47 protein-coding genes (2 of these 47 running past the window's edge) are annotated in these 57,671 nt (G+C 59.1%); 39 read left to right on the top strand and 8 right to left on the bottom strand.

Translation table 11 applies throughout. From position 1 onward, the window contains the following. From HMPREF3175_RS09560 to clpX, 3 genes are all read left to right on the top strand, one after another. Positions 1-472 carry the 3' portion of an ATP-dependent Clp protease proteolytic subunit gene (locus tag HMPREF3175_RS09560; protein ID WP_035755075.1) on the top strand. It extends 122 nt beyond the left edge of the window, so only the last 472 of its 594 coding nucleotides appear in the window; its start codon lies beyond the left edge, outside the window; its stop codon occupies positions 470-472. 25 nt (positions 473-497) lie between these two features. Further along, a complete protein-coding gene (locus HMPREF3175_RS09555) occupies positions 498-1,154 on the top strand; it encodes an ATP-dependent Clp protease proteolytic subunit (protein WP_070492295.1) in 657 nt (218 codons plus the stop codon). A gap of 233 nt (positions 1,155-1,387) precedes the next feature. After that, entirely contained in the window at positions 1,388-2,653 is a 1,266-nt protein-coding gene (clpX, locus tag HMPREF3175_RS09550; RefSeq protein ID WP_035755080.1) for an ATP-dependent Clp protease ATP-binding subunit ClpX, read from the top strand. Positions 2,654-2,770: 117 nt separating this feature from the next. Here the strand turns inward: clpX and valS are convergent, their stop codons facing one another. Beyond that, complete coding sequence (gene valS, locus HMPREF3175_RS09545) at positions 2,771-5,389, bottom strand: valine--tRNA ligase (RefSeq protein ID WP_070492293.1); 2,619 nt, start codon at positions 5,387-5,389, stop codon at positions 2,771-2,773. 78 nt (positions 5,390-5,467) lie between these two features. Between valS and HMPREF3175_RS09540 the strand changes: the two genes are divergently transcribed. The 5 genes from HMPREF3175_RS09540 to ndk all read left to right on the top strand — a co-directional run bounded on the left by HMPREF3175_RS09540 (position 5,468) and on the right by ndk (position 12,280). Further along, the gene (locus tag HMPREF3175_RS09540) at positions 5,468-6,298 is read left to right on the top strand and encodes an SDR family oxidoreductase (protein ID WP_070492291.1); all 831 of its coding nucleotides are present in this window, start codon (positions 5,468-5,470) and stop codon (positions 6,296-6,298) included. A 295-nt stretch (positions 6,299-6,593) separates the two neighbouring features. Further along, positions 6,594-9,908 (top strand): isoleucine--tRNA ligase, encoded by a 3,315-nt coding sequence (ileS, locus tag HMPREF3175_RS09535; protein WP_070492289.1) that lies wholly within the window; start codon positions 6,594-6,596, stop codon positions 9,906-9,908. Positions 9,909-9,939: 31 nt separating this feature from the next. Beyond that, a complete protein-coding gene (locus HMPREF3175_RS09530) occupies positions 9,940-11,304 on the top strand; it encodes a bifunctional folylpolyglutamate synthase/dihydrofolate synthase (RefSeq protein WP_070492325.1) in 1,365 nt (454 codons plus the stop codon). Further along, positions 11,305-11,748 carry a DUF4233 domain-containing protein gene (locus HMPREF3175_RS09525; RefSeq protein ID WP_070492287.1) on the top strand — a complete coding sequence of 148 codons (444 nt, stop codon included), beginning with the start codon at positions 11,305-11,307 and terminating at the stop codon, positions 11,746-11,748. A 115-nt stretch (positions 11,749-11,863) separates the two neighbouring features. Then, positions 11,864-12,280 (top strand): nucleoside-diphosphate kinase, encoded by a 417-nt coding sequence (ndk, locus tag HMPREF3175_RS09520; protein ID WP_070492285.1) that lies wholly within the window; start codon positions 11,864-11,866, stop codon positions 12,278-12,280. Positions 12,281-12,443: 163 nt separating this feature from the next. Here the strand turns inward: ndk and HMPREF3175_RS09515 are convergent, their stop codons facing one another. Then, the gene (locus HMPREF3175_RS09515; protein ID WP_083289551.1) at positions 12,444-13,103 is read right to left on the bottom strand and encodes a vitamin K epoxide reductase family protein; all 660 of its coding nucleotides are present in this window, start codon (positions 13,101-13,103) and stop codon (positions 12,444-12,446) included. A gap of 560 nt (positions 13,104-13,663) precedes the next feature. Between HMPREF3175_RS09515 and HMPREF3175_RS09510 the strand changes: the two genes are divergently transcribed. The 8 genes from HMPREF3175_RS09510 (at position 13,664) to nadD (ending at position 22,436) form a co-directional block, all read left to right on the top strand. Next, positions 13,664-16,264: an Rne/Rng family ribonuclease gene (locus tag HMPREF3175_RS09510; protein WP_070492283.1), complete on the top strand. Its 2,601-nt coding sequence runs from the start codon at positions 13,664-13,666 to the stop codon at positions 16,262-16,264. A 304-nt stretch (positions 16,265-16,568) separates the two neighbouring features. After that, the gene (gene rplU, locus HMPREF3175_RS09505) at positions 16,569-16,877 is read left to right on the top strand and encodes a 50S ribosomal protein L21 (RefSeq protein WP_035755090.1); all 309 of its coding nucleotides are present in this window, start codon (positions 16,569-16,571) and stop codon (positions 16,875-16,877) included. A gap of 42 nt (positions 16,878-16,919) precedes the next feature. After that, positions 16,920-17,171 carry a 50S ribosomal protein L27 gene (rpmA, locus tag HMPREF3175_RS09500; protein ID WP_035755092.1) on the top strand — a complete coding sequence of 84 codons (252 nt, stop codon included), beginning with the start codon at positions 16,920-16,922 and terminating at the stop codon, positions 17,169-17,171. A gap of 184 nt (positions 17,172-17,355) precedes the next feature. Beyond that, complete coding sequence (obgE, locus tag HMPREF3175_RS09495) at positions 17,356-18,912, top strand: GTPase ObgE (protein ID WP_070492282.1); 1,557 nt, start codon at positions 17,356-17,358, stop codon at positions 18,910-18,912. Next, a complete protein-coding gene (proB, locus tag HMPREF3175_RS09490) occupies positions 18,913-20,091 on the top strand; it encodes a glutamate 5-kinase (RefSeq protein ID WP_052048302.1) in 1,179 nt (392 codons plus the stop codon). 27 nt (positions 20,092-20,118) lie between these two features. Further along, a complete protein-coding gene (locus HMPREF3175_RS09485) occupies positions 20,119-21,390 on the top strand; it encodes a glutamate-5-semialdehyde dehydrogenase (RefSeq protein WP_256276358.1) in 1,272 nt (423 codons plus the stop codon). A 176-nt stretch (positions 21,391-21,566) separates the two neighbouring features. Further along, the gene (locus tag HMPREF3175_RS09480) at positions 21,567-21,791 is read left to right on the top strand and encodes a hypothetical protein (RefSeq protein ID WP_070492278.1); all 225 of its coding nucleotides are present in this window, start codon (positions 21,567-21,569) and stop codon (positions 21,789-21,791) included. Positions 21,792-21,794: 3 nt separating this feature from the next. Then, entirely contained in the window at positions 21,795-22,436 is a 642-nt protein-coding gene (gene nadD / locus HMPREF3175_RS09475) for a nicotinate-nucleotide adenylyltransferase (protein WP_256276357.1), read from the top strand. A gap of 113 nt (positions 22,437-22,549) precedes the next feature. Here the strand turns inward: nadD and HMPREF3175_RS10215 are convergent, their stop codons facing one another. Beyond that, on the bottom strand, positions 22,550-23,170 hold the full coding sequence (locus HMPREF3175_RS10215) for a hypothetical protein (RefSeq protein WP_141742525.1): 621 nt from the start codon (positions 23,168-23,170) through the stop codon (positions 22,550-22,552). On the opposite strand from HMPREF3175_RS10215, the gene HMPREF3175_RS09465 reads away from it, so the two are divergent. From HMPREF3175_RS09465 to HMPREF3175_RS09430, 8 genes are all read left to right on the top strand, one after another. Next, positions 23,134-24,051, top strand: a complete 918-nt coding sequence (locus HMPREF3175_RS09465) for a hypothetical protein (RefSeq protein WP_070492272.1) — start codon at positions 23,134-23,136, stop codon at positions 24,049-24,051. The genes HMPREF3175_RS10215 and HMPREF3175_RS09465 overlap by 37 nt on opposite strands. 37 nt (positions 24,052-24,088) lie before the next feature. Further along, positions 24,089-24,466, top strand: a complete 378-nt coding sequence (gene rsfS / locus HMPREF3175_RS09460; RefSeq protein ID WP_035755105.1) for a ribosome silencing factor — start codon at positions 24,089-24,091, stop codon at positions 24,464-24,466. Between the two features lie 579 nt (positions 24,467-25,045). After that, positions 25,046-25,291, top strand: coding sequence for a glutaredoxin-like protein NrdH (gene nrdH / locus HMPREF3175_RS09455; protein ID WP_035755327.1), 246 nt, complete (start codon positions 25,046-25,048; stop codon positions 25,289-25,291). 131 nt (positions 25,292-25,422) lie between these two features. Then, complete coding sequence (gene nrdI, locus HMPREF3175_RS09450; protein ID WP_035755106.1) at positions 25,423-25,902, top strand: class Ib ribonucleoside-diphosphate reductase assembly flavoprotein NrdI; 480 nt, start codon at positions 25,423-25,425, stop codon at positions 25,900-25,902. Next, positions 25,899-28,046: a class 1b ribonucleoside-diphosphate reductase subunit alpha gene (gene nrdE, locus HMPREF3175_RS09445; RefSeq protein WP_070492269.1), complete on the top strand. Its 2,148-nt coding sequence runs from the start codon at positions 25,899-25,901 to the stop codon at positions 28,044-28,046. The genes nrdI and nrdE overlap by 4 nt, the downstream gene beginning before the upstream one ends. 132 nt (positions 28,047-28,178) lie before the next feature. Then, on the top strand, positions 28,179-29,150 hold the full coding sequence (gene nrdF, locus HMPREF3175_RS09440) for a class 1b ribonucleoside-diphosphate reductase subunit beta (protein WP_035755110.1): 972 nt from the start codon (positions 28,179-28,181) through the stop codon (positions 29,148-29,150). Between the two features lie 187 nt (positions 29,151-29,337). Continuing rightward, complete coding sequence (locus HMPREF3175_RS09435) at positions 29,338-30,084, top strand: lipoate--protein ligase family protein (protein ID WP_256276356.1); 747 nt, start codon at positions 29,338-29,340, stop codon at positions 30,082-30,084. A 65-nt stretch (positions 30,085-30,149) separates the two neighbouring features. Further along, positions 30,150-31,004, top strand: coding sequence for an SOS response-associated peptidase (locus HMPREF3175_RS09430; RefSeq protein WP_083289550.1), 855 nt, complete (start codon positions 30,150-30,152; stop codon positions 31,002-31,004). 67 nt (positions 31,005-31,071) lie between these two features. Here the strand turns inward: HMPREF3175_RS09430 and HMPREF3175_RS09425 are convergent, their stop codons facing one another. Continuing rightward, positions 31,072-33,255 carry a S9 family peptidase gene (locus tag HMPREF3175_RS09425; protein ID WP_070492320.1) on the bottom strand — a complete coding sequence of 728 codons (2,184 nt, stop codon included), beginning with the start codon at positions 33,253-33,255 and terminating at the stop codon, positions 31,072-31,074. 20 nt (positions 33,256-33,275) lie between these two features. Next, the gene (gene zapE / locus HMPREF3175_RS09420) at positions 33,276-34,457 is read right to left on the bottom strand and encodes an AFG1/ZapE family ATPase (protein ID WP_083289549.1); all 1,182 of its coding nucleotides are present in this window, start codon (positions 34,455-34,457) and stop codon (positions 33,276-33,278) included. 215 nt (positions 34,458-34,672) lie between these two features. Between zapE and HMPREF3175_RS10560 the strand changes: the two genes are divergently transcribed. The 6 genes from HMPREF3175_RS10560 (at position 34,673) to pdxS (ending at position 42,905) form a co-directional block, all read left to right on the top strand. Further along, a complete protein-coding gene (locus tag HMPREF3175_RS10560; protein WP_035755117.1) occupies positions 34,673-34,993 on the top strand; it encodes a DUF6504 family protein in 321 nt (106 codons plus the stop codon). 21 nt (positions 34,994-35,014) lie between these two features. Further along, positions 35,015-38,554 (top strand): DNA polymerase III subunit alpha, encoded by a 3,540-nt coding sequence (gene dnaE / locus HMPREF3175_RS09415; protein ID WP_070492262.1) that lies wholly within the window; start codon positions 35,015-35,017, stop codon positions 38,552-38,554. A gap of 105 nt (positions 38,555-38,659) precedes the next feature. Further along, complete coding sequence (thrS, locus tag HMPREF3175_RS09410; protein WP_035755119.1) at positions 38,660-40,681, top strand: threonine--tRNA ligase; 2,022 nt, start codon at positions 38,660-38,662, stop codon at positions 40,679-40,681. Continuing rightward, the gene (locus tag HMPREF3175_RS09405) at positions 40,674-41,270 is read left to right on the top strand and encodes an HIT family protein (RefSeq protein WP_035755121.1); all 597 of its coding nucleotides are present in this window, start codon (positions 40,674-40,676) and stop codon (positions 41,268-41,270) included. Before thrS ends, HMPREF3175_RS09405 begins: the two co-directional genes overlap by 8 nt. Positions 41,271-41,272: 2 nt before the next feature. After that, positions 41,273-41,944 (top strand): phosphatidylinositol phosphate synthase, encoded by a 672-nt coding sequence (pgsA, locus tag HMPREF3175_RS09400; protein ID WP_035755123.1) that lies wholly within the window; start codon positions 41,273-41,275, stop codon positions 41,942-41,944. 67 nt (positions 41,945-42,011) lie between these two features. Beyond that, positions 42,012-42,905 carry a pyridoxal 5'-phosphate synthase lyase subunit PdxS gene (gene pdxS / locus HMPREF3175_RS09395; protein ID WP_035755125.1) on the top strand — a complete coding sequence of 298 codons (894 nt, stop codon included), beginning with the start codon at positions 42,012-42,014 and terminating at the stop codon, positions 42,903-42,905. 116 nt (positions 42,906-43,021) lie between these two features. Here pdxS and HMPREF3175_RS09390 read toward each other — a convergent pair whose 3' ends face one another. Then, on the bottom strand, positions 43,022-45,034 hold the full coding sequence (locus HMPREF3175_RS09390; RefSeq protein WP_070492259.1) for a M3 family metallopeptidase: 2,013 nt from the start codon (positions 45,032-45,034) through the stop codon (positions 43,022-43,024). Positions 45,035-45,150: 116 nt separating this feature from the next. On the opposite strand from HMPREF3175_RS09390, the gene HMPREF3175_RS09385 reads away from it, so the two are divergent. From HMPREF3175_RS09385 to HMPREF3175_RS09350, 8 genes are all read left to right on the top strand, one after another. Further along, on the top strand, positions 45,151-45,912 hold the full coding sequence (locus tag HMPREF3175_RS09385; protein WP_035755130.1) for a YebC/PmpR family DNA-binding transcriptional regulator: 762 nt from the start codon (positions 45,151-45,153) through the stop codon (positions 45,910-45,912). Positions 45,913-45,959: 47 nt separating this feature from the next. Further along, positions 45,960-46,583, top strand: a complete 624-nt coding sequence (ruvC, locus tag HMPREF3175_RS09380) for a crossover junction endodeoxyribonuclease RuvC (protein ID WP_070492256.1) — start codon at positions 45,960-45,962, stop codon at positions 46,581-46,583. 171 nt (positions 46,584-46,754) lie between these two features. Next, complete coding sequence (gene ruvA / locus HMPREF3175_RS09375; RefSeq protein WP_035755132.1) at positions 46,755-47,393, top strand: Holliday junction branch migration protein RuvA; 639 nt, start codon at positions 46,755-46,757, stop codon at positions 47,391-47,393. 59 nt (positions 47,394-47,452) lie between these two features. Next, on the top strand, positions 47,453-48,523 hold the full coding sequence (gene ruvB / locus HMPREF3175_RS09370) for a Holliday junction branch migration DNA helicase RuvB (protein WP_070492253.1): 1,071 nt from the start codon (positions 47,453-47,455) through the stop codon (positions 48,521-48,523). A gap of 205 nt (positions 48,524-48,728) precedes the next feature. Next, on the top strand, positions 48,729-49,115 hold the full coding sequence (yajC, locus tag HMPREF3175_RS09365) for a preprotein translocase subunit YajC (protein WP_070492251.1): 387 nt from the start codon (positions 48,729-48,731) through the stop codon (positions 49,113-49,115). A gap of 97 nt (positions 49,116-49,212) precedes the next feature. Beyond that, positions 49,213-50,958, top strand: a complete 1,746-nt coding sequence (secD, locus tag HMPREF3175_RS09360) for a protein translocase subunit SecD (RefSeq protein WP_070492248.1) — start codon at positions 49,213-49,215, stop codon at positions 50,956-50,958. A gap of 1 nt (position 50,959) precedes the next feature. Next, positions 50,960-51,955: a protein translocase subunit SecF gene (gene secF / locus HMPREF3175_RS09355; RefSeq protein WP_070492245.1), complete on the top strand. Its 996-nt coding sequence runs from the start codon at positions 50,960-50,962 to the stop codon at positions 51,953-51,955. A gap of 179 nt (positions 51,956-52,134) precedes the next feature. Beyond that, positions 52,135-54,417, top strand: a complete 2,283-nt coding sequence (locus HMPREF3175_RS09350) for a RelA/SpoT family protein (RefSeq protein ID WP_070492242.1) — start codon at positions 52,135-52,137, stop codon at positions 54,415-54,417. Here HMPREF3175_RS09350 and HMPREF3175_RS09345 read toward each other — a convergent pair. Both HMPREF3175_RS09345 and HMPREF3175_RS09340 read right to left on the bottom strand, forming a co-directional pair. Continuing rightward, positions 54,377-55,177, bottom strand: a complete 801-nt coding sequence (locus tag HMPREF3175_RS09345; RefSeq protein WP_141739888.1) for a hypothetical protein — start codon at positions 55,175-55,177, stop codon at positions 54,377-54,379. The genes HMPREF3175_RS09350 and HMPREF3175_RS09345 overlap by 41 nt on opposite strands. Positions 55,178-55,303: 126 nt before the next feature. Then, positions 55,304-56,782: a DUF349 domain-containing protein gene (locus HMPREF3175_RS09340; protein ID WP_070492237.1), complete on the bottom strand. Its 1,479-nt coding sequence runs from the start codon at positions 56,780-56,782 to the stop codon at positions 55,304-55,306. Between the two features lie 330 nt (positions 56,783-57,112). Between HMPREF3175_RS09340 and hisS the strand changes: the two genes are divergently transcribed. Continuing rightward, a protein-coding gene (gene hisS / locus HMPREF3175_RS09335; protein ID WP_070492234.1) for a histidine--tRNA ligase crosses the window boundary here: on the top strand, positions 57,113-57,671 show its 5' end (the start). The gene runs 803 nt beyond the window's last position; the window shows 559 of its 1,362 coding nt (coding positions 1-559); its start codon is at positions 57,113-57,115; the stop codon falls past the right edge of the window.

Below are 57,671 nucleotides of genomic sequence, written 5' to 3'. Positions count from 1 at the left end.
GCTACTACTCTCCGCGGAAGACCCGGAAGCGGACATCTACCTCTACATCAACTCACCAGGTGGCTCGATCACCGCGGGCATGGCCATCTACGACACGATGAAGTTCATCCCGAACGACGTCGTGACCGTCGCTACCGGCCTCGCAGCATCGATGGGCCAGTTCCTGCTGTCCTCCGGAACCAAGGGCAAGCGCTATGCGACCCCGAATGCCCGCATCCTGATGCACCAGCCATCCGGCGGCATCGGAGGCACCGCATCTGACATTCGTATTCAGGCTCAGCTGATCCTGCACATGAAGAAAGTCATGAGCGAACTGACCGCGGAACAGACCGGCCAGCCACTTGAGAGGATCCTCAAAGATAACGAGCGCGACTCCTGGTTCACAGCAGAAGAAGGCAAGGAATACGGCTTCTTCGACCACATCGCCGTGAACGCATCCTCCGTGACTGGCACCGGCGGCGTCCAGAACTAAGCCCAACGTCTTCTAAGGAGAACTCATGAACTCTGATCCACAGAACTTCTCTGCGGCGGCGGGCAACCTTCCTGAAAACCGCTACATCCTCCCACAGTTCGAGGAACGCACCCCGTACGGCTTCAAGCGTCAAGACCCTTACGCCAAACTGTTCGAAGATCGCATCGTGTTCCTCGGCGCACAGGTCGATGACGCATCCGCTGACGATGTGATGGCGCAGCTGTTGGTCCTTGAATCGATGGACCCGGAACGCGACATCACGATGTACATCAACTCGCCGGGTGGCTCATTCACCGCGATGACTGCGATTTATGACACGATGCAGTTCATCCGTCCCGAAATTCAGACGGTATGCCTCGGCCAGGCCGCATCAGCTGCCGCAGTACTTCTCGCTGCAGGTACCCCGGGCAAGCGCCTGGCATTGCCGAACGCTCGCGTACTGATCCACCAGCCTGCGATGGGCGGGGGAGAGCGCGGCACGGCGACCGACCTGCAGATCCAGGCCGATGAGGTCCTGCGTATGCGTCAGTGGCTTGCAGACACGCTCGCGGAACTGTCGAATCAGACCTCCGAACAGGTCGACAAAGACATCGAACGTGACCTGTTCATGACCGCGGCAGGCGCGAAGGAGTATGGCCTGATCGATGAGGTTGTCACCTCGCGTAAGATGACCCGCTCATAAGCGCAACGCTTCGCGTGACGCACCTCAGCGCACACAGTTAATGAGTGTGACTCAATCGAAGAAGGCGCGCGCACAGATAAGGCGCGTGTTTGCCTCAGCTTCCTCATAGAATAGGGGAGTCGAAGGGTGAACACGCGCCTTATCTATGCATAAGTGTCAGACCCCTGGCCTAGAGTGGAAGCTAGTCAGAGCGCAGGCGAGTTGCCTGCGCAGAAAAGTTCTAAGGAGTTCTCGTGAGCGAAGCTACGGATCTGTTGAAATGCTCTTTCTGTGGGAAGAGCCAGAAGCAGGTTCGCCGTCTCATCGCGGGCCCAGGGGTTTACATCTGCAATGACTGCATCGAGGTATGCAACGAGATCATTGAAGAGGAAAGCGTAGAGGTTGAGGAAACCCAAGAGATGGAGTTGCCTCGCCCGCAAGAGATTTACGAGCACCTCGAGAAGTTCGTTGTAGGGCAGGAAGCCGCCAAGCGTGCCTTGTCTGTTGCGGTCTATAACCACTACAAGCGCATTAACGGCAACGGTTCGGCAGGTAGCGAATCGCTCAAGGACTTTGACGAGGTTGAGGTAGCGAAGTCCAACATCATGCTCGTTGGGCCAACCGGTTCAGGTAAAACCTATCTCGCCCAGACCTTAGCGCGTCGCCTCAACGTTCCTTTCGCTGTTGCTGATGCCACGAGCCTGACCGAAGCCGGCTATGTTGGTGAAGACGTTGAGAACATCCTCCTGAAGCTTCTCCAAGCAGCTGACTTCGATGTTGAACGTGCCCAGCACGGCATCATCTACATTGACGAGATCGACAAGATCTCACGTAAGTCTGAGAACCCATCGATCACCCGCGACGTATCGGGTGAGGGCGTTCAGCAGGCTCTGCTGAAGATCCTGGAAGGCACGGTCGCTTCCGTCCCGCCCCAGGGTGGACGGAAACATCCGCACCAGGACTTCTTGCAGATCGATACGACCAACGTTCTGTTCATCGTGGCTGGCGCGTTCGCGGGTCTCGACGACATCATCGCCGCCCGAGCTGGCCGCAAGGGGATCGGCTTTGGCGCTCCGCTGACTACGCTGAAGGCTGACGAGGTTTCCTATGCCGACGTTCAGCCAGAAGACCTCCTCAAGTTCGGTTTGATTCCAGAGTTCATTGGTCGCCTCCCCGTGATCACCGCGGTAGAGAACCTTGACCGTGATGCGTTGATCTCGATCCTCACCGAACCTAAGAACGCTTTGATCAAGCAGTACCAGAAGATGTTCATGTTCGACGGCGTGCGCCTGACCTTCGAGGAGGGTGCGCTCGGTGCGATCGCCGATATGGCTTTGGAACGCGGAACGGGTGCCCGTGGCCTGCGTTCGATCCTCGAAGAATCGCTTGGCTCGATCATGTTCGATGTTCCGGGCCGTAGCGATGTCGCCGAAGTCATCGTGACTGAAGACGTCATCACTGACGGTAAAGAACCTCAGTTGGTTCTGCATCCGGGCATCGAAGAACGCAAGTCTGCATAGACGCAGTATTGCCCTCTCAGGAGAGGACTGCTGAGTAACGCGAGTCTTCCAAACATGAAGGTCCCTGTCACGCGCATAGTCGCGTGACAGGGACCTTCATGTTCGCTATCCGTTAGGTTATGCTTCCTCGGCCTGTTCTAGCTCGACGTCGGAGACAACCAGTTCGGTGCCGCCAACAACAAGCTCGAGCGAATCCGCTGCTGTAGCAGCCGAGAGATCTTCGAGCGCTGCACGCACCCGTTCGATTATGGCATCCGGACCCGTGATCGTTCCGGAAAGAACACGCGTGCGCTGCTTGACCTTCGCATCGGACTTAGCCTTACGCAAACCGATGAGGGCTTGACCAACGCTCGGCAGAATCTCGGCGTCGGCATCTGCAAGGCCAGCGCGGATCTCCTCAGCCTTCGGCCAGGCCGCACGGTGCACAGAACCAGCACGCCACCAGGACCACACTTCCTCAGTAGCGAACGGCTGGAACGGTGCCAGCAGGCGAAGCAACGCATCGAGGGTTGTGGCGAGAGTAGCGCGGACGGACGCGGTCTCAGCCTCCGAACGGCCGCCGTATGCGCGGTCCTTGATGAGCTCAACATAGTCGTCGGTGAAGTCCCAGAAGAAGGACTCCGTGAGATCGAGCGCGCGCGCATACTCATAAGCCTCAAACGCCGCGGTGGCTTTCTCAATCACCTCAGCGAGGCGGACCAAGAGCGAGCGGTCCAACGGGTTCGTGACAACATCAGCGGAGCCGTGCAGGATCTGCGATTCGTCAGCGCCCAAGTTCAAAGCGAACTTCGATGCGTTGAGCAGCTTGATCGCAAGGCGACGGCCGATCTTCATCTGACCGACCTCATACGCGGTGTCCGCACCCAAGCGGGCCGAGGCGGCCCAGTAGCGAACTGCATCGGAGCCGAACTGGTCCAGGATCTCGGTTGGAACAACCACATTGCCCTTGGACTTGGACATCTTCTTGCGGTCCGGGTCCAGGATCCAACCCGACAGTGCCGCGTTCTTCCACGGCGCAACACCTTCGAGCGAGTTGGAGCGGACCACCGTGGAGAACAGCCAGGTACGGATGATGTCGTGGCCCTGCGGGCGCAGATCGAACGGGAAGACATTACGGAAACGCTTCTCGTCGACACCCCAGTTCCCAACGATCTGCGGGGTCAAGGACGAGGTAGCCCACGTGTCGAGCACGTCAGGATCCCCCATGAACCCACCCGGCTGATCGCGCTGCTCAGCCGTGTATCCAGCAGGGACGTCTTCGAGAGGATCAACAGGAAGCTGCTGCTCATCCGGGATGATCGGGTTCTCGTAGTCCGGCTCGCCGTCCTGGGTGATCGGGTACCAGATGGGGAACGGCACGCCGAAGAAACGCTGGCGAGAAACAAGCCAGTCACCGTTGAGGCCCTCAACCCAGTTCTCGTACCGGGAACGCATATGGCCGGGGTGCCATTCGAGTTCACGCCCGCGCTCAATGAGTTCGTCACGGCGCTCGGCATCGCGGCCACCGTTGCGGATGTACCACTGGCGGGAGGTCACGATCTCGAGCGGGCGTTCGCCCTTCTCAAAGAAGTTCACGGCATGCTTGATCTTGGTCGGCTCCGCGAGCAACAGCTCAGCCTCGCGCAACTGGTTCACCACGGACTCTTTAGCGGAGAAGATCGTCTTCCCAGCCATCTGCTCGTAGGCTGCACGCCCGGCATCGGTAGTGATCCACTCTGGGGTTTCGCGCATGAGGCGGCCATCACGGCCCACAATAGAGCGGGTCGGAAGGTTGAGCTCACGCCACCAGGTCACGTCGGTAGCGTCACCGAACGTACAGATCATCGCGATACCAGTACCCTTATCAGGCTTGGCAAGCGGATGCGGATGCACCTCAACCTCAACACCGAATAGCGGCGAAGTAACGGTGGAACCGAATAGGTCTTGATAGCGTTCATCATCCGGGTGAGCCACCAATGCGACGCACGCAGGCAAAAGCTCAGGGCGCGTCGTCATGATTTCGATGCCGCGGCCATCTGCCGCAGTGAAGTTGAAGCGGTGCTGTGCGCCGTCCACCTCGCGGTCCTCAAGCTCCGCCTGGGCTACAGCGGTGCGGAAGGTCACGTCCCACATCGTTGGGGCCTCGGCCATGTAGGCGTTGCCTGCGGCAAGATCACGCAGGAAGGCACGCTGGCTGGTGGCGCGGGAGTGCTCATCGATCGTGCGGTAGGTGATGTTCCAGTCGACCGAGAGGCCGAGCCGGGTGAAGAGGTCCTCAAAGACTTTCTCGTCTTCTTCGGACAGCTTCAGGCACAGGTCGATGAAGTTGTGACGCGAGATCGCGTCCCAGTCACGCTGGTTCTTCGCAGGCTGAGCTGGCGGCTGATAGTCAGGGTCGTAGGGGACTGCCGGATCGCAACGCACACCGTAATAGTTCTGTACGCGGCGCTCTGTTGGCAGGCCGTTATCGTCCCAGCCCATGGGATAGAAGACGTTCTTGCCGTTCATGCGCTGGTAGCGGGCCAGTACGTCGGTCTGCGTGTAGGAGAACACGTGTCCTACGTGGAGGGAACCAGAGGCCGTAGGCGGTGGCGTGTCGATCGAGTAGACATCAGCGCGGGTGGTGTCCTCGTTGAAGCTGTAGGTGCCTTCTTCGGCCCAACGCTGATTGAGTTTCTCTTCGAGGCCTTCAAGGCCTGGACGGTCGGGAACATTGATTTCAGTGGGCGTGTCTGTGCCCTGAGGATTCTCAGACATGCGGCCATTCTCCCATGTATGTAGGGGGATTACGGCAAGGGTGTAGTGGGGTTTGCGTCACGACGTACAGTTGATGCCATGGCTTCTGATATTCCCGCATCGAGTATTCCCGCACCGAGCAGTTCTTCATCCTCGCCGCTTGCCTCGGCTGGTTCCCATTGTGCTGTCGTCACGGGTGCTTCCGCCGGTATTGGTCGCGCGACGGTGGTTGCTTTGCGTCAGGCTGGCTGGGAAGTGATTGCAGTTGCCCGTCGGGCTGAGAAGCTGGAGGCCCTGGCGGCAGAGACCGGATGCCGTGTGGTAGCTGCTGACATCACCTCGGATGTTGAAGTTGACCGTATTGTGGCCGCAGCGGTCGATGCGGGAGCGGACACCCTCATCAACATCGCCGGTGGCGCACGCGGCCAGGAACCGGTAGCTGAAGCTGACCTTGAGCACTGGCAGTGGATGTATAACAACAACGTGATCGGTACGCTCAAGCTCACGAAGGCTTTGCTTGGGCATCTGCGGGCGGTTGATGGTGGCGGTACGGTTCTGAACCTCACCTCGACCGCTGGCATCGTCTCGTATGAAGGCGGGGCTGGCTATAACGCGGCGAAGTCGGCAGAGCGCGCGTTGACCCAGGTTCTGCGGCTTGAGGAGGCAGAGAATAACGTCCGTGTCATCGAGGTTCTGCCTGGGATGGTTGCGACCGAGGAGTTTTCACTGCGGCGTTTCGGCGGCGACCAACAGCGGGCAGACGCCGTATATGAGGGTGTCGAGAATCCACTTACCGCGGAGGATGTGGCTTCGGTTGTTTCCTTCGCGGTCAACGCTCCGCATCACGTGAATATCGACGAGGTTGTTATCCGGCCTGTAGCGCAGGCCGCGCAGCACAAAGTGATTCGCGGCACACTCGGCCAGAAGTAGCTCGCGGCTGTGATGGATTTTGCCGCCAATTCAGCTAAAATCATTGACAGACAATTGAGGCACTGACCCGGCAATCACCGGTGAGCCTTCCGGAAGAAAACCCACTATCAACATGGTTGGGTGAGTAGAACCGGACGGGACAGCCCGTTACAGCTGAGCACGAGTGGCTGGCGTTTTCTTGACTCCAGCAATCGGGGTGGTACCGCGGATCACCGATGCGTTGCATCGTGTGGCTCGTCCCCTTTCCCACGACGATGACCTGGCCGTACTAGGTCTAAGAGCTGGAAAGGCACCCATGCATAGTCCTCGTGAATCTCACTATCCTCGCGTCACAACCGACCCGTCGGGTGAGACCCCGTCGTCTCCGCATTTCCCGTCAATCGAAGAGCGGATCCTCGAGTTCTGGGACAAGGACGGAACGTTCCAGGCCTCGATCGATCAGCGTGAGGGCGGCGAGAACGAATTCGTCTTCTACGACGGCCCTCCTTTCGCAAACGGCCTGCCTCACTACGGCCACCTGTTGACCGGCTACGTCAAGGACCTCGTGGCCCGGTATCAGACGCAGCGTGGCCGCCGCGTGGAACGTCGCTTCGGTTGGGACACCCATGGTCTGCCGGCTGAGCTTGAGGCGATGAAGCAGCTCGGCATGACGGATAAGAACGAGATCCTCGAGATGGGGATCGACAAGTTCAACGCGGCCTGCCGTGAGTCGGTGCTCAAATACACCGAAGAGTGGCAGACGTATGTGACCCGCCAAGCGCGTTGGGTGGATTTCGAAAACGACTATAAGACGCTGAACCCGTCCTTCATGGAGTCGGTCTTGTGGGCGTTCAAGACGCTCCACGAGAAGGACCTCACGTATGAGGGTTTCCGCGTCCTTCCGTACTGCTGGCGTGACGAGACCCCGCTGTCCAACCACGAGTTGCGCATGGATGAAGACGTGTACAAGGATCGACAGGATCCAACGGTCACGGTCACGTTCCCCATCACCGCTGAAGGCGATAACCCGCTGGCAGATGAGCTCACGGGCGTCGCCGTGCTCGCCTGGACCACGACCCCGTGGACTCTGCCGACCAACCTCTCGCTGGTAGTGGGCCCACAGATCGAGTACGCAGTGCTTCCCGCCGGGCCGGAGCAGCCTAAGACCAACACGGTCGCCGCGGGCGCTCGCTACCTGCTGGCGAAGGATCTGATCGCGGCTCACGCTAAAGACCTCGGCTACGCGGATGCTGATGCAGCGCACGATGCGGTGGTCGCCACATACTCCGGCGAGCAGCTGGCGGGATTGCATTATGAGCCGCTGTGGCAGGTTCTGGCTGATAACGAGAAGTTCGATACATCCAATGCCTACCGGATCCTGGTAGATGACTATGTCACGACTACGGACGGTACCGGCGTTGTTCACCAAGCCCCCGCATATGGTGAGGATGACCAGCGGGTGTGTGAAGCCAACGGGATTCCTGTGATCTTGTCGGTGGATGAGGGCGGCCGTTTCTTGCCGTTCTTCAAAGGCACCGAGCTCGAGGAGATCGCAGGCGTCCAGGTTTTCGATGCGAACCCGGCGATCATCGCGAGCCTCAAGGCCAACGCTCGCCTCATGCGGCAAGCGACCTACAACCACTCCTATCCACACTGCTGGCGTTGCCGCACACCGCTGATCTACCGCGCGATCACGTCGTGGTACGTCAAGGTCACCGAGTTCAAGCAGGACATGCTTGATCTGAACCAGCAGATCAACTGGATCCCTTCCAACGTCAAGGATGGCCAGTTCGGTAAGTGGCTTGAAAATGCGCGTGACTGGTCGATTTCCCGCAACCGTTTCTGGGGTTCCCCGATCCCGGTCTGGAAGTGCGACTGCGGCGAGTGCGAACACATCGAGGTTTTCGGTTCGCTTGCTGAACTTGAGGAACGCTTCGGTCGTCTGCCACGCAACCATGAGGGCGAAGTCGACCTGCACCGCCCATTCATTGACGAACTCACCGTCGAGTGTGGCGCTGAATGCTGTGGCGATGGCTGCCAAGGCGTGATGCGTCGCGTCGAGGACGTTTTGGATGTGTGGTTCGATTCCGGCTCGATGCCCTACGCTCAAGTGCATTACCCGTTCAGCAACGAAGAGTGGTTCGATACCCACAACCCGGCGGACTTCATTGTTGAATACATCGGCCAGACCCGTGGCTGGTTCTACACGATGCATATCCTTGCGACCGCGCTCTTCGGTCGCCCGGCGTTCACGAACGTGATCTCTCACGGTATCGTGTTGGGCTCGGATGGTCAGAAGATGTCGAAGTCGCTGCAGAACTATCCGGACGTCAACGAGGTTCTGGACCGCGATGGTTCTGACGCGATGCGCTGGTTCTTAATGTCTTCGCCTATCTTGCGTGGCGGTAACTTGATCGTCACCGAGGAAGGCATCCGTGAGGGCGTCCGCCAGGTTCTTCTGCCGTTGTGGAGCACGTGGTATTTCTTCACCCTGTACGCAAACTCCTCGTTCGGTGGCAAGGGCTATGAGGCTCAAGAACGTTACGACGCGAAGGATCCGTTGGATCGGTTCTTGCTCGCTGCTACCGGCGATTTGGTTCGCGATGTTCGCGATTCGATGGATCGCTACGAGGTTGCAGGCGCTACCGAGGCTTTGCGTCGCTTCACCGATTTGCTGACCAACTGGTATGTGCGCCGCTCTCGTCACCGTTTCTTCGAGGAAGACACGGAGGCGATGGATGTTCTGTACACCGTTTTGGAGACGGTGTGCCGTGTTGCTGCTCCGCTGTTGCCGCTGGCTACTGAGGAGATGTGGCGTGGCCTGACGGGTGGCCGTTCGGTGCATTTGACGGACTACCCGGATGCGGATAAGTTCCCGCAGGATCCGCAGCTGGTTGAGCTCATGAACCTGACGCGTTCGATCACTTCTCAGGGTTCTAGCTTGCGTAAGGCTCACCAGTTGCGTGTTCGTTTGCCGCTGGCCGCGATGGATGTTGTGGTCGATGGCGCGGCACAGTTGCAGGGTACGTTCGCTGACATCATCGCTGATGAGCTGAACCTCAAGGAGGTTCGCCTAGCTGATGCCGCTGAGGTCGACGAGGCCGCCTACGGCATCACCCGCACGCTGGTGGTGAACGCTCGCGCCGCCGGCCCGCGTTTGGGTAAGCAGGTTCAGCAAGCGATCAAAGCGTCGAAGACAGGTGACTGGTCTGTTGCCGAGGACGGCACGGTGACCGCTGGCGGGCTTGAACTGCATGAGGGTGAGTACACACTCACCACGGTTGTCGATGAGGCCTCGGCTGGCGCTCGTGCGGCAGCGGTTCTGCCTTCGGGTGGCTTTGTGGTTCTGGACACTCACGTGACCCCGGAGCTGGAAGCCGAAGGTGTTGCTCGCGACGTGATCCGTGTGATCCAGGCCGCGCGCCGTGATTCCGGTTTGAGCGTGGGCCAACGCGCCAAGGTCGTTGTCCGTGCTGAGCAGGCGGTAGTCGATGCGGTTGAAGCGCATCGTGAACTGGTTGCGGGGGAGACCCTTGCTGTCGAGCTCGCAACTGAAGCCGCGGATGTTGATGCGCCGAGCGCTACGGTCGAGGCGGCGGATGCCGCTGATGGTGCCGGGCAGGAAGGCTGAACGTTTCGTGTCTGAACACAACGCACCGGATCTGAAAGACCCGGAAGGTGTGGCTCGGGTGTACGCGCAGTTGCTTGCGCGTGCCCCGGAGAACAAGATAGAACCCCGCATGAACGCGATGCGGCGGGCCATGGATGTTCTGGGGGATCCGCAGAAGGCGGCCCCGGTCATCCACATCACCGGAACGAACGGGAAGACCTCGACCGCCCGCATGATTGAGTCGCTCCTGCTTGCTCATGACATACGTACGGGCCGTTTCACAAGCCCGCACTTGGTGAGCGTCACCGAGCGGATCGTGATAGACGGGCATCCGGTCGCTGACACCACACTGGTTCGGATATGGGATGAGATCCAGCCCTACCTTGAGATAGTGGACGCCGAACTGCGTGAGCAAGGGGAGAACCCGATCACGTTTTTCGAGGCGGTCACGATCCTCGCCTTCGCTGTCTTCGCTGATGAACCAGTTGAAGTTGTTGTGCTTGAAGTCGGTTTGGGCGGGGCCTGGGACGCCACCAACGTCGCCGATGGTCAGGTTGCCGTGGTCACGCCGATCGACCTTGACCATACGGACCTTCTTGGCGATACCCTCCACGACATCGCTTCTGAGAAGGCAGGCATCATCAAGCAGGACGCGATCCTGGTTTCGTCCGTTCAGGATCCGGAGGCCGCGCAAGTTCTGCTCGATGCCGCCAAAGAGAAGGGCGCACAGTGGCGTTTCGAAGGTGTTGAGTTCGGTACTACCGAACGTCAGCTGGCTGTAGGTGGCCAACTGCTGACCATCCAGGGGCTCGCCGAGCGTTATACCGATATCGCGTTGGCTTTGCACGGTGAGCATCAAGCGCAGAACGCCGCGGTCGCTTTAGCTGCTGTGGAGGCGTTCCTCGGCGGGGGAGATAGACCGCTCAATATCGAGGTTGTGCGTGCAGGTTTCGGTGCTGCCGAGAGCCCCGGACGGCTCGAAACAGTGCGCACGTCCCCGACGTTCATTTTGGATGCTGCGCACAATCCCGCCGGTGTCACTGTGACAGCGAAAGCGCTCAAGGAAGCCTTCGGTTTCTCTCGTCTCGTATTGGTTTTGGGCATTCTGCAAGAGAAGGATGCCTTAGGGATGCTGATTCGTTGGCGTGAAGAGCTCGGTGAGCTGGTGCGTGACGTCGCTATCACGCAGTCGGATTCACCGCGCTCGATCCCGGCTGGGGATCTTGCCGCGCTGGCTGTGGACGCCGGCTTCGATGAAGAGGATATTTTCATCACGGAGTCGGTCCCGGACGCGCTGGATTGGGCTGCCGCGAAGGCAGATGAGGCCGAGGACATGGGCGGCGGAGTTCTAGTGACCGGCTCGATCACACTGATTGGTCAGGCGCGTGCCTTACTGAACCCGACGAAGGAGGTATAGGTGGCCCAGAAACGCTATACGAAGAAGCAGCTTGCTTGGCGGCCGGGTCAGCGCAAGCAGCAGCGGTCGATCGCTGTCATGTTTGGTTCCTCAACCTTGACGCTTGAAGCCCTCGTAGTGGTTTTCGCAGGCCTCGCACTTTTCGGTAAGCACGGCCTGATGGAAGGCGGCGGACTGCCGTATCTGCTCACGTGTGTAGTGATCGGTGTGGTGATGATCCTCACATGCGCTTTCTTGCGTTACCCGTGGGGCACCGCACTGGGGTGGAGCTTGCAAGTCGTGATGATCGCGCTCGGGATCTTGGAGCCGATGATGTACTTTGTTGGAGGGCTTTTCGGATGTATCTGGGCCTACGGGATTATCAAAGGCAAACAGATGGACCGGGAGAACGTCCAGCGGGCCCGGGAGCAAGCCGAATGGGAAGCTCAGCACGGAGAGGCCTAGCTACCAAGAGGGCGCTCGGTCTCGAAGGTGACGCTTAGGTCTGCCAGGTAGCCTCATATACGCTGAAGAGCAGAAGTTCCTCAAACATCTCCGAAAGTTCTAAGGACTCATTTTCATGGAATCCACTCTTGTATTGGTTAAGCCAGACGGCGTTGAACGTGGCTTGACGGGCCAGATTATGGCTCGCATCGAAGCTAAGGGCTACGTCATCACTAAGGCCAAGCTCGAGACCCCGTCCCGTGAGTTGCTCACAAAGCACTACGAAGAGCACGAGGGTAAGCCGTTTTATGAGCCGCTGCTCGAGTTCATGTCTTCGGGCCCGGTTTTCGCGATGCAGGTTGAAGGCAACCGCGTCATCGAAGGCTTCCGTTCGCTTGCTGGCGCGACCGACCCTACCGAGGCAGCTCCAGGCACGATCCGCGGCGACCTCGGCCGCGACTGGGGCGAACGAGTCCAGAAGAACCTCGTACACGGTTCCGATTCGACCGCCTCTGCAGAACGCGAGCTGGGTCTGTGGTTCGCTGACGCCTAAGCCGCCACCGGTTTCCAGGAACGCCTTGACATAGCGATGGCGTGGTCACCTAATAAAGGTGACCACGCCATCGTCATATATGGAGGCCTACACGGTTATGTACTGAGACGACGGTTATGTATTCAAGTCTGTGCGGTTAGGCACTGAGGTGTCTGTGCGCGGGCTAGCCGAAGAGCTGCTTCGAGAAGACCACCATGATGGACCCAGCACAGGCAACCAGGACAATGAACGAGGTCAGCCAGGCGCCGTGTTGGGCCCACCCGCGCAACACCTTCGGTGCAGGAAGATCATTGGTGAGGATATTCCTCGCCACATGCACCGGCAACAGAAGACCCATGAAGAACCAGCACACCATGCAGTAGAGGCACAGCGAACCGATCTCGTAGACCGCCTGGGTGTAGAGCCACACCAAAAAACCGGTAGCTGCGGCAGTCCCCAGCAAGTGGGCGTTCATGAACCAGCGCGGCAAACGCGTACCTGTGGCCAGCACAACGCCGACCACGATCAAGACAGTGAATCCGACCAGTCCAATAAAAGGATTCGGCGGACCGAAAACGGATGCCTGCGCGGACTTCATGACCGTGCTACACGAGAACGCGCCACCCACATCGCAGGCAGCAATGTGATTCGGGTTGATGTAGAGCTGGATCCGCTCAAGCGTGAGCTCCACAGCACCATAAAGCGAACCAACACCGCACACGAGCACAACCCACCCGAACCCGCGGGTGCTTGCCCACCACGGAAGCTCGTGGACACGCCCGGAACGATCAGCCGCCAGATTCTCACCGGAACCCTGACGATCTGTTGAAGCTAACGAGTTCATTGAAGCGAATTCCTTATCAGCATCTAGTGGTAGCGAGAACAATCTATGGTGATGTGAGACAATCAGTGTCAGAGCCTTCCGGATCCACAGGCCGGGGCGCTCTACTCACCGATTGTGTGTTTCCTTTTCGATAATACGTGTTTTGGTGGGTTTCCCTGGGCGGAGGGACACCGCAGTCAGATCCTTCGATCTTAAGCGGGCGTTCTGAACGCGGCTATGTGCTTGCTGCTGCACGCGCGCCGTAGCCTCGCTGCCAGGAAACCCGCATGAATATCGCATGAGCATCTCATGAGTTACCGGGGCGCGAGATCGCCCTCACCGCCGCACCATGACGCGGCTGGAATCATCCTCAAGGATGATCGAAGCGGATGAGACCGTGCGCTATTGAAGCCCGAATGGGCGCGAGGGAACACCGAAACGGTGGGTGCTTCGGTGTGAGAGGCCGAGCCGGACAATGACTTCCGGATCAAGCCGTTGCGTACACGCACTCTACGGCTTAGATCTGATGACGAGTACGAGGCCCCTGGCTGTGGCAGGAGGCCCGCTGGGAGTAGCCACCTATGGCGAAGAATAAAGAAGCAGAGACACAAGAATCTGCTGAACATACAGCCTCTGCTGAGAACGCGACATCGGCAGAAAACACCGCGACGGCTGAACAGGCAGCTAACGTCACGTACGATCCGTTCGCTATTCCAGACGTGCCGCTCGGTGACCTGCTGAGCACAGATGACCTTGTGAACGCAGAGAACGAATCCGTGCCCAAAGGTTCCCGCAACCATGACAATCATGAGCCGGAGCAGACAACGACCTCGCGTCGTCGCCGTCGCCGCCGCAGGGGAACTGAGGACATGGAGATCGAAGGCGGAAGCCACGACGACCCGCCAGGCACAGTCACTCGCGTGAGGGCTCCACGTTCCTCCGTGGATAAAGCACCCGACAAGGTCACGGCCGTGCGCGGCTCAACCCGGCTGGAAGCAAAGCGTCAACGCCGCCGCGAATCACGCGATATGGGCCGTCGCCGTCACGGCATCTCAGAAGCCGAGTTCCTCGCACGCCGTGAATCTATGGACCGCAAGATGGTCGTGCGTGAAGACGAGGACCGGATCCAGATCGGTGTGCTCGAAGACGACATCCTGGTTGAGCACTTCGTCTCCCACACAACCCAAGACTCTCTGATTGGCAACGTCTACCTGGGACGTGTGCAAAACGTGTTGCCTTCCATGGAAGCGGCCTTCGTCGATATTGGTCGCGGACGCAACGCTGTGCTTTATGCAGGCGAAGTCAATTGGGATGCTGCCCAGCTGGATGGCCAGGCAAAGCGAATCGAGAACGCACTCAAATCCGGCGACTCCGTCCTGGTTCAGGTCACTAAGGATCCGGTAGGGCACAAGGGTGCACGCCTGACGAGCCAGATTTCCCTGCCTGGCCGCTACCTGGTTTATGTTCCGGGCGGATCGATGACCGGGATTTCACGCAAACTCCCTGAAGTCGAGCGCACGCGTCTGAAGAAGATCCTGCGCGAGCACACCCCGGACGAGGCCGGCGTCATCGTTCGCACGGCTGCCGAAGGCGCCTCCGAGCAAGAACTCATGAACGACATCAACCGGCTGCGCGTTCAATGGGAAGCGATCGAAAAGGCCGCCAACTCGACGAAGACCCGCGCACCAGAACTGCTGTATGCAGAACCTGATCTGACCATTAAGACCGTTCGCGACGTGTTCAACGAGGACTTCTCTGAGCTCGTGGTTCAAGGCGAACACGTGTGGGACACGATCGAGGCATACGTCACCTACGTTGCTCCTGACCTGCTGGATCGTCTTTCCAAGTGGCAAGGCGAAGAAGACGTCTTCGACGCCAAACGCATCAACGAGACCCTAGCTAAAGCACTGGACCGGAAGGTCAACTTGCCATCGGGTGGCTCCTTGGTGATCGACCGCACCGAAGCCATGACGGTCATCGACGTCAACACCGGCAAGTTCACGGGAACCGGCGGCAACCTTGAAGAGACCGTCACCAAGAACAACCTTGAAGCCGCCGAAGAGGTAGTCCGTCAGCTTCGCTTGCGCGACATCGGCGGCATCATCGTGATCGACTTCATCGACATGGTCCTAGAGGCTAACCGCGACCTCGTGTTGCGTCGCCTTGTCGAATGCCTCGCCCGGGACCGCACCAAACACCAAGTCTCCGAGGTTACGAGCCTCGGCTTGGTTCAGATGACGCGCAAGCGCGTCGGAACCGGCCTGGTTGAAGTGTTCTCGACCTCGTGTGAGGCCTGCTCGGGCCGCGGCATCCTGATTCACGACGAGCCACTCATCGGTGGCGGACGCCAACAGCACGTGCACCGCCCGAATGACCGCCCAACACGTTCGGAACGCCGCAAGGCCCGCCAAGCAGAGCGTGAAGCCCAGCGTCAACAGCACGAAGATAAAAGGCACGAAAATTCGGGCAACAGCGAAGAGTCTGCTGAGCAGGAGCGTGAACGCGAGAAACGTGCTGCCGCCACGCGCGAAGCTTTGACCAAAATTGCGGCGGCTTCCCAACACGGTGACGACGCTGGAGGCGAGGCGGCGCTCAAGGAATCCGACGGTGCTGAAGCAACCCAGTCGGTGACTGAAACAGACCACGCGGAGCAGAAACACAATCCCGATGCGAACGATCGAGACGGGAAACGTGCTTCAGAGGCCTCGAGCGAGGGGCGCAGCCGCCGTCGCCGCCGCGGACGCCGTGGCCGTGGAGGACGCGGACGCCAGCGTAGCGAGCAACACGAGCGCACCGAAGATAGCGAGCACGCCGAGCACAACGGGCGCAGCGAAAACAACGGGTGCAGCAACGAGAAATCGGAAGCTGAAGCTAAGCCGGCGTCGAAATCGGCGCAACGCTCTGAAGCTGCCGAGCAGAAAGCGGCAGCGACTACTCAGCTTGCCCAGAAGGCTTCGGGTAGCGATACAGACTCGACGCAAGCGCGCGCTGGCGGCCGGCGTCGTCGACGTGCTGCCGGTTCGGCTCAAGGCTCTAGCACTACCTCGGCTGTCGAAGCGCGTGTGAACTCCGGCGCCCGTGTGAGCTCGAGTGATACCGCGAACAACACGCCAGAGCAAAAGGAGACAGAAGTCACGATGCTGGGTGTCGGTGTTTCCGCGGATCAGATTAAGCGCGGCTAGTACACGGGACACATCCGTCTTGCTAAGAGCGGCTAGCAAACAAACAAGAGCAATTGCGCCACGCACGCAAGCGCCTATTTGCTTGTAACGCCGTCTAAACGTAAGATGGACTGTCGGTGCGTGTGCCCGGGTCAGGTCTTTATAGTGACCTCGAGTCGAGATCCGTTTGTGATTCAAGGATCGTGTTAGAGGCTCAAGGGTTGTTCTGGTCGGGTAGTGCACGTTTCGAACGTTCATGTGGATGAGCTGTATTGCAGCAGGGATCCACTTTGCATTGTCCAAAGTCGAGAGAAGTGAGTACCAAGTGGTCTACGCGATTGTTCGCGCTGGTGGGCGCCAGGAGAAGGTCGCTGTTGGCGACATCGTGACCCTCGACCGCGTCCGCGATGAGATCGGTGACACGATCGAGCTCCCCGCGGTGCTGCTGGTCGACGGCGACAACGTGACGTCGGATGCCGACAAGCTTGCCAAGGTCAAGGTTCAGGCTAAAGTCCTGGAGAACCTACGTGGCAAGAAGATTGTCATCCAGAAGTACAAGAACAAGACCGGCTACAAGAAGCGTCAGGGTTTCCGCGCTGCATTGTCGCGCGTCGAGATCACCTCGATCGCCTGATACCCGGAAAACCATAACCCTCAAGCTCTAAGGTAGGCAGAAATGGCATCAAAGAAGGGCGTTGGCTCGACTCGTAACGGTCGCGACTCCAACCCGCAGTACCTGGGCATCAAGCGCTTTGGCGGCCAGACCGTCAAGGCAGGCGAGATCCTGGTTCGCCAGCGTGGCACCCGTTACCACGCAGGCGCCAACGTTGGCCGCGGCAAGGACGACACGCTGTTCGCACTTGCTGCAGGCTCGGTTGAGTTCGGTACGCGTCGCGGTCGTAAGACCGTCAGCATTGTCGGTGAGTAATCCTCGTCGCATCAATATCTTTCACCGGAAGCGGGGGAGACCTACGGGTCTTCCCCGCTTTCTTTTCCAAGCGGCAATAGCATTGGTATAGCCGGCAACCGCATTGCCGTTATAGCCGTAAAGCTTCCGGCTTGAACCGGTCAGTGCAGACAGCTGCCCACGAGGTGGGCAAAGGGAGGTCATCATGGCTACGTTCGTTGATCGCGTGACTGTCTTTGCGCGCGGTGGAAACGGAGGCCACGGCTGTGTTTCCGTGCATCGTGAAAAGTTCAAGCCTCTTGGCGGCCCGGATGGAGGCAACGGCGGTCACGGAGGCGACGTGATCGTGCGCGTGGATCCGCAAGTGAGCACACTGCTGTCTTTCCACCATGCTCCACACCAATCGGCTGAGAACGGTGAACCCGGGAAAGGGAGCCTGCGCCACGGCAAGCATGGCGAGCACCTGGTTCTTCCGGTGCCAGAGGGCACCGTGATCAAGAACGAATCAGGCGAGATCAAGGCTGACTTGATGCGGCCGGGGCAAGAGTACATCTTGTCTAAAGGCGGTCAGGGCGGCCTCGGCAACGCGGCTTTAGCCTCAACTAAGCGTAAAGCCCCAGGTTTCGCTCTTTTGGGGACGAAAGCCGAAGAAACCCGGCATGTTCTGGAGCTGAAGACCGTAGCAGATATTGCGTTGGTGGGCTACCCATCGGCTGGTAAGTCCTCGCTTATCGGTGCGCTTTCAGCTGCGAAACCGAAGATCGCTGACTATCCGTTCACAACCCTGGTGCCTAACCTCGGTGTGGTTCAAGCAGGGGATGTGCGGTACACGATTGCCGATGTCCCGGGCCTGATCGAAGGGGCAGCTGAAGGCCGCGGGCTAGGGCTTGAGTTTTTGCGGCACGTTGAACGGTGTGCCGCGCTGGTCCATGTGCTTGATTGCGCGTCCCTGGAAACGGACCGTGACCCTGTTTCTGATCTTGACATCATCTTGGCTGAGCTTGAACGGTATAAAGCTGATGCGGACTTCGAAGGAACCGAGTCCGGTGCGGTTCCATTGATTGACCGTCCCGCGATCATCGCTTTGAACAAGGTCGATGTCCCAGACGGTAAAGACATGGCTGAGATGATGCGGCCAGAGCTGGAAGCGCGCGGGTATAAGGTCTATGAAGTTTCGGCCGTGAGCCGTGAAGGCCTCAAGGAACTGTCCTTTGCGATGGCCGAGTTGGTTGAGCAGGCTCGCGCTCAGGTAGTTCATGACGCCGATGTTGTTGACGTTCCACAGGTCGTGCGGCCTCGGGCGGTCAACGTTGAAGAGTTCACCATCAAGCGTGAAGAACGCTCAGGGGAGCCGTTGTATCGCATCCGTGGTGAGAAGCCTGAGCGTTGGGTAGAGCAGACGGACTTCCGAAACGATGAAGCGATCGGTTACCTCGCTGACCGTCTAGAGAAGCTCGGCATTGAGAAAGCCTTGTTCGAAGAAGGCGCTGAACCAGGGGACGCGGTCGTCATCGGTGGTGATGGAGGCGTGATCTTCGATTGGGAGCCAACCATGACGACCGGCGCCGAGCTACTTGGTAACCGCGGTGAGGATCCACGCCTGGATACCAACGAGCGGCGCACCACAGCTGAGCGCCGAGCCCAGTATCAGGCGCGTAAGGACCGCCGTGCCGCTACCCGTGAAGCCATGGATGCTGAACGAAAATCTGGTCTCTGGACCGATCATGAAGATTTTTCCGCGACTGTAGAAAGGGATCACTGAGTGTCTTCAGACAACATCGAACACGCCAAGGTTCAACAGTGCGCCGATATTCCACACGCTCATCGGATCGTTGTGAAGATTGGTTCATCTTCGTTGTCCGATATCAAAGGCGGGCTCAATACCCAGGCTGTTATCGACTTGGTGGATGCGCTGGGTGAGGTTATTCAACGCGGAAACCAGGTGGTTTTAGTTTCTTCAGGTGCTATTGCTGCTGGGTTGGCACCTATGGGACTGAGTTCGCGCCCTAAGGACCTTGCAACTCAGCAGGCCGCCGCTGCGGTGGGCCAGGTGGTTTTGGCTGCACAGTATTCGAAAGAGTTCGGCCGTTATGGTGAGACCGCGGCCCAGGTTCTCTTGACCGCTGATGACCTGATCCGCAGGGGACACTACGCGAACGCTTTTCGCTCCCTCTCCAGGCTACTTTCCTTAGGAATTGTGCCGATCGTGAATGAGAACGACGCTGTGGCGACCCGTGAGATCCGCTTTGGTGATAACGACCGGCTGGCCGCTTTGGTTGCCAACCTGGTTAAAGCTGACGCGTTGGTGTTGCTCTCTGACGTTGATGCGGTTTATACCGCTCACCCTGAGCGCGGCGGTAAAGCCATCGATTCGGTAAGGCACCCCAGCGATCTGGCCGGAGTTGAGCTAGGGTCTGCAGGTAGCGCGGGTGTGGGTACCGGTGGCATGCAGACCAAGGTAGCGGCAGCGACGATCGCCGCACAGTCCGGTATCCCAACGCTCGTGACATCGGCCGCCAACGCCTCGCGTGCACTCAGCGGCGAGGACGTCGGAACGTTCTTCGCGGCCCAACGCGGGCGCCGCTCACTCAAACGGTTGTGGCTCGAACACCTCGCTGAAGGTCGGGGTCGGCTTGTGCTCGACGATGGCGCCGTCACCGCGATCGCGAGCGGAACCAATTCACTCCTGGCGGCAGGCATCATCGACGTTCGCGGTGAGTTCATCGAAGGCGACCCCGTGGACATCACCAACAGCAACGATGTGGTGATTGCCCGCGGCTTCTCATCGTTCGCTTCCGATGAAATTCCGGACATGTTGGGGCTGACAAGCGAACAGTTACGCGAGAATCTAGGGGAACGCTTCGAACGCCCCGTAGTTCACGCCGATGAACTCGCAGTGTTCGGCTCAGTTTTCGCTAAAGCTAAACCCGAGACTGACTGAACCGCTGGAATGGACGGAGGAGAACATATGGCAACAGATGTTGATGCAACCGCCCTAGTGACCGAACGTGCTGATCAAGCGCGTAAGGCCTCACACGTCATGGCGAGCCTGCCGCGAGTTGCTAAAGATGAAGCACTACGAGCGATCGCTACAGCTATCGACGCGGCCCGCGCTGAGATCCTGGACGCCAACGCCGCCGACATGAAGGCCGGACAAGACAACGGCACCTCGAAAGCGCTACTGGACCGCACCAAGCTGGATGACTCCCGCATCGACGGGCTCATGAAAGCCTTGGAAGAGCTAGCGAACCAATCAGACCCCGTGGGCGAGGTCATCGGTGGCCGCTTGCTACCTAACGGAATGCGGCTTCGTCAGGTGCGCGTCCCGTTGGGCGTGGTCGGCGTGATCTATGAAGCTCGCCCGAACGTGACAGTGGACATCGCCGGCATCGCGATCCGTTCCGGTAACGCTGTTCTTCTGCGCGGGGGAAGTGCAGCGGCACACACGAACAAGGTGCTCGTACGCCTCATCCAGGAGGTCCTTGAGAAGCAAGGTCTTCCTGTTGCCGCAGTTCAGTCAGTAGATGACGGCGGACGGCCAGCGGCGACCGCGATGATGGAAGCAGTCGGCAAGATCGACATCCTGATTCCCCGGGGCGGTCGAAACCTGATCCAGTCTGTGGTCAACAACGCTAAAGTCCCGGTCATTCAAACCGGCGAAGGCAACGTGCACATCTTCCTTGACGCGAGCGCGCCAGCCGAGCAAGCAACAGAGATTGTGCTCAATGCCAAGACGCAACGCCCATCGGTATGTAACGCAGTTGAGACCCTGCTGATTCACACGGATGCTCTCGATACGACTGGCAAGACAGTCCTTTCTGCCCTCTCAGCGGCTGGGGTGACGTTGCATGGTGATGAGCAGGTAGCGCGAGCTGTCGCCGAAGAGGTCATACCGGTGACTGAGGAAGACTTCACCGACGAATACCTCGACCTTGATATCGCGGTGAAAATCGTGGATTCGCTTGATGAAGCCCTCGAGCACATCGAACGCTACAGCACCGGACACACCGACGCGATCATCACTGAATCCGTTTCAAGCCAACAGGCATTCCTGGAGAAGGTGAATTCGGCAGTCGTGGTCGTGAACGCGTCCACACGCTTCACCGATGGCGGAGAGTTCGGGCTGGGCGCGGAAGTGGGCATCTCCACACAGAAGATGCACGCCCGCGGCCCGATGGGAGCCGCCGCTTTGACCTCGTGGAAATGGATCATCGAAGGCGACTACAACATACGTAACTAGAAGGCTAGCGACTCAGGATAGGGTTGCTCGATAACAATAATTTAGGAAGCAATGCCTGAACTCTGCGCGCTACCGGATAGACTGGCTGTGAACACTTCCGTGTTAACAAAATCATCACGCGAGCGGAACCGGCGAGGAACCGCTAAACACCCTTTACGAGCCCAAGGAGCGTCTACGTGCTGACCCTGGCGAATAACCTCATGTTGCTAGCTGAGAACGCTGCAGAAACTTCAGAGCACAGCTTGGTCATGCCGCTGATCATCGGCGGCAGCATCATGCTGACCTTCCTGATCCTCCTGCTGATCACCGCATCGTTCTCCAACAACCACACTATGGGTAAAGAGGACATCGAGCTGATCGATCCGAACCGTCAGGTTGGTTCCCTCGGAGCGGGCCGCTAAGCCGTGCCACAGCCGCAAACACAACGTCAACGAATCGGCGTGATGGGTGGGACATTCGATCCGATCCATCACGGCCACCTCGTTGCCGCGAGTGAAGTTGCGGCGAAATTTGAGCTCGACGAGGTAGTTTTCGTTCCTACGGGAAGACCATGGCAGAAGCTTCAGGACCCGAAGGATCACGTTACCGATTCCGAGCATCGGTACTTGATGACCGTTGTTGCAACCGCTTCGAACCCGCGGTTCACCGTATCCCGAGTGGACATCGACCGCCCCGGGTACACATACACGATTGACACGTTGCGTGATCTGCATGCACAACGCCCAGACGCCGAACTGTTCTTCATCACTGGGGCGGACGCACTCGCGAAAATCATGACGTGGAAAGATATCGACGAGTTGCAATCCCTCGCCTCATTTATTGGTGTGACACGCCCTGGGCACATACTTCAGGACAACGGGCTTGAAAGACTTGAACTCCTCGAAGTTCCTGCGATGGCCATTTCATCGACTGACTGTCGAGAACGCGTAGCTCGCGGCGAACCGGTCTGGTATTTAGTTCCAGACGGAGTCGTACAGTACATCAATAAATATGAACTTTACGTCGATCGATCGATATCACTAAGGGAGGCGAAAGACCATGGCTGAAGACCAGAATCCGACATCGCGTCCCTTGACGCGCCGTGAACTCCGCGAAAGAGAGCGCGCAGCTTCGCAGCGTCGAGCAGAAGCCCAGAGGGATTCGTCCACTGAGACTCTGTTCATGCGCCTATCTGACGTAGAGGAGGCTGAAGCCCGCTCGACTGGTGCGCAACAAGCACCAACAGCGCGACCGCAGACCCCGCGTCAACAGCCGGCGCCGCGCCAAACACAGACGCCACGCCAGCCACAGACGCCGCGGCAGCAGCAGAACCCACGGCAATCGCAGGGGCAGCGCCAACAGCAAGGGCGCACGCAGGCTTCGCATCAGCCGCAGACCTCGCGCCAGCCACAGGTTCGGCCGCAGTCGCAGCAATATTCACAGTCGCAGCCGTATTCGCGGCCGCAGTCACAAACGCGGAGCTCGGAATCCAGCTGGCAAACGACATCCGCGCAGCCGTATTCGCAGCACCGGCCTCAGCCACAGCAACGTAGCTGGCAGGAACGCAATAACGATCAACCCGGGTCGCGGCACCACGATCTACCCGCGTCGCGGGACAATGATCAACTTGAGTCGAGGCAGGAGAATTCAACGCCGCCGTGGCGGCAGTCCGAGCCGCAATCCCAAGGGCGCTCGCAACAGTATTCGCGGCGTCAGTCGCAGCCGCAGTCCCGTCAGTCTGCAGGGGATTCCGCCCGCGAACCGTTGCGTGATCGCTACGAATCTCGTACGGGCTCGACACCAGCTCAAAGCTACCGCGCAGAGCCGTACCCTGCAGATTCGTACCGTGCTGAACCGCGCCGCACCAAGCAGCGCCTCACTGAACAGCACCGAACTGAACAGCGTCGAACTGAGCCGCGCCGAAGTGAACCGCGCAGGGCCGAGCCGTACAGGGCTGATGCGTATCGCGCGGAACCTTACCGGGGCGAGGCGGCCTACAAGGTTGAGCCGGAAGCCTCGACAGGGGAGCAGCCCAGGTATCCAAGCCGCCGTGATGCACGCCGTCCACAACGCGACGAGAACAACCAGGGGATTGGTGGCGAGGCACAAGCGCCTGGCGGCCAACCGCAGGATTCGCGGGGGCAACGCACACGCCGTGCACTTTCGACGCCTGTCTCTTCCGGTTTGCGTGGGCAATTCGATGACGAAGTGGCCCTCGAAGAGTATGAGTCCGAGCGTGTTGAGAAGCTACGCGCGGCGTTGGAGGACGCACGCATTGAGGCTTCACCTAGTTTCAACGATGTCCTCGGCATTGCCCCTGAAGAACAGTGGGATGCCCAACGCAAGCTTGAGACTACGGGCGTGATCAGCCCAGTGACGCGCAACGTGCGTTTCGTTGTGCCTCAGCCGTCCCTGGCGGATGAAGAAGAAGAATTCTACGGCGCCGGTAGCGACGCCTTCAGGCAACAACCAGAGCCGATATCTGCTCCCGGGATGGGGCGTGTGGAGGATAACCAACACCACGTGGATGGTGAGCCGGTCTCCGCTATTGCCGCACACGGTCTAGATCCTTTGACCTATCAGGAAGGCGGAGGTCGTCCACGCATCCTCGCTATGGGCGTGGTGGGTGGCTCTGCAGTCATCGCAGTCTCCGCTGCCCTCTTTACATTGTTGTCCAAGTAGTCGGCAGATCGTATAACCCATCGTTTCTTGGAGGACCGTGAACGTTCCGAGCATTGTCACAGATCGCCTCAACGCTGCCGCACGTGCAGCCAGCGTCAAGGGCGGGGAAGAGATCTCCGCGATCTATGTGGGGGAACGCCTCGGGTTAGCTGATGCGTTTTTGATTGTTAGTGGATCTTCGGAACGGCAGGTGGAAGCTATCGCTGAAGCCGTTGAAGATGAGCTGCGGATCAATCATGAGGACCAGCCGTTGCGGCGTGAAGGTCGCGGCAGCGGGCGCTGGGTTTTGCTGGATTATGGTGACATCGTGATTCATGTTCAGCACGAAGAAGACCGGGATTTCTATGGTTTGGACCGCGTCTGGGCGGACGCGCCAGCGATTGAGCTAGCTGAGCGGCAACCTCAGGAACTCTAGACGCAGCAACTGCAGGCGCAGGAAACCGTGCGGCGGGTCTTTAGGACTTTGGCGGGTCTTTAGTACGAGGACCGCGGTACGGGGACCGCATGCCCCGTCTAGCGGTGGCCGTGCCTGTTGGAGAGGGCTAGAAGGGCGAGACGTCGAATAGTCGATGTCTGGCCCTTTTCGTTCAATCTGTCAGGGGAACAGGCCACACTGAAGGTGTCATTGCAGGGGAGCGCAACACGCCCAAAACACGGTGAGTAAAAATTAATTTTTCCCTCTTTTTCTGTGCACATGGCTGGGGACTATGAACCGCACACGCTGTGGACAACTGGGTGTGAGCCGCGGAATCTCGCACTTCCAGCCGTGAACATCTCCACAGAAGCTGTGGACGAGCGCCTGTGAAATCACATCGATGTAAGACAGGATATGGTGGTCTAGGTTCCTGCTGTACACAATATGTAGTGGTGGGGGGTAGTATGGAACCCATAACCGCTGGAAGTGCACAGTAGTTTCTAAGGAAATCGAAAGTTTCGAGGAAGCTCAAAGCTGGGACGCTTCTGAACAGAAGTGGCTCAGGAAGGAAAGAAAATCATGGCAGTAACCGTCTACACCAAGCCAGCATGCGTTCAGTGCAACGCGACCTACCGCGCGCTCGATAAGAAGGGCATCGAATACGACGTTGTCGATATGTCGCAGGACGCTGACGCTCTTGAGCGTGTACGCTCCATGGGCTTCATGCAGGCGCCAGTCGTTGTGACGGAAACCGATTCCTGGGCAGGCTTCCGCCCAGACAAGATCAGCGAACTGGAGAACTCGCTCAAGGCTTCCGTAGCCTAACGGCGGCCTAGCGATTCATATATCCCCTCCGGTCTGTGGCTGATGGCTGACCACACGGTGAGGGAGAGCCGTTAGGGGCAGATGTAGTCTCATCAGCCGTTATCACGACGCCTTGGTCGGGGAGAGGGAGCATGGCAACAACATTGGTCCCAGAGCAGGCAGAGTCTGCGCCGGAAAAGGAAATAGAAAAAACCCGTGAACGGTTGATCTACTATTCATCCGCTTCAGGTAACACGCACCGCTTCGTCACGAAGCTCAACCGTCGAGCAGCTCGCATCCCTATGCACCGCTCAGAGCCGGATCTTGTTGCAGAGACTGACTACGTGTTGCTCGTGCCAACATACGGCGGTACCAAGGGGGAGCGGTCGATCTTGCCGCAGATTCTGAACTTTCTGAGGGAACCTCAGAACCGGAAGTATCTGCGTGGAGTCATGGGAGCTGGGAACTCCAACTTCGGTGCGCAATACAACATCGCAGCGCACAAGATCGCTGCGAAGTTGGACGTACCACTGCTATACACATTCGAAATCATGGGCACGGAAGAAGACGTGGCCCGCGTTAACGAAGGACTGGACGAGTTTTGGACACACCTCTCGCTGAATCCTCAGTGAAAACCAGCTTCAAGGAAATCCCTGAACAGTACCAAGGGTTGAGCTATCACGAGCTCAACGCGATGCTGAACCTGTATGGCGCTGACGGGAAGATTCAGTTCGACGCTGACCGCTACGCTGCCCGTCAGTACTTCTTGGACCACGTCAACAACAACACCGTCTTCTTCCACGATCTCGATGAGAAGCTCAACTACCTCGTGGAGAAGAAGTACTACGAGCCTGAGACCCTCGAGCAGTACTCGCGCGAGTTCATCAAGGAGCTCTACGACTTCGCGTACTCCAAGAAGTTCCGGTTCGAAACGTTCCTGGGTGCATATAAGTTCTATACCTCCTATGCGCTGAAGACCTTCGACGGGGCCCGCTACCTTGAACGCTTTGAGGACCGCGTGTGCATGGTGGCTCTCCACCTTGCCCGCGGCGATGAGAAACTCGCGACGTCCCTGGTGGATGAAATCATTGAGGGTCGCTTCCAGCCGGCAACGCCAACGTTCCTCAACGCTGGTAAGGCTCAGCGCGGTGAATTGGTCTCCTGCTTCTTGCTCCGTGTTGAAGACAACATGGAATCCATCGCCCGTGGCGTGAACTCGTCGCTGCAGCTGTCCAAGCGTGGCGGCGGTGTAGCACTCAACCTCACCAACCTGCGTGAGCACGGTGCACCGATCAAGAAGATCGAAAACCAGTCTTCGGGCGTCATCCCAGTCATGAAGCTACTCGAGGACTCCTTCTCCTATGCCAACCAGCTCGGTGCGCGTCAGGGCGCCGGCGCGGTCTATCTGCACGCACATCACCCAGATATTTATCGCTTCCTTGATACCAAGCGTGAAAACGCTGACGAGAAGATCCGTATCAAGACCTTGTCTCTGGGTGTTGTGATCCCGGATATCACGTTCCACCTCGCTAAGCGCAACGAAGACATGTACTTGTTCTCGCCGTACGACGTCGAGCGCGTCTACGGTGAGCCGTTCTCTGAAATCAGCGTCTCTGAGAAGTACTACGAGATGGTTGATGACAAGCGGATCCGCAAATACAAGATCAATGCGCGTGAGTTCTTCCAGACGCTGGCTGAGCTGCAGTTCGAATCGGGTTACCCATACATCGTGTATGAAGACACGGTGAACAAGGCTAACCCGATCAAGGGCAAGATCACGATGTCTAACCTGTGCTCGGAGATCCTCCAGGTCTCTGAAGCCTCGACCTATAACGCTGACTTGAGCTACGCGCACGTCGGTAAGGACATCTCGTGCAACCTCGGCTCGATGAATATCGCTAAGACGATGGACTCCCCGGACTTCGGTAAGTCCGTTGAGGTTGCGATCCGGGCTCTATCCGCGGTGTCTGAGATGAGCGATATCCAGTCGGTTCCATCGATCGCCAAGGGCAACGCCAAGACTCACGCGATTGGCCTTGGCCAGATGAACCTGCACGGATACCTAGCCCGCGAACGCATCTTCTACGGTTCGGAAGAAGGGTTGGATTTCACTAACATCTACTTCTACACGGTGCTGTACCACGCTCTGCGCGTGTCGAATCAGCTCGCGATCGAGAAGCAGGAAGCTTTCGACGGCTTCGAAGATTCGAAGTACGCAAGCGGTGAATTCTTCGATAAGTACACCGAGAAGGCATGGGTTCCGGAGACCCCTAAGGTCGCCCAGCTTTTCGAAGACGCTCAGGTGCATATCCCGACCCAGCAGGACTGGGAAGAGCTTAAGGCTTCCGTCATGGAGCACGGCATCTTCAATCAGAACCTGCAGGCAGTCCCACCGACCGGTTCGATCTCCTACATCAACAACTCGACCAGCTCGATCCACCCGGTCGCATCGCAGATCGAGATCCGTAAAGAAGGCAAGATCGGCCGCGTCTACTACCCGGCACCGTACCTCACCAACGACAACCGTGAATACTACGAAGACGCGTACGAGATCGGATACAAGAAGGTCATCGACACCTACGCCGCTGCTACCCAGCACGTGGACCAGGGACTTTCGCTGACACTGTTCTTCCGTGACACCGCAACGACACGCGATGTAAACCGTGCACAGATCTACGCGTGGACTCAAGGCATCAAGACCATCTACTACATCCGCTTGCGTCAGATGGCGCTGGAAGGAACTGAAGTAGAGGGTTGCGTATCCTGCATGCTCTAAACACGGCAGTACTCCGGGCAACACGGCAGTACTGACAGTGGTGGGGCATCCAAGTAACAGTTGGGTGCCCCACCATATTCACGCCACTCAAGAATTCCCCACCCATGAGATCCTCTGAAAGGGAGAGGTGACATGACCACCGACGCAGGCAACCCGCTCGTTACCGCCATCAACTGGAACCGCATCGAAGACGATAAAGACGTTGAAGTCTGGAACCGTCTGACCAACAACTTCTGGCTCCCAGAGAAGGTCCCGGTATCTAATGACGTACAGTCTTGGGCGACGCTGACCGAAGCTGAACAGCTCATGACGATGCGGGTCTTCGTCGGGTTGACGTTGCTTGACACGCTGCAGGGCACGGTCGGTGCGGTATCCCTCATCCCGCACGCTCTCACCCCACATGAGGAAGCGGTGTACACGAACATCGCGTTCATGGAATCGGTGCACGCGAAGTCTTATTCGCAGATCTTCTCGACCCTGGCTTCGACCCGTCAGATCGATGATGCGTTCCGGTGGGCACACGAGAACCCTTACCTGCAGAAGAAGGCGCAGATCATTCAGTCATATTATGACGGCGAAGATCCGCTCAAGCGCATGGTGGCTTCAACCCTGCTTGAATCCTTCATGTTCTATTCGGGTTTCTATTTGCCGCTGTACTGGTCGGTGCACGCGAAGCTCACGAACACCGCCGACATGATTCGCCTCATCATCCGTGACGAGGCAGTCCACGGCTACTACATCGGCTACAAGTATCAGAAGAACCTCGAAAACGAGACCCAGGAACGCCGCGACGAACTCAAGGACTGGGTCTACGAGCTGCTCTTCGAGCTCTACGAGAACGAAGTCGCTTACACCCACGAAATCTATGACGAAGTTGGCCTCGCTGAGGACGTCAAGAAGTTCCTGAACTACAACGCCAACAAGGCGCTCATGAACCTCGGCTACGAAGCGATGTTCCCAAGCTCCGTCACTAACGTGAACCCGGCTATCCTCTCCGCGCTCTCGCCGAACGCGGATGAAAATCACGACTTTTTCTCCGGCTCCGGTTCCTCCTACGTGATCGGTACTGCTGTCAACACCGAAGACGAAGACTGGGATTTTTAATCAAGCTTCCATCACGTTGGGCCTCGGCCCTGTTCGCCCCACAGCCAATGCGGGCAGGACAGGGCCGAGCCCTTTAATTAATCGCCGAGCCCCATAACTGCCGGGCACGATAACTACCGGACACAGCGGAGTGTGAAAGAGCCGCACAAGGTCCACAGGAGCGCCAGTCGGGCTAAACTAAGGCCCCGTGAACACAGCGATCCCCGAACACCCGCCACACACCGGAACCCTTCTGCGTGAAAGCCCATCCGGTGACCCTGCGGCGGACCTGGACCGCGGCATCGAACTGCTACGGGAAGTAGCGCAAGGCAAACGCGACCCGCTCTTGCGCATCTATCGCCCCGCACCGACCGTGGCCTTCGGCCAACGCGACACACGCGCGCCCGGCTACGAGGCCGCGGCTCAAGCGAGCCGCGACGCCGGATTCGCGCCACTCATCCGCAAAGCCGGCGGACGGGCGATGGCCTACCACCCAGGAAGCTGGGTCATCGACCACATCCAGCCCGAGAAAGACGCGATGCTCACGCACCAGCACCGCTTCGAACACTTCGCGAAGCTCTTCGTCGAAGTATTCACACGCCTCGGCGTCCCCGCGGCAGTAGGGGAGCTGCCCGGAGAATACTGCCCGGGCGAATACTCCGTCCATGGGATCGCGACCGGAGAAAGTCGCTTCGAAAAGGGCCGCAAAGTAAAGCTCGTCGGTACAGCGCAACGTGTCGTGCAGGGCGCGTGGCTGTTCTCATCGGCTGTCGTCCTGGAAGACACTGAGCCGATCGCCGCCGTAACCGAGTCCGTTTACAAGGCGATGGATCTGGAACTGGACCCACGCACCATCGGCTCCGCGCAAGATCTCGTCGCCACGCACGTCACGCATGAGCGTTTTATTGATGTGTTGCTCGAGGTGTGGGGCGAGCACGGCTACGCGTTCAGCTAGCCCGCACACATAGATGAGCCCCACATCGGATGCCTGGTTCAGCTTGCATGTGCCACGATGGATGCATGTGTGGACGTTATGTGATCGCCCGGGCCGCCGGAGACTTGATGGATGCGCTCGGTATCGAAGCGCCCGATGCGGATGGCGCGGAAGCCACGGGTGAGCAGCTTGAACTGCGGCCCGACTACAACGTTGCGCCCACCAAGGACGTTCCGATTGTGCTGGAACGGCTCGTCGAGCCCGCGGGAGATCTCCCAGGGGGACAGCCGCCAGCGGGATATAGGCGTGAACTGCACGTGGCGCGCTGGGGCTTGGTTCCGATTTGGGCTAAAGACCTCTCGTTTTCCTCCCGGGCCTTCAATGCCCGTTCCGAAACCGTGGCGTCGAAGCCAACATTCAGGTCCGCCGTAAAGGCTCGCCGTTGCGCGATTCCCGTGGATGGGTATTACGAGTGGCTTGCGCCAGAGAAACCGGGCGGCCGTAAGCGGCCGTTCTTCGTGCACCGGAAAGATGGCGCGCCGATCGTCTTCGCGGGCTTGTATGAATGGTGGAAGGACCCAAACCCGCAGCAAGATCCAGCTGGTGCAACGACGGGCGCCGCTGAGGAGAATCCGTGGGTGCTTTCGTGCACGATGCTGACGTGCGCATCGCCGTCACCGGACTCAGCCGGGATGGCGGGTGAGCTCGGGCGGCTCCATGACCGTTTACCCGTTCCGCTCGGGGACGAAGCGGCGCTGAGTGCATGGCTCGATCCGCAGAACGAGGACGCCACAACGCTCGTCGCCGAAGCCGTAGCTCACGCCTACGATTCGCTCGGGGAATGGGAGATGCACGAAGTGGACCCCGCGGTAGGCAACGTGCGGAACAACGACCCGGAACTGATCACACCCATCAACGACATCGAGCCGCCGCTGTTCTAGGTTTGGAGCAACGTTGTGGCCGGCTAACCACCAAAGGCTAGCCGGCCACAACGTTGCTCACCAACGACTACCCGAGTGAGAGCGGCTTCTCGGCTTCCTCGCCGAGCACATGCTCTTGCAGGAAGCCGATGAACGTGCGGTACCAGACCTCTGCGTTTCCGCGGGACTCGATCCAGTGCCCCTCATCCGGGAAGTAGAGGTAGCGGTGTGGTAGCGAGCCGTCGGCGGCGCGTGGCGTGGACGCATGCACATGGAGTGCGTGCCACAGTTCAAGCCCCTGGCCGATCGGCACACGGTAGTCCTTATCGCCGTGGATCACGAGCATCGGTGCTGTGATCTTCTCCGCGAAGAGGTGCGGCGAATACTCCGCACCCTGTTCGCGCATCGCACGGTCCCACGACGCGTTGTCGGTGCTGCGGCCCATCGAGGTCGTGTTCCACAACGATGCGTGGGTCACGATGGCCTTGAAGCGGTCGCCTGTGTGCCCTGCAACCCAGTTAGCCATGAAGCCCCCGTAGGAACCGCCGGCGAACGCCTGCTTGGTTTCGTCGATGTCGGACCGCTCGATGGTGGCGTCGGTGAGCGCCATGATGTCGGTGTACGGGGTGCCGCCGAGCTGTTGCTGGCCGCGGTCGATCATCGCCTGGCCATAGCCAGTCGAGATAGCTGGGTCTGGCAGAAGGACCGCGAAACCGGCAGCGACGAATGGTGCCGGGTTCCAACGGTAGGTGAACGCGTTCCACGATCCCCACGGGCCGCCGTGCGCGAACACCACGAGAGGGTGCGGTCCGTCGCTTTCCGGTAAGCGCAGCCAGGCTCGGATCTCCGTTCCATCCTCCGCGGTGGCTGTGATGTTTTCGGTACGGCCCGGCTGATCCGTCGCATCCGCTGGGTTCGCGAGCTCCTCAACAGCTACGGCGTGCGCGGCCTCGCTTGGGAGCTCGATGCGCACCGGATGCGGCGCAACCGCGATGCCGTTACGCAAAGTAATCAGTGCAGGCGCTTCATCGCCGCTGGCCGAGCGATCTGCCGTGCCCACACGAGCCAACCCAGTGAAAACCTCGCCGGTGCCAGGGCCGCCGGCGATGCGCTGTGGCGCGGCATCGGTCACGGAACCGAACCACACCGAGCCGCTACCGGAGTCATCGCTCGTTGTGGCGAGCTTGGAGTTCGTGACCCACATCGGAGCCACCCAGTGGTCCAGATCCGGCCAAAGCTCAGTGCGCTCACCGGTAGCGATGTCCATGATGTGGGAGCTCGAGCTCAGCGACTGCTGCGGTGTCCAATCACGGGTGCAGTTGAGAACAACCTTGGCTGAATCAGGAGAAATATCGACCAGGCTGAGGTGATGACCAGGAACCGTGTCGACGTCGGTAAGCATGGTCTTCTCACCCGTAGCGACATCGATGCGCCACAACTGCGTGCCCGTGATGAGATCAGCGACGTTGACCTCGATCGCTGCGAGAATGAACGAGGCATCCGGGGCCGCCTTCCACGAAAGCAATCGCCCCTTCGGCATCCGTACAACACGCCAGGAGAGCAGCGAATCCGCTCCCTCAGCGGCGTCGTTGTTCTCGCTAGTGTCGTTGCCCTTGCTATCCGCCTCGCTATCTTCGCCAGCGGTGTCCTTGCTGACAGCGTCCTTGCTAGCCGCCTCGGCGGCTTTCTTGAGGCGAGCGTTCTTCTCATGTTCAGAGGCGGCTGCCTCGATGTTTTCGGGCAACTCAGCCACCAGGATCACGTCCGTTGCAGGCCCAAGATCGCTCGCCCAATAACGCGAAGGGAACACGGAATGAAGGATCCCGGACACATGCATCGTGGAGCGGCTACGCGAATACTCTGCGTGCTCCGCTTCAGTGCTCGCCTGCGAATGCATACCCGCTTGAGCGAACAGTGTGCTCTTACTGACCTGCAAGCTACGGAACCCACCCGGACGCGAGCCAAGCAACAATGGGGAAGCAGACGCCTGCGGAAGGTGCCATATGCAACTGCCGGCCTTCGCGCCCTCAGGGTTGGACGCCATATAAAACAAGCGACCCCGCGCATCCAAGACGGGGCTTGATGCGCCCTTCTCGTGGCGGGTCAAAGTACGGGGGTGTGTTGAACCCTTCGGGAGTTCAACGATCTGGCTCTGCCAGCCGGTGCCATCGGCATCCAGCTGTTGGACGGTGGCGACGACGCGTCCGTTAGCGCTGGCTTCAAGGCCCGTGACGCGTGTTGCGTTGAGAAGTGTCTGAAGGGTTTGATTCATAGTTTCGAGGCTACCGCGCATCAAGGGCGCGTGTCAGCAACCGGTGTCAGCAGCTGCAGGCGCGAAAACATGCGTTCGGGATAGACCGGCCCGCGGGGTGCGCGGGCAAGCTCCTCCGGTGGGACCGGGGCATAGACGTGTAGCGGGATGTCCGCATCGGCTAACACATCGACCATGTGCGCGAACCGCTGTATCGCGTTGCGCGTCATACTTTCAGGCGCGGGGACCTCCCGGAGGACCCAGGTCGAATAGTCATCGGCGAGCGCGAGCAGATCTGCTGGGGAAATGCTGCCTTCGCATAAGTATTCCCAGGTTGTGTCTAGTGTGGCGTTTTCTGAGTCCGTGCTGTCTAGGCTGGTGGGGTTGACGGTCAGGGTGCGTGCAGTCCCGGGTAGCGGGATGGTTGCGCTGCTTGTTGTGGTGTTGCCTGTTGTGGTGCCGGTGGCTGGGGATGAGGCGGGGCTGTTGACGATGGTCCAGGTGCCCGCTGCGAAGCCGGTAGCTTGGTGCGGGCTTGGCTGGTGCTGGTTTGGGTGAGGCGGGATTGTGTGGTGTTGGAGCGCGCGGTAGTCCTGTGGATGCGTGAGGGTTAGGACCTCGAGGTTTTCATGGATGTGGCGTGCTGCGGGGCCGAGCGCGTCAGCGATCATGGGGTCGTCGTGACCGTTACCGGGCGCGGCGTTGGATGTTGTGAAGAGTGCGATGTCGTGCTCGGCGAGGATGCTGAGTGCGCGGCGCAGCATGACGGCGTCGGCGACATCGTGGACGTGGAATTCATCGATGAAGATCACGGTGTTGGCTGCTACGACGTCGGTGACGGCTTGCGCGAAGGCGTGCCCGTTGGTGTGCATGCTGTGGGTTAACGCGCGGAAGAACGCGGTCAAATGCATCCGCAGGGTTGCTGCGGGGGCGTTGCGGAGGATGCTGTCGATGAGCCAGGTCTTACCGCGTCCGACCTCGCCCACAAGGTAGACCCCCGAACGGTGCGAGCCCAGGATTGTGTGGGCTGCGCTTATCTGGTGTGGATCGAGTGCAACGCCACGGCTTTCAGATGCTCGGTTGGTCGCGGCGAGCGCGGCGTCGAGTGAGTCCCAGCCGAGACGTTCGTATAGAGGGCTCGGCGGGGCAGGCATGGTTTCTTGCTGAGAAGGGGTGTTGTCCGGAGAGGTCGGGGTAGCGCTATCGAGGGGTTGAAGGGGCATGGTCCCTATTGTCTCCGATGGGGCAGAGCGTGTGTGTAACGCAAGCGCGCAGAGGTTAGGGCGGGTGTGCGGTTCAAACTGTCAGGGGGTATTCTTAAGGTCTTCCTATCGAACACATGTTCGAATCTCGTTGTGTGAGGTTCCGCTTCCCAGGCCCCGCACATCCAGCGTTGCGGCCGAGCCAGCTCACAGGCGGCCGGTGAGAAGTAGGAAACATGAGTATGTTCACCCAATCTGTGGAATTGCGTTGTGACGAGCAGGGCGCGCCGAGTGCCGTGCTGTGGCAAGGGCGCACATGGACGGTGTGCGCAGAGCCCGTGAAGTGGTTTGAGCGTAGGGCCTGGTGGGAGGAGGACCCTAGAGCCGTTAAAGGTTCTGGACCCGGGACTGTTGATCATTTGGTGTGGCAGTTGCAGGTGCAGTTGAATCCAAGTTCTGAGCCGCAGACAATGTATGTTTCTCAGCACTGCGCAACGGGCCGGTGGCGGCTGATCAATGTTGAACTGCCTTCGCAGCCTTTACAACGTAGCGCGTAGAGAAGGCAGTCGCTTAAGCGTATGAAGGGAAAAGTGGGTTTCCCGCATCTGCATGTTTCTACCGCGTATAGCGCCCACTACGGGGTTGACCGGCCAGAGAAGTTAGTGGAACAGGCTGCAGCTGATGGTGCTTGGGCTCTAGCGTGCACTGACCGCGACGGGCTATACGGGGCTATCAAACATGTTGCGGCGTGCATCGAGCATGGGGTCACCCCGATTCTGGGCGTAGATCTTGCTCTGCTCGAAAGCACGAGCGTTTCTGGCGCGAGCATCGCAGGTGGGATGAACAGTGCCGGCGATGTGAGCGTTGCAGGCCGGATTGTTGTGCTCGCCCGTGGTTCCTCGGAGGGGTATTCGGCGCTGGTTCGGCTCGTGTCGGTAGCGCATCAGCGGGGGAGAGAAACCCATGGGATTGTGGGGGTGAGCCGGCTTGATGTGCGCCAAGCAGCACTCGGGCCCGATGGCGGTGTACGCCTCAGTGTGCTCCTAGGTCCTGACTCGGATGTGGGCCATGCCGCGTATCGTCGCCGCTATGCGCACATGCGGCGCCGGCTTAAAGCATGGCGGGACACACTCCATACCGATGCGTTGTTTATAGAACTGGTGAGCCACATGTCCCGGCCCGGGCAGCGCTGTAGCCACGCGCATGCTCTACGGATGTGGAAAGCCGCCCGCGAAAGCCGTGTGGAAGCGGTTATGACGAACGCGGTGCGGTACGCGACCCCGGACGGCGCCGCCACCGCCGATGTTGTGGACGCGGTGCGCCTGATGAGCCCACTAGGTTCTGTTACCGCACCGAAAGGCACCGTTCCCGCGGTGAGCGCTGCCCGCGGTGAGAGCCCGCAAGTCAACGGGCAAGGATGGCTCAAGCCAAGCGCCCAGATGCACGAGGTGGCTGCCGAGCTGGCCTCGGCCGCGGGGCTAGGGTCCCAGGGGGCCGAGCAGTTGCTGCGCTCAACGCAACGGTGTGCGTCTCTGAGCGCGCTTGATCCGGTCAAACATATGGGCTGGGGAACCCCGGTTGTTCCTGAGGCGCACGTGATCGGGATTAGGCACAACCCGATGCTTGAATTACGGCAACGGTGCCTGGCGAGCCTCGAACGGTTATTCGCTCCAAGCGGCGAAGCTGTTCTGCATCATTCACCGGCGCGCGCTGAACGGATGCGTCAGCGTGCCCTGGACGTCCTGGAGCATGAACTGGGCATCATCGAAGAGCTCGGGTTTGCAAGCTATTTCCTCACCGTCGCCGCGGCTACCGACATCATCCACGGCATGGGGGTCAGGGCCGCCGCGCGAGGCTCAGGCGCATCGAGCCTTGTGGTGTACCTCTTAGGGATATCGCATATGAACCCGCTTGAACATGACCTGATCTTTGAACGTTTCCTCTCACGGGAACGAGCAAGCCTGCCGGATATCGATGTGGATGTTGAATCCGCTCAACGTCACGCGGTCTATAGGGAACTGTTCAAACGCTTCGGTGAAGACCGCACCACGCTCATGTCGATGCAGAACGCCTACAGGGCAAGGGGAGCGGTCCGCGATGCAGGCTATGCGCTCGGCATGGAAAGCGACGATATCGACCGAGCAGCTAAGAGCCTGTGGCGGCTGAACGCCTCGAACGTGCGGGACGCGGTTGCGAAAATGCCGGAGCTCGCCCCGCTCGCGCACCGGCTTGAAGCTGAACGCCAAACTGGTAACAACCGGTGGGACTTACTCGTCGATCTCACAGAGCGGCTTGACCGGTTGCCTCGCCACATCTCAATGCACCCGTGCGGGGTGATCCTTTCCGATAGTTCCTTATTAGACCGGACCCCGGTCCAGCCCTCCGGTATGGGGCTGGCTATGAGCCAATTCGATAAACACGACATGGACCACATGGGGCTCATCAAACTCGATGTGCTCGGGGTCCGGATGCAGTCAGCAATCGCCTACACCCTCGAAGAAATCAAACGGATACACGGGGTAACGGATTCGGTCTATTTAGACCGGATTCCGTTCGATGATGAAGCCACTTTCCAGATGATCCGGACAACCAACACGTTGGGGGTTTTCCAAATCGAATCCCCAGGCCAGCGGGAACTCATCGGGAAGCTCGCCCCGACTGAACTCAACGACCTCATCATCGACATTTCTCTGTTCCGGCCAGGCCCGATGCAATCAGACATGGTCAAACCGTTCCTGGAACAACGTCACGGATTCCGGCACACGGAAGTCCCGCACCCGGATCTCGCCCCGATCTTGAAAGAAACCCACGGGGTTGTGGTGTTCCACGAACAAGTCCTGCGCATCATCGACCTCATGACAGGGTGCGGGCTCGCACGTGCTGACGTGTACCGGCGCTGGATCGGCAACCCTGAGCGGGAACCGGTCTTCGAAAAAACGTTCAGGCGCGATGCGCTCACGAAAGGGTATTCGGTCGACGTCATCGATGAAGTATGGTCCATCCTGGCCGCTTTCGGCTCCTTCGGATTCTGCAAAGCCCACGGAGCCGCGTTCGCCATCCCCACATATCAATCCGCGTGGCTGAAAACCCACCACCCAGAAGCGTTCATGGCCGCACTATTCGAACACGACCCGGGCATGTACCCGCAAAGGCTGCTCATCGCAGAAGCCCGCCGGCTCGGTATCCCGCTACTCCCGCTGGATGTCAACGCCTCGAGTACATCCTTCAAGCTTGAACGCATCCCCGAACACGCCCAAACACCGAGTGAACCAGTACCCGGGTATCGGGTGCGCGGAGATCTTGGCATCCGCATGTCCTGGACACTGGTCAGCGGACTCAGCACCCCTGAAGCCCAACGCTTAAGCGCCAACGCCCCCTACACATCAGTCGCAGACGTTCGTTCCCGCGCCCGCATCACTAAAGCCAGCATGGTCCGGTTAGCCCAACTCGGAGCACTCGACCGTTTCCTGACACCCGGTAGAGGAGGCAGAGCCGACCTCATTCACCACCTCGAAACCCAACGCAACACACCACAACGCGCGCACAAAGACCGACCCATCCCAGGCCAAGGCGCACTCGATCTAGGGGTGGACCTTGAAACCGCGGCGCTAGCACCGGTTATCCCTGATCCGACACCAGCCCAAAACGTCCGAACCGAACTCGACCTCACCGCCGCTGACATCAGCGGCCACATCATGGACGCCCACGCCTCCTATCTCGAAGCCATCGGCGCAACCCCATCCAACCGGCTTCTGGAACTACGCTCAGGGACCCGAGTCCTCGTCGCTGGGGTGCGTGTGGCAACTCAAACCCCGCCGATGCGTTCAGGGGAGAGGGTCGTCTTCATTAGCCTCGATGACGGGCACGGTTGCGCCGATATTTCCTTCTTCACCCAAGCGCAAAACGATGCCGGCCCGATCGTTTTCTCATCACGACTCATGCTCGTAGAAGGCACCACACGCCGCACCGGCCCGAGAGCCGTGAGCATCCAAGCGATCCGTGCATGGGACCTCCAAGAACCCATCACACCCGAAACCCCACCCGAAAAACTCCCACCGCAACCCGGCTACCTCGAAAACACCGCATACACGAAACAAACATGCCGCGCTTCACACTGAATAAGGACATAGAAACTCAACAGTGCCATAGAATGAGACATTGGCTGGTCGTGGCCTCGGTATGCCACTCACCATAAAGCCATAGAACAAGAAAGGCGGGCCACCATGGCTGATTCCCTGAACCTCACGATCGACGGACAAGCGCGGGAGGTGGAACAGGGAACAACTGGACTCGACCTGTTCAAAGACCAGAAAACCACCGTAGTGATGCGCGTCAACGGTGAACTGTGGGACCTTCATCGCGAAGTGCCAGCCGACGCTGTCATCGAATCGGTGGACATCAGCAGCCCAGACGGACTCAACGTTCTACGCCACTCGACCGCCCACGTCATGGCTCAAGCCGTCCAGGAACTCTACCCGGAAGCTAAACTCGGCATCGGCCCCTACATCACCGACGGCTTCTACTTCGACTTCGACGTCGATGAACCCTTCACCCCGGAAGACCTCAAGGCTATTGAGAAGCGCATGCTGCGCATCGTGAACCAGACCCAGTCTTTCCGCCGCGAAACCGTCACCGCTGAACAAGCACGCGCAGCACTCAAAGACGAGCCATACAAGCTCATCCTGCTCTCCAAAGCCGATGAAGCCGCAACCTCGGGCGAAGGCATGAGCGTTGAGATCGGTGAAGGCGAAATCACCCTCTACGACAACATCGACCGCAAGACCGGCGAAGTCATCTGGCGAGACCTCTGCCGCGGCCCGCACCTGCCGAACACCAAGATCATCTCCAACGCATTCGCGCTAACCCGTAGCGCGGCAGCATATTGGCTCGGCAACGAAAACAACAAACAGCTGCAACGTATCTACGGCACGGCGTGGCCAACCAAGCAGGAACTCAAGGACTACCAAGAGCGCCTCGCAGAAGCCGAACGCCGCGACCACCGCCGCCTCGGAACCGAACTCGACCTGTTCTCCTTCCCGGATGAGCTCGGCTCCGGCCTGCCGGTGTTCCACGTCAAAGGCGGCATCATCAAACGCGAAATGGAAGACTACGTTCGCGACCGCCACGTGGCCGCAGGCTTCGATTACGTCGGCACCCCCCACATCTCACGTGCTGGCCTCTTCCACACCTCAGGGCATCTGCCGTACTACGCGGACACGATGTTCCCGCCGCTGACCGTGGACGCCGAGCACGATGACGACGGCAACGTGACCAAGCCGGGTCAGGAATACCGCCTCAAAGCGATGAACTGCCCGATGCACAACCTCATCTATAAGTCACGGGGCCGTTCCTACCGCGACCTGCCTCTGCGTCTGTTCGAGTTCGGGCACGTCTACCGGTACGAAAAGTCCGGCGTGATCCACGGGCTGACCCGCGTGCGCGGTTTCGCTCAAGACGACTCCCACTCCTACGTGACCAAGGAACAAGCACCGGAAGAGGTCCGCCACCTCATCGAATTCATGCTGTCCCTGCTACGGGACTTCGGTATGGATGATTACTATCTTGAGCTCTCAACCCGAGATGAGGACTCCGATAAGTTCATCGGTTCTCAAGAACAGTGGGAAGAAGCAACCCGCATCTTGGAGGAAGTCGCTGTCTCGACCGGTGTTGAGCTCGTCCCGGATCCAGGTGGGGCGGCGTTCTACGGGCCAAAGATCTCCGTCCAGGCGCGAGATGCGATCGGCCGCACATGGCAGATGGGCACGGTCCAGTACGATTTCAACCAGCCAGCCCGCTTCGAACTCGAATATCAGGCAGCTGACGGAACCCGGCAGGAACCAGTCATGATCCACGCCGCCAAATTCGGTTCGATTGAACGCTTCATGGGCGTGCTCACCGAGCACTACGCGGGTGCGTTCCCGGCATGGCTCGCCCCCGTTCAGGTGCGTGCGATCCCTGTTGCTGAGGTATTCAACGACTATCTCACCGAGATCGTCGAGCGTCTTAAAGCCGAGGGCATCCGCGCGGAACTCGATGACAGCCACGACAGGTTCCCCAAGAAGATCCGCAACGCGTCCAAGGAGAAGATCCCGTTCACCCTCATCGCAGGTGGGGAAGACCAAGAAGCCAACGCGGTCTCCTTCCGCTACCGTGACGGTTCGCAAGACAACCAGGTGCCTGTCGATGAAGCGATCGAACGCATCGTGAAGCACGTACGCGAACGGATCAACACCGATCATGCCTGAAACTGAGAACCCTCAATCAACCGCTCACACGGAAGCCGAGCACGATGCCGAGGTCACCGACGACTTCGAACTCGCTTCAGCACCAGACCGGCTGGGCCGGTTGTGGACCCCGTACCGTATGGCCTACGTCGAGAAGGGGCAGGACCAGGTCAAGGACGAGCACACGTGCCCGTTCTGTTCCGGGCCTCAACGCAGCGATGAAGACGCACTCATCGTCTATCGAGGCGAACATTGCTTCGTGAACCTCAACCTCTACCCATATAATCCGGGCCACATGATGGTGATCCCGTACCGCCACGTCCCGATGTACACCGACATCACAGCGGAAGAAACAGCTGAGATGGGCGAGCTTGCCCAGAAAGCGATGCGCGTGCTGGCCCACGTTTCGGGCCCTGACGGTTTTAATCTCGGCATGAATCAGGGCCAAGCCGGAGGTGCCGGTATCGCCGCGCACCTGCATCAGCACGTGATCCCGCGTTGGGGTGGGGACACGAACTTCTTCCCGATCATCGCTGAATCCAAAGCGATCCCAGTGGTGTTAGGGGATACGCTGCGGCTCATGAAGCAAGGCTGGGGCGAGGTCACCTAGGCATGTTGGACCGGTACGCGCGCGGGTTTTTCACGGCTCTGTTCCGTCCGCTCGTGAAAGTCCTAGCGCGGGTAGGCGCGACACCGAACCTGGTCACGGTACTGGGCTCGGTGGGCGCGGCCGTGTCCGCGGTCGCGCTCTACAGTTGGGGTCAACTGTTCTGGGGCACTGTTGCCATCACGTTGTTCATTTTCTCTGACATGGTCGATGGCCAACTCGCCCGGCACCTCGACAACCAAGCCGAATCTGGGGTAGGTCAGCCGCGCTCACACACCGAACGAGCGCTAGGGAACTTCCTCGATTCTTCCCTCGACCGGCTCGTGGATTTCACGATCTTCGGAACGCTCGCGTTCTGGTGGTTCACAGGTGGCGCGCGCCCGATGTTCGGCGCAGCAGCACTGACCCTTTTGAGCCTTGGTGGGCTCGTCTCTTATGTGCGGGCTAAGGCTGAATCGCTTGGTTTCGATGCTTCGGTCGGTTTCGTGGAGCGTTCGGAGCGTCTCGTTGTCGTGCTTGTCCTCACCGGTTTCACCGGCCTGGGATTGAATCCGTGGTGGTGGTTCGGGGGAGTCGTAGCTGTATGTATTGGCTCGGTCGTGACTCTTATTCAGCGTATTTCCAGATGTGTCGCAACCGCTCAGCGTGTGCACGGTGTGACAGATACGATGAACTAGGGTTTGGCCGATACCAGCCGTTGTTTTCCCTTCCACTCAATTTCGATGACCGAAAGGTATTGTTCGCGTGAACACTCAACCGTCCCAGCAGGCCTCCCGCGTCCGTCGTGGGCTTGCTGACCATCTGACTGGCGGCGTCATCATGGACGTCGTGACCCCTGAACAGGCTCGCATCGCTGAAGCCGCAGGCGCTAAGGCTGTCATGGCTTTGGAGCGTGTACCTGCCGATATCCGCGCTCAGGGCGGTATTTCTCGGGCATCGGATCCTGACATGATCGTTGGTATTCAGGAAGCCGTATCGATTCCAGTGATGGCGAAGGTACGCATCGGGCACTTCGTTGAGGCCCAGGTTCTTGAAGCCCTCGACATCGACTTCATCGACGAGTCCGAGGTTCTTTCCCCAGCTGACTACGAGAACCACGTGGACAAGTTCGCGTTCAAGGCACCATTCGTGTGTGGCGCGACGAACCTCGGTGAGGCTTTGCGCCGCATCAACGAGGGTGCTGCGATGATCCGCTCCAAAGGTGAAGCCGGAACCGGCGATGTCTCGAACGCGACCGGCCACATGCGTAAGATCCGCGCGGAAATCAACCGCCTGACTTCGATGGCTGAGGACGAACTGTTCGTTGCCGCGAAAGAACTGCAGGCGCCCTACGATCTCGTCGTTGAGGTCGCCCGCGAAGGAAAGCTGCCGGTGCCCTTGTTGACCGCAGGCGGTATCGCAACCCCAGCAGACGCAGCCATGATGATGCAGCTCGGTGCCGAAGGCGTGTTCGTGGGCTCCGGCATCTTCAAGTCCGGTAACCCTGAGGCTCGCGCCGCCGCTGTGGTCAAGGCGACCGCCAACTACAACGACCCGAAGGTGATCGCTGACGTATCCCGTGGTCTCGGCGAAGCAATGGTCGGCCTCAACGTAGATGAGATCCCAGTGCACCACCGCCTCGAAGACCGCGGCTGGTAGCACACACACGCCAAGCGCGCCCTTCGTCATATCGAAATGGTGTGGGTGGATGAAGTTCGTAACGTTCTGCATCTACCCACACCATTCTTTGTTCTCGACTCTGGTCTAGCCGGCTTTTATGCCTTCAGCCCGCGGCGTTCAAGCAGAGGCTCGATGCGGGCATCGCGTCCACGGAATGCGCGATAGCTTTCCAGTGCGTCGCGCGTGTTACCGCGGCTCAAGAACTCCTCACGGAACAGCTGGCCAGCGGCACGGATGTCCTCTTGCTCCTTGAACCATTCGACCGCATCGGCGTCAAGGATCTCGGACCAGATGTAGCAGTAGTAACCTGCCGAATAACCGCCAGCGAAGATGTGCTGGAAGTAGCCGGTCTTGTAGCGAGACTCGATCGAGTCCGGGTTGAAGCCAGCATCACGCAATGCTGAGTCTTCGAACCCGGCCGGGTCAGCCTCGACGTCGGTACCGGTGCGCTGGTGCCACGCGAGGTCTAGAATCGATGCGGCGAGGTATTCGCTCGTCGAGAAGCCTTCGCCCCACGTGCTGGTCGCGGTGAGTTTTTCGATCTGATCGGCAGGAAGCGGTTCACCCGTGTGTGCGTGCTTGGTGTAGTGCGGAAGAATCTTGGGGTGTACTGTCCACATCTCGTTGACCTGGGACGGGAACTCGACGATGTCGCGCCCAACGTTGGTGCCCGCCAAAGAAGGGTAGTGTGCGGCACTCAGCAGGCCGTGGAGCGCATGCCCGAACTCGTGGAATAGTGTGTTGACCTCATCCCACGTGCACAATGCAGGGTTCCCGCCGGTTGGCTTAGGGATGTTCAGCGTATTGCAGATGATCGGGCGTGAACCGGTTGCGGTAGCACCTTGGGCAAGCTCATTCATCCATGCCCCACCACGCTTGGTGTCGCGGGCGAAGAAATCGCCCACGAACAGCCCGACGGCATCCCCGTTCTCCTCGATAACTTCCCAAATCCGGGCATCCGGGTGAGGAAGCGGAAGGTCGTGGCGTTCCGTGAACCTCAGCCCATAGACCAATCCAGCGGCACGGAAAACGCCTTCAGTCAGAACTGTGTCGAGTTCAAGGTGCTGTTGCAACAGTTCCGCGTCGACCCCATCGGACTGCGAGCCAACAAGACTCAGCCCGCGTGCGCGATCCCACGGTGCCACAGGAGCCTCGGGGGACAGAGGCTCGAGGCCGAGCGCTTCAGCGATCCGCGCATCCTCGGCGGCCGCGTTCGCGAGCGCAGGCTTAGCCAACTGCGCCAACAGATCGTTGATAGCCGAAACCGAGGTTTCCGACCGCAGAGACAGAATCTCTTCTGCATGCGTCTCAAAACCGAGCAAGCGTGCGCGCTCTACGCGCAATGCCGCGATCTGCGCGGCGATCGTAGAGCTCTTGCCGTCAGATGCACGCTGAGACGATGCCTCGTGCAACTTCTTGCGGCCTTCAGCGGTGGTCAGGATCGCTTCATCAGGTTGAACGGTTGGCAACACGAGCGAGATACGGTGGCCTTCCGCTCCCGCGGCCTGAGCTGCGGCGCGGGTCGCTTCAAGTCGGGCAGGGGAGAGGCCCGTAGCTTCCGCCTCCGTGAGGGCAGGCGCTGCATCCACGAGGTTCTGCATCGCGAGGCGACCGAACTCTGTCTGTAAATCGGTGAGCTTCGCGTTCAAGGCCTTGAGCTTTTCCTGGCCCTCAGCGTCCAGTTCCGCGCCGCTCGCGCGGAAGGATCGCATCGTGACCTCAACGAGGCGTGCCTGTTCGCCTTCAAGCGCGCCCGCATCGACCTGCTGCATCCGGGCGTACAGGCCAGGGTAGAGCGTCATTGCGTCCTGATGCGCTGCGACCATAGCCGTAACTTCAGCCTCGATAGCCTGGATTTCTTCCGTGGCATCAGCTGAGAACAGGTGGAACGCGACCGCCGTTGCACGATCAAGGGCTTCGCTTGAGAGCTCAAAAGCCTCGAACGTGTTGGTGAAGTCCGCCTCGTGCGGATCATTGACAATGGCCGCGACGGCTTTCTCTTGAGCCTCGATTCCGGCACGCACCGAGCTGCGCAACAGATCCGGGGTCACGGTAGAGAAATCAGGGAAGTTGTAATCAAGCCCGCTAGGCTCCGTAAGACAAGTCATGAAAAGACTCTTTCACACTAAGTACATCGACGCCATGCCGAGTAACGGCGCTACGGTGAGGGCAGGCTATAGAATGGTCTGACGCTAGAACTAACTGACATAGGGACGGAAGAACTATGGCTGGCCACTCCAAATGGGCGACAACCAAGCACAAGAAAGCTGCGTTGGATGCGAAGCGTGCGAAAGCTTTCGCGCAGTTCATCAAGAAGATCGAGGTTGCCGCGCGTGCTGGTGGTCCGGACCTAGAAGGTAACCCGGCTCTTGAAGTCGCCGTGAACAAGGCGAAGAAGAACTCCGTTCCTAACGACAACATCGACCGTGCGATCAAGCGTGGTGCCGGGCTGACTGGTGAGGTCATTGACTACACCGAGATCATGTATGAGGCACGCGGTCCGCAGGGCTCGGCTCTCTTGGTGCACTGCCTGACCGATAACCGCAACCGCGCGGCCTCTGAGACTCGCGTGGCGATCACCCGTAACGGTGGCACGATCGCCGACCCGGGTTCGGTCAACTACCTTTTCAACCGTAAGGGTGTCGTGGTGGTCCCTGAGGCTGATCACACCGAGGATTCCCTCATGGAGGTTGTCCTCATGGCTGATGTTGATGCCGAGGAGATCACCAAGGTCGGCGATTCTTTCACCATCGTTTCGGAGCCTTCGGAGCTGCAGTCAGTTGCTCACGCGCTGGATGAAGCCGGTGTCGAATACAGCTCTGATGAAGTCGAGTACGTGCCGACGATGAAGGTTGAGCTGGATGTGGATGCGGCCCGCACGTTCGTCAAACTTGAGGAAGCGCTCGAGGAGCTCGATGACGTGCAGGCCGTGTACTCGAATGTCGATATGACGCCTGAGGTCATTGAGGCGCTAGGCGAGGAGTAGAGACTGTTGCATTCGGTTCGCGTAACGGCTTCCGAGGTGGTTGGTGCGTGCGCGTAGCAGGAGTTGATCCAGGGCTGACCCGTTGCGGGTTGGCCCTGGTTTCTGTTGGTACTGACCGCACAGCAACGCTCGAGGACGTGCGGGTGATCGGTTCCCCGTCTGAGGTTGCCTTGGACCACCGTCTGCTCACGATTTCTGAGCGGATTGATGAGTGGCTGGATGAATTCCGGCCTGATGCTTTGGCGATTGAGCGCGTCTTCACTTACACGAACGTCTCTACGGTGATGGGTACCGCCCAGGCGATGGGCGTGATCATTGCCGCTGCCGCGCGCCGCGGCATTCCGGTTGCCTTACACACCCCGACTGAGGTCAAAGCCGCTGTGACCGGTAGCGGCCAGGCTGATAAACAGCAAGTGGGGCGGATGGTGACCAAGATTCTGCGCCTAGCGGCCGCCCCGAAACCAGCCGATGCGGCCGATGCGATAGCGATCGCTCTGGCTCACGGGTGGCGTGGGGCTGACCCGGCATCCAAGGCGGCGGCTTCAGGATCGAATCAAAGTGGTGTGGCCCCAGCACAGCGAGCCTGGCTCAAGGCGCAGGCTCAGGCCGCTAATAATGCGGCGCGTGCGGAGTCTGCTTTGCGGGCGCGTGCACGTAAGCCGCGTGGTTGACCGTGCTGGCTCGTGAGCGCTGTGACACGGGGCGTATCTAACACACATACGGATAGTTCGAAGATATATTCGGATAGACTTCTCGTATCACTCTCCGTGTTTGTGGTGCTCTCTTATGTGTGAGGCGTGCCGTCGGCGCGCTGTTATGTCCGTGAAAGGTTGTTCGTACCCATGATTTCTCAGCTTCGAGGCACCGTTACGACGTTGAACCTGAACTCGGTGGTTCTTGATGTGGGCGGAGTGGGCTACCTCGTCAACGCGGTTCCGCGGACGTTAGGGGAACTCACGGTAGGTCAAGAAGCCACTCTTCCAACGAGTTTGGTGGTGCGTGAAGATTCGATGACTCTCTACGGTTTCACTAGTGCACGTGACCGGGACGTTTTCGACATCATCACGAGCGTTTCAGGGATCGGCCCGAAACTGGGTTTAGCTATTTTGGCGGTTCACTCTGCAGAAGAGCTCGCCGCGGCTGTTCAGAACGAAGACACGAAAGCGCTGACCCGCGTTTCGGGTGTGGGCCCTAAATCGGCAAGCCGAATTATCCTTGAACTCAAGGGCAAGCTGACGCTCTCGGCGGATGCTACTGCCACTGCCGCCCCGGCCGCCCAGACCGAAGCCGAAGCGTTGGCTCAAGCCGCCGAGGCCCAAGTGGTCGAGGGTCTCACAGGCCTGGGGTGGACTGAGAAGGAAGCTAAGAAAGTTCTTGCAGCCACGCTCAAGGCACAACCGGAATTGGCCGGGGCCTCGGTTCCAGAGCTGTTGCGCGCTGCATTGCGGGGCGTGGGGGCCGGGACCGGAGTGCGCTCGTGAGCATGCCGGAACGGTCTTGAAACTACTGTTGAGAAGCTAGGGGAGAGGAACGCAGCAAGATGGCATCAGATTCCTCGCGCGGTCTGGTGGATGCCTCCGGAGAGCCGGAGGAACGCGCGCTCGAGGCTGCGATGCGGCCCAAGAACTTCGATGAATTCGTGGGCCAAGCACGTGTTCGCGAGCAACTTTCCCTCGTACTTGAATCCTCGAAGCTGCGTGAACGGGTTGCCGATCACGTTCTGCTCTCCGGGCCTCCAGGCTTGGGCAAGACGACGCTAGCCATGATCGTTGCCGCGGAGATGCAAGCACCGCTACGCATCAGCTCCGGTCCGGCAATCCAAAACGCAGGGGACCTGGCTGCGATCCTCTCTTCGCTATCTGAAGGCGAAGTTTTATTCCTGGATGAGATCCACCGTCTAGCCCGCCCAGCAGAGGAAATGCTCTACCTTGCGATGGAAGACTTTCGCGTCGACATCGTGGTCGGCAAGGGTGCTGGTGCCACAGCTATCCCATTGGATCTTCCTCCGTTCACTCTGGTGGGCGCGACCACGCGTGCCGGTCTTTTGCCGGGACCTCTGCGTGACCGTTTCGGGTTCACCGGCCACCTGGACTTCTATTCGGTTGAAGAACTTGAAATGGTTCTGCGGCGCTCGGCAGTCATGCTTGATGTGCGCTTGACCGATGACGGCTATCAGCAGATCGCTTCACGTTCACGCGGAACCCCGCGTATCGCTAACCGGCTCCTACGCCGTGTCAGGGACTGGTCGCTTGTACACCGCATCGAGCGGATCGATGCGGTTCAAGCCGCAGCGGCCCTGGACATGTATGACGTCGATGAACGTGGACTGGATCGGCTCGACCGTTCAGTTTTGCAAGCGTTGTGCACCAAATTCGGTGGCGGGCCCGTCGGCTTATCAACACTTGCGATCTCGGTGGGGGAGGAAACCGAAACCGTCGAGGAAGTAGCTGAGCCCTATCTTGTGCGCGAAGGCCTCCTCGGCCGAACCGCACGCGGACGAATAGCAACCCCAGCGGCATGGGCGCACCTAGGCCTGACTCCGCCGGAGGGTGCTCCTGGCGCCCTACCTTCGGGGGAGCAGGATCCCGGCGGGACTGCCCGCCTCATCTGAAGAATCGACCGAGCTGGAGAAAGCATTGGCCTATCTATTTCTGTCTTCCAGCAACCGACAGTGCCGTCCCAGAGTTACGGCGTGAGCTTGCAGTTACTACTCCTGCTTGCCGGGGTAGGTTAGGCTAGATCGGTGTTTTCCTTGCGCCTGCAATGCGCGCGCGAGGGTGTGCAGCGATATCGATAATGTGAATTGAGGATGCCACGTGATCTCCGCGCAGCAGATTTTGGCTGAAGGTCAGCAAGGACAGGCCGGGGGTATTAGCCCTCTTCTTTTGATCATGGGCCTCATGGTCATTTTCTTGGTCTTCACGATGTTCCGTAACCGCAAGCGGATGCAGCAAGCTCAGCAGGAACGTGAGACTAAGCTCGTCCCGGGTGCAGAAGTTATGACGACCGCCGGTATCTTCGGCACGGTCGTTGACACCTTCAAAGACGAGAACAAGGTGCTCTTGGAACTATCTCCAGGCAACCGTGTCATGTTCCACGTCCAAGCGATCGCTCAGTTCCCAGAAGACAACTCGACCCCTGAGGCTTCGCAAGAGGACAACCAGGGTGACCTCGACGGTTCGGAAGGCCCAGATAAGCGCTAAGAACCAGCAGCCCAGCGTTGCGAACCGATGCACTTCACACGCTGAGGCAGATACCTAGTCTTTATTCATTCATTGCTCACGTGTGAGAGAAACCTTTATGTCAACAACTAGCCCCAAGCGGCAGGCTCGTAGCGCACTGATCTGGCTCGCGGTGATCCACCTCGTGCTGATCGGTGTGCTCATCGGTGGTGTTGTCGCAGGAAAAACTGGTGCGCTTCCTAAGCTTGCGCTGGACCTTGAGGGCGGTACCGAGATGGTGCTGACCCCTAAACTGGATGACCCGAACAAGCAGGTCACTTCCGAGCAGCTTCAGCAAGCGGTCGAGATCATTCGTCAACGCGTTGATGGCACTGGTGTTGCTGAAGCTGAGGTCACCACCCAGAACAACCAGAACATCGTGGTTGCGATGCCTGGCATCCCAGATGAGAAGACACGTAACCTCATCAAGTCTTCCGCGCAGATGCAGTTCCGGCCGGTGATCGCGGCGAACCAAGACATCACGGCGACGCCAAAGAAGGACCTCACACCGATCAAAGACATCCCAAAGCCTGAGGGTAAACCGCAGAACGGCTCTGATGATCGGTGGGTCACCCCTGAGCTTTTGCGTAAGTTCCAGGCGTGGGATTGTGCCGCTGAGCTCAATAAGAAAGACCGCACGACGTTCAAGGCTGAAGAGCCAGCTATTGCGTGTGAGATGGACCCGCCGTTGCAGGCTAAGTACCTCTTGGGTCCGGTTGAGGTTTCCGGCTCTGACATCACCGATGCCGAGGCACGTCCTGAACAGAACTCGCAGGGCTTCACGACCGGTGGTTGGGAAGTTGCGTTGACGTTCAACAACAAGGGCGCTGCGGCGTTCAAGACGGTCACCCAGCGTTTGACGTCAGCTCAGCCGCCTAAGAACCAGTTCGCGATCGTGTTGGATGGCCGCGTGGTTTCGGCTCCGCAGTCGCTGGCCGTCATTTCCGATGGCCGCTCTTCGATCACGGGTAACTTCACTCAGGAATCGGCTCAAGAACTCGCCGAGCAGCTGCGTTACGGTGCCTTGCCGATGAGCTTCAACATCCCGACCGAAACCCAGGTTTCGGCCAAGCTCGGTGCTGATCAGCTCAAGTCCGGTATGATCGCCGGCTTGATCGGCCTGGTCTTGGTGGCTGTTTACTCCTTCTTCCAGTACCGCGTTTTGGGTCTGGTGACGATGGCCTCGCTCATCATCATGGGTACGCTGACCTATCTCGCGATTGTCTTGTTGGGTTGGGGCGCGAACTATCGGTTGTCTCTGGCTGGTGTTGCCGGCTTGATTGTCTCGATTGGTCTGACAGCTGACTCGTTCATCGTCTACTTTGAACGTATCCGTGATGAGTTGCGTGAAGGCCGCAGGCTCCAGCAGGCGATCGAAACCGGTTGGAAGCGTGCCCGCCGAACCATTCTGGCTTCTAAAGCGGTCAACATTCTGGCAGCCGTTGTTCTGTACTTTGTTGCTGTGGGTAACGTCAAGGGCTTCGCGTTCACCCTGGGCCTGACAGCTGTTGCGGATATTTTCGTGGTGTTCTTGTTCACGCACCCGATGTTGCAGTTGCTCAGCCGTATGCCTTTCTTCTCTGAAGGTCACAGGCTTTCCGGTCTGGATCCGCGCCTTTTGGGCGCTGAGCCGCTGTATGCCGGGGCGGGCCGAGTGCGTGTGCGCCGGCAGAGCGGTGAAGCGAAGCAGGCCGGCAAACACGGCGGCGGGGCTAACCGTGAGGCTCAGCGTCGCATGACGATCGCTGAGCGGCGCCGGGCTGAAGAGCTTGCTGCGCGCGAGAACGGTAGGAACGCAGATACACGCAAGGTAGAGGAGAACTGACGTGGCGAAGCTAGCAGCGTGGGGTAACGAGCTCTACTCCGGTAAGCGTTCGTATCCATTCATTGGCAAGCGCAAACTCTGGTTTGCTATCGCGCTCGTTCTGATCGTGCTTTCGGTCTTGGTTCCGGTTGTGCGTGGCGGTTTCAACCTGGGTATCGATTTCCGAGGTGGCAACGAGTTCCAGGTGGCCGAGGCTCACAAGACTGACCCTAAGCTCGGTGACGACGCCGCCGGCGAGGTCGTGCCGGATAAGAACGCACGGACGACGCATCTGGCTGCGACCACGATGCGCGTCCAGACTGACCCGCTCACCGGTCAGCAAGCCGACGACTTGAAGGAAGCACTCGCGAAAGCATACGAGACGGATGCTTCGAAGGTCTCTGTCTCAGCGATTGGCCCGACATGGGGCGCTGATGTCTCACGCCAAGCGGCGATCGGTTTGGTCGTGTTCATGGTCTTGGTTGCTTTGCTGATGGCGGTGTACTTCCGGACCTGGAAGATGTCGCTTGCCGCAATCGGCGGCCTGATCGTCGTCATGATCGTTACTGCCGGGATCTATGCTGCAGTCGGTTTCGAAGTGACACCGAGTGCGGTCATCGGTTTCTTGACGATTCTTAGCTACTGTCTCTATGACACCGTGGTGGTCTTCGACAAGATCCGTGAGAATACCTCTGACGCCTCCCTCAAGTACGTCATGACCTTCGAGGAGAAGGTCAACCGTGCTGTGAACCAGACCCTGGTTCGCTCGATCAACACCTCGGTCGTTGCGATCCTGCCAGTCGGCTCGATTCTGTTCATCGGTTATTGGTTGCTCGGCGCGGGCACGCTCGGTGACCTCGCGCTTGCGTTGTTCGTCGGCATCATCGTCTCGACGTTGTCCACCCTCTTCATCCAGGCACCGCTGTACTATCAGCTGCGCAAGAACGATGAAGAGATCAAGGAGCTCGACGCTGAGGTCCATGACAACCGCAAAGATTCAGAGGCAGCGCTGGCCTGATACGCGTATTCACCACTAGCTGGGAACGGTGCCGAACGCACCGCGTGACGGAACACCTCGTGAGACTCACCGGTTCACGAGGTGTTCCGTTACTGTTCTGTGGTCTAAACTGACCCAATCACCGTATTGTGTACATACAGCCAGGCCTTGCGCTTGGTAGCAGAGGAGGAATCGCTGCCATGGCGCAACAGCGAGTGGGTGAACAGCAACCAAGGCGGGGAAGGTCGCTTTCGCGTCTGATCCGTTTCTCAGGCCGGTCAACGTTTCCGGCGGCCCCTCCCATCCTTGAGCCCCTGCTACGTACCGTGCGTGCGCAACATCCGGAAGAAGATCTTTCACTCATTACACGCGCCTACGATGTGGCTGCACGTTGGCACGAAGGCGTGAAGCGGAAATCCGGGGATCCCTACATCACCCACCCTGTGGCGGTCGCAACGATCCTTGCGGAGATGGGGCTCACTGGCCCTACGCTGGCGGCGGCGCTGTTGCATGACACGGTCGAGGACACCGAATATTCGCTTGAAGCACTGCGCAAGGACTTCGGCGATGAGATCGCTCTGCTCGTGGACGGGGTCACCAAACTCGATAAGGTCACCTACGGCGAGGCCGCTCAGGCAGAGACGGTCCGGAAGATGATCGTCGCGATGTCCCAAGACATCCGTGTACTCATGATCAAGCTTGCCGACCGAATGCATAACGCCCGCACATGGCGTTACGTCAACCCTGAATCGGCGTCCCGTAAAGCCCGGGAAACCCTCGAGATATACGCTCCGTTGGCCCACCGTTTGGGGATGAACACCGTCAAGTGGGAGCTTGAGGATCTTTCTTTCGCGGTTTTGCACCCGAAAGTGTATGAAGAGATCGTGCGCATGGTGGGCGCCCGCACGCCTGAACGTGAACGGTATCTTTCCGAAGTTCGGCAACCGATCGAGGCGAATCTCTCTGAAGAGAAGATCAACGCGGTCATCACGGGCCGGCCTAAACACTATTACTCGGTCTATCACAAGATGGTAGTCCGGAAGAAAGAATTCAACGAGATCCACGACCTCATGGGTGTTCGGATCCTGGTTGACTCCGTCAAAGACTGCTACGCGGTCTTGGGCATCATCCATTCGCATTGGAACCCGCTTCCCGGCAGGTTCAAGGACTACATTGCGATGCCTAAGTTCAACATGTATCAGTCCTTGCATACCTCCGTGATCGGTCCCGGCGGCCGTCCCGTCGAGGTGCAGATCCGCACCCACGAAATGCATAAGCGTGCCGAATACGGTGTAGCCGCACACTGGAAATACAAGCAAGGCTCTGCAGAGAACGATAAAGAAACCAACATCAACTGGCTCAACCGGTTGGTGGCCTGGCAGAAAGACACTGAGGATCCAGATGAGTTCCTCGATTCCTTGCGCTATGTCATCAACTCCGCTGAAGTCTATGTCTTCACCCCGGCCGGTGAGGTGCGTTCGCTGCCACTGGGTTCCACACCCGTGGATTTCGCCTACGCGGTCCACACGGATGTGGGGCACAGGGCCGTTGGCGCTAAAGTCAATGGGAAACTTGTTCCGTTGCATACACCGCTCAACAATGGCGATCAGGTTGAAATACTGACCTCGAAGGCAGAAAACGCCGGCCCGTCACGCCATTGGCAAGACTTTGTCGCCTCACCACGAGCCCGCACCAAGATTCGGCAATGGTTCTCCAAGGAGCGCCGCGAGGAAGCGATAGAAAAAGGCCAGGATCTGCTCTCTAAAGCGATTCGTAAGGCTGGGCTCCCGCTCCAGAAGCTCATGACGGCAGAGATCCTCACAGCGGTTGCGAAAGAGCTTCACTACAACGACATCACTGGTCTGTACGCGGGCCTGGGCGAAGGCCACGTCTCTTCCAAGAACGTGATGGAGCACATCACGAGCCTGACGGGAGAACCCGAGGTAGCTCAGCCTGAACCAGGCATGAACTTCACCTCGGACCAAAACCAGACGCGCGGCTCACAGCCGAGCTCTTCCGGGGTTATCGTCCAGGGCTCACGTGATGTTGTGGCTAAGCTGGGCCCGTGTTGCTCGCCGGTGCCACCGGATGCGATCAAAGGCTTTGTAACACGCGGCTCGGGCGTCACGGTACACCGTTCAGCGTGCCCGAACATCGCTAATCTGAGCGGTCCTGAAGCCGAGCGGATTGTCGATGTCGCGTGGGATCCTCGTTCCCACACCGTATTCACGGTAGAGATCCAGGTTGAGGCACTCGACCGGCACTCGCTTTTGAGCGACGTCACCAAAGTGCTCTCGGAGAACCACGTCAATATCTTGTCTGCGAACCTGTGGACCACCAAGGACCGGACCGCGATTTCACGTTTCCGTTTCCAGCTGGGGGAGCCGGACTTCATGAGCCATATCTTCGCTGCAATCCGCCGGATTGAAGGCGTCTATGATGTCAGCCGGGTGCTAGGTGGGGCCTCAGAAGAGCGGCGCTAATCTCCCGCAACCGCCGCCGCACGAGGGTCTGACGCTTTGTACCTAAACGAGCGAATCGATCGCTACCGTCCAACAAGCGGTCCATATCGACTGGCTTGATGTCTTCTAGCTCGAGAGTTTGTGTTACCTGATCCCCAACCGTTGGATTGGGATCCTTCAGGGTTCGTTGCCAGCCCATCGCGATACGTTCTGGAATATCACTGAGTAACCGAGCGACTCGAGGCGCTGGCACATCAGCATCGCGCGCAATCGCAGCCGTTAACTCGACAGCGACCGTCAACGGTGTCACGACCCTGACCCCTTCAACATATGCGATGTCTCGTTGGCTGAGGTTCAACGGATCGATATAAATATTGAGCCCACCAATGTTCCTGAAGCGTCTACTGTGCACGCGCGCCCGCACGTTGAGGCTCGTTGGCGGCTTGCCACCGAGCCACGCCCACAACGCAGTCTGGTGATCGAAGACCGTATTCTTGATGCCGTCTTCAGCCAAGGCCACTTGGAAACGGTAGAGTGCGGCCCACCGCACCATCGGACGGTGGCTGACCGATAAACGGGCATAGAGCGGGCCCACAACGTGGCGGATTAGGTCATCACGAAGAGCCGCCGCAAGCTCGGCTTCAGTGAGGTTCTCACGCATCGCATCCCATAAGGGAACCTCGCAGAGCCGGCTACGCGTGGCAGGTAGCGGTAGAAGATCTTTGCGAGGCGGTGGAAGATCAGGAAGAGGCAGGTCGCGATCATTCTGGGTTGGCGTCATGCATTCATGGTGCGTTCCAGCGTCCAGATACGACAAGGGCCCGGCGCTGTCCTGTGGACAACTCCAGGCCCTTGCGCTAGCGGAGATCTACCGGGGTAGGGAATCTCGAGCTACCTCAACATCTTCTTAGCCCAGTTCGGCAGCTGAACGCTTCACGGTCTCAAGCCACGCACGGCGTGCATCGAGCGCTTCCTGAGCCTTAGCGACCTTCCGCTGATCACCGCTTGCCTGGGCGCGCTCGAGGTCAGATTCCAAATCAGCGATCGCGTCTTCAAGCTGCTGCAACATCGAGTTCGAGCGAGCCTTCGTCTCCGGGTCAGTGCGGCGCCATTCGTCTTGCTCAGCTGAGCGAACAGCGTCTTCAACCTGGCGCAGGCCGGCTTCGATGCGGTGCATATCGGAACGTGGAACCTTGCCGGCAGCTTCCCAGCGGTCGCGGATCGAACCAAGTGCACGCTGTGCCTGCTTGAGGTCCTTCACTGGAAGGATCGCACGGGCCTCCTCCAGGAGGGCTTCCTTAACCTTGAGGTTTTCGGCGTACTCGGCGTCAATCTTATCGTTAGCCTTCTTACGTGCATTGAAGAACACGTCTTGGGCGGCACGGAAACGGGTCCACAACGCGTCATCGTCCTTACGCGATGCACGCGGTGCAGCCTTCCACTCGGACATGAGCTTGCGGTACTCGGCTGAGGTAGCACCCCAGTCAGTCGAGTTCTGCATGCTTTCGGCGCGGCTGATCAAGTCTTCCTTGATGCGCTTAGCTTCAGCATTGCGGTCATCGAGCTTGGAGAAGAAGGTGCGGCGGTTCTTATCGAATTTATTGCGTGCAGAGCGGAAACGCTTCCACAACTCGTCCTCGGTAGCGCGAGGCAAGCGGTGGCCGTTCTTCTGTGCGGCCTTCCACTCGTCGAAGAGTTCAGCCATGCGCTGCGATGCGCTCTTCCACTGAACCTGCTCGGCCGGTTTAGCGGCAAGGTCTTCGGCTTCTGAAACGATCTTCTCGCGGGCGGCTGTGGCTTCAGCGCGCAGCTGCTCAGCGTTGGCACGCTCGTGCTGGCGCAGGTTCTCGATCGCTACACGCAGGTTCTCGACACGGGACTCCAGCATCGCGATGTCGCCCACGACGTCGCGAGCTTTGACGCGCTCATCGATCGCGTTGAGGGCCTTCGGCATCTCAGCGGTTGGGGCTTTGGCTACAACGCGCTGTTCAAGCAACATGATCTCGCCCAGCAGCTCGTCGTATTTGCGTACAAAGTAGGCGAGTGCTTCATCTCCAGTCGCGTCAGGATATTGGCCCACTGCATGCTCATTGCCGTCAACGATCACGAACACATGACCGTCATCGGTGACTCGCGCAAACTTTCGTGCCTCTTCCAAGCTAGTGGCTGGCACCTGTGGGGCTGGGATCACCGTGTCCTTAGCGGTTTCCTTCCCTGCGATCATCGAAGGCGTAGGGGCCTTCGGGGTCGCTGGGGTTGGGGTGCTGCTTGGGGCTGGGTTCTGCTGTGCAGGCTGCGCATCTGTTGCGGATGCCTTCTCCGTGGCTTGCTGGGAGGTGTTCTCCTGTGCCGCGGTTTCCTGGGAGTGAGGCTGCTGTTCAGTCAACGGTCAACACTTTCGCTCAAGTTTTGAGACTGCCACGCCCACCGGGCCGTTGATGCCGGTGCATGGGAACGGTCCAGGGGAGAGGCACACACGTACGCACCAGATTCTACCCGGGTTTTAGCCTTGTGACATTAGTTCTGACGCAGTTGAGTGTGGACACTGAATTCTGGTGCGTTGCGCAACGCGCGTGCTCCCAGGTTCTTCCAGCTGGCTGCTGGCTTTAGAATGAGAGGCGTCTTGTGCACAGTCGTGCACGTGTGAGAGTTGCTTCCGCTGGTCAGTGCGTGAGCTGGTCAGTGCGCGAGTTTTGTTGTGAGGAGTCACGAGATCATGTCCCGTAAGTTGTCCCTAACTGGTTTTCCTGAATGGCTTCCGCAGGAGCGGATTGTGGAGAACCATGTTCTGGATACCTTGCGGGAAGTGTTTGAGCTTCACGGCTTCTCCAATATTGAAACCCGCGCTGTGGAGACGGTCGGGACGCTGCTGAACAAGGGTGAGATCGACAAAGAGGTCTATGGTGTCTCGCGTCTTGCTGACGAGTCACCTGCCAGCGTGAATGACCCGAACGCGCTTGCCCTGCACTTTGACCTGACGGTCCCGTTTGCCCGTTACGTTACGGATAACGCTGGCTACCTCACGTTTCCGTTCCGCCGCTATCAGATCCAGAAGGTGTGGCGTGGTGAACGGCCTCAGGACGGTCGTTTCCGTGAGTTCACTCAGGCGGATGTCGATGTTGTGGGCGATGGCGAACTCCCGTTGACCTATGACCTCGAGTTGGCGTTGGTGATGGCCGATGCGCTTGAGCGTTTGGAGCTGGGTGACTTCGAAGTGCGGGTCAACAACCGCAAGCTTTCCGAGGGCTTCTACCGCGGCATCGGCGTCGAGGATC

Origin of the sequence: Arthrobacter sp. HMSC08H08 (assembly GCF_001807575.1) — a bacterium.
Lineage (GTDB): Bacteria > Actinomycetota > Actinomycetes > Actinomycetales > Micrococcaceae > Pseudoglutamicibacter > Pseudoglutamicibacter albus.
The sequence above is the reverse complement of the archived record's forward strand: the minus strand, read 5'-3'. Positions and strand labels throughout refer to the sequence as shown.

Coding starts and splice junctions, on each gene's coding strand:
- ruvB (WP_070492253.1), top strand. CDS start 47,453: ATGGCATCAGATTCCTCGCGCGGTCTGGTGGATGCCTCCGGAGAGCCG.
- nrdH (WP_035755327.1), top strand. CDS start 25,046: ATGGCAGTAACCGTCTACACCAAGCCAGCATGCGTTCAGTGCAACGCG.
- HMPREF3175_RS09430 (WP_083289550.1), top strand. CDS start 30,150: ATGTGTGGACGTTATGTGATCGCCCGGGCCGCCGGAGACTTGATGGAT.
- nrdF (WP_035755110.1), top strand. CDS start 28,179: ATGACCACCGACGCAGGCAACCCGCTCGTTACCGCCATCAACTGGAAC.
- ruvA (WP_035755132.1), top strand. CDS start 46,755: ATGATTTCTCAGCTTCGAGGCACCGTTACGACGTTGAACCTGAACTCG.
- dnaE (WP_070492262.1), top strand. CDS start 35,015: ATGAAGGGAAAAGTGGGTTTCCCGCATCTGCATGTTTCTACCGCGTAT.
- valS (WP_070492293.1), bottom strand. CDS start 5,389: ATGTCTGAGAATCCTCAGGGCACAGACACGCCCACTGAAATCAATGTT.
- secD (WP_070492248.1), top strand. CDS start 49,213: ATGTCAACAACTAGCCCCAAGCGGCAGGCTCGTAGCGCACTGATCTGG.
- HMPREF3175_RS10560 (WP_035755117.1), top strand. CDS start 34,673: ATGAGTATGTTCACCCAATCTGTGGAATTGCGTTGTGACGAGCAGGGC.
- HMPREF3175_RS09385 (WP_035755130.1), top strand. CDS start 45,151: ATGGCTGGCCACTCCAAATGGGCGACAACCAAGCACAAGAAAGCTGCG.
- ileS (WP_070492289.1), top strand. CDS start 6,594: ATGCATAGTCCTCGTGAATCTCACTATCCTCGCGTCACAACCGACCCG.
- HMPREF3175_RS09390 (WP_070492259.1), bottom strand. CDS start 45,034: ATGACTTGTCTTACGGAGCCTAGCGGGCTTGATTACAACTTCCCTGAT.
- HMPREF3175_RS09510 (WP_070492283.1), top strand. CDS start 13,664: ATGGCGAAGAATAAAGAAGCAGAGACACAAGAATCTGCTGAACATACA.
- HMPREF3175_RS09350 (WP_070492242.1), top strand. CDS start 52,135: ATGGCGCAACAGCGAGTGGGTGAACAGCAACCAAGGCGGGGAAGGTCG.
- HMPREF3175_RS09405 (WP_035755121.1), top strand. CDS start 40,674: ATGCCTGAAACTGAGAACCCTCAATCAACCGCTCACACGGAAGCCGAG.
- HMPREF3175_RS09345 (WP_141739888.1), bottom strand. CDS start 55,177: ATGACGCCAACCCAGAATGATCGCGACCTGCCTCTTCCTGATCTTCCA.
- HMPREF3175_RS09555 (WP_070492295.1), top strand. CDS start 498: ATGAACTCTGATCCACAGAACTTCTCTGCGGCGGCGGGCAACCTTCCT.
- HMPREF3175_RS09540 (WP_070492291.1), top strand. CDS start 5,468: ATGGCTTCTGATATTCCCGCATCGAGTATTCCCGCACCGAGCAGTTCT.
- zapE (WP_083289549.1), bottom strand. CDS start 34,457: ATGCCCCTTCAACCCCTCGATAGCGCTACCCCGACCTCTCCGGACAAC.
- pgsA (WP_035755123.1), top strand. CDS start 41,273: ATGTTGGACCGGTACGCGCGCGGGTTTTTCACGGCTCTGTTCCGTCCG.
- ndk (WP_070492285.1), top strand. CDS start 11,864: ATGGAATCCACTCTTGTATTGGTTAAGCCAGACGGCGTTGAACGTGGC.
- rpmA (WP_035755092.1), top strand. CDS start 16,920: ATGGCATCAAAGAAGGGCGTTGGCTCGACTCGTAACGGTCGCGACTCC.
- HMPREF3175_RS09515 (WP_083289551.1), bottom strand. CDS start 13,103: ATGAACTCGTTAGCTTCAACAGATCGTCAGGGTTCCGGTGAGAATCTG.
- nrdI (WP_035755106.1), top strand. CDS start 25,423: ATGGCAACAACATTGGTCCCAGAGCAGGCAGAGTCTGCGCCGGAAAAG.
- obgE (WP_070492282.1), top strand. CDS start 17,356: ATGGCTACGTTCGTTGATCGCGTGACTGTCTTTGCGCGCGGTGGAAAC.
- HMPREF3175_RS09485 (WP_256276358.1), top strand. CDS start 20,119: ATGGCAACAGATGTTGATGCAACCGCCCTAGTGACCGAACGTGCTGAT.
- HMPREF3175_RS09425 (WP_070492320.1), bottom strand. CDS start 33,255: ATGAATCAAACCCTTCAGACACTTCTCAACGCAACACGCGTCACGGGC.
- thrS (WP_035755119.1), top strand. CDS start 38,660: ATGGCTGATTCCCTGAACCTCACGATCGACGGACAAGCGCGGGAGGTG.